General features: G+C 54.7%; 53 protein-coding genes and 1 pseudogene (2 of these 54 only partly in view). 36 read left to right on the top strand and 18 right to left on the bottom strand.

Annotated features, from left to right (window positions below; all coding sequences use genetic code 11):
• On the bottom strand, positions 1–769 hold the beginning of the coding sequence (locus BN1190_RS13070; RefSeq protein WP_040287449.1) for a maltose/glucose-specific PTS transporter subunit IIC. It extends 782 nt beyond the left edge of the window; only the first 769 of its 1551 coding nucleotides appear in the window; its start codon is at positions 767–769; its stop codon lies off the left edge, out of view.
• Positions 770–902: 133 nt separating this feature from the next.
• Between BN1190_RS13070 and BN1190_RS14905 the strand changes: the two genes are divergently transcribed.
• Entirely contained in the window at positions 903–1697 is a 795-nt protein-coding gene (locus BN1190_RS14905) for a MurR/RpiR family transcriptional regulator (RefSeq protein ID WP_040287448.1), read from the top strand.
• A gap of 504 nt (positions 1698–2201) precedes the next feature.
• On the opposite strand, the gene BN1190_RS13055 is transcribed toward BN1190_RS14905, so the two are convergent.
• On the bottom strand, positions 2202–3995 hold the full coding sequence (locus BN1190_RS13055) for a M3 family oligoendopeptidase (RefSeq protein ID WP_040287447.1): 1794 nt from the start codon (positions 3993–3995) through the stop codon (positions 2202–2204).
• Positions 3996–4086: 91 nt separating this feature from the next.
• On the opposite strand from BN1190_RS13055, the gene BN1190_RS14900 reads away from it, so the two are divergent.
• From BN1190_RS14900 to BN1190_RS15080, 12 genes are all read left to right on the top strand, one after another.
• Complete coding sequence (locus tag BN1190_RS14900) at positions 4087–4302, top strand: hypothetical protein (RefSeq protein WP_144036109.1); 216 nt, start codon at positions 4087–4089, stop codon at positions 4300–4302.
• A 45-nt stretch (positions 4303–4347) separates the two neighbouring features.
• Positions 4348–5970 (top strand): helix-turn-helix domain-containing protein, encoded by a 1623-nt coding sequence (locus BN1190_RS13050; protein ID WP_082023414.1) that lies wholly within the window; start codon positions 4348–4350, stop codon positions 5968–5970.
• Positions 5971–6060: 90 nt separating this feature from the next.
• Positions 6061–7509, top strand: coding sequence for an aldehyde dehydrogenase family protein (locus BN1190_RS13045; RefSeq protein WP_082023413.1), 1449 nt, complete (start codon positions 6061–6063; stop codon positions 7507–7509).
• Positions 7510–7552: 43 nt separating this feature from the next.
• A complete protein-coding gene (locus tag BN1190_RS13040; RefSeq protein ID WP_040287443.1) occupies positions 7553–8434 on the top strand; it encodes an NAD(P)-dependent oxidoreductase in 882 nt (293 codons plus the stop codon).
• A gap of 36 nt (positions 8435–8470) precedes the next feature.
• Positions 8471–9271, top strand: coding sequence for a DUF3100 domain-containing protein (locus tag BN1190_RS13035; protein ID WP_040287442.1), 801 nt, complete (start codon positions 8471–8473; stop codon positions 9269–9271).
• Positions 9271–9723 (top strand): hypothetical protein, encoded by a 453-nt coding sequence (locus tag BN1190_RS13030; protein WP_040287441.1) that lies wholly within the window; start codon positions 9271–9273, stop codon positions 9721–9723. Before BN1190_RS13035 ends, BN1190_RS13030 begins: the two co-directional genes overlap by 1 nt.
• Before the next feature lie 118 nt (positions 9724–9841).
• Positions 9842–11140 (top strand): Zn-dependent hydrolase, encoded by a 1299-nt coding sequence (locus tag BN1190_RS13025; protein ID WP_244898716.1) that lies wholly within the window; start codon positions 9842–9844, stop codon positions 11138–11140.
• 59 nt (positions 11141–11199) lie between these two features.
• The gene (locus BN1190_RS13020) at positions 11200–11484 is read left to right on the top strand and encodes a hypothetical protein (protein WP_040287440.1); all 285 of its coding nucleotides are present in this window, start codon (positions 11200–11202) and stop codon (positions 11482–11484) included.
• A gap of 165 nt (positions 11485–11649) precedes the next feature.
• On the top strand, positions 11650–11925 hold the full coding sequence (locus tag BN1190_RS13015; RefSeq protein ID WP_040287439.1) for a hypothetical protein: 276 nt from the start codon (positions 11650–11652) through the stop codon (positions 11923–11925).
• A gap of 26 nt (positions 11926–11951) precedes the next feature.
• Positions 11952–12935, top strand: a complete 984-nt coding sequence (locus BN1190_RS13010) for a sensor domain-containing diguanylate cyclase (RefSeq protein WP_052461874.1) — start codon at positions 11952–11954, stop codon at positions 12933–12935.
• Positions 12936–13342: 407 nt separating this feature from the next.
• Entirely contained in the window at positions 13343–14170 is an 828-nt protein-coding gene (locus BN1190_RS15330; protein WP_040287438.1) for a methyl-accepting chemotaxis protein, read from the top strand.
• The gene (locus BN1190_RS15080; protein ID WP_040287437.1) at positions 14167–14544 is read left to right on the top strand and encodes a DUF6508 domain-containing protein; all 378 of its coding nucleotides are present in this window, start codon (positions 14167–14169) and stop codon (positions 14542–14544) included. Before BN1190_RS15330 ends, BN1190_RS15080 begins: the two co-directional genes overlap by 4 nt.
• A gap of 451 nt (positions 14545–14995) precedes the next feature.
• Here BN1190_RS15080 and BN1190_RS12995 read toward each other — a convergent pair whose 3' ends face one another.
• Positions 14996–15211 carry a hypothetical protein gene (locus tag BN1190_RS12995; protein WP_040287436.1) on the bottom strand — a complete coding sequence of 72 codons (216 nt, stop codon included), beginning with the start codon at positions 15209–15211 and terminating at the stop codon, positions 14996–14998.
• Between the two features lie 117 nt (positions 15212–15328).
• Here BN1190_RS12995 and BN1190_RS12990 point away from each other — a divergent pair, with 117 nt between their 5' ends.
• From BN1190_RS12990 to BN1190_RS14885, 6 genes are all read left to right on the top strand, one after another.
• Complete coding sequence (locus BN1190_RS12990; RefSeq protein ID WP_244898715.1) at positions 15329–16213, top strand: Rpn family recombination-promoting nuclease/putative transposase; 885 nt, start codon at positions 15329–15331, stop codon at positions 16211–16213.
• A 317-nt stretch (positions 16214–16530) separates the two neighbouring features.
• Positions 16531–17508, top strand: a complete 978-nt coding sequence (locus tag BN1190_RS12985; RefSeq protein ID WP_082023411.1) for a nuclease-related domain-containing protein — start codon at positions 16531–16533, stop codon at positions 17506–17508.
• Positions 17509–17919: 411 nt separating this feature from the next.
• Positions 17920–18573, top strand: a complete 654-nt coding sequence (locus BN1190_RS12980; protein WP_040287435.1) for a VTT domain-containing protein — start codon at positions 17920–17922, stop codon at positions 18571–18573.
• A gap of 353 nt (positions 18574–18926) precedes the next feature.
• Complete coding sequence (locus BN1190_RS12975; RefSeq protein ID WP_040287434.1) at positions 18927–19826, top strand: polysaccharide deacetylase family protein; 900 nt, start codon at positions 18927–18929, stop codon at positions 19824–19826.
• Positions 19827–19850: 24 nt separating this feature from the next.
• Positions 19851–20489, top strand: coding sequence for a YkyA family protein (locus BN1190_RS12970; protein ID WP_040287433.1), 639 nt, complete (start codon positions 19851–19853; stop codon positions 20487–20489).
• Between the two features lie 45 nt (positions 20490–20534).
• On the top strand, positions 20535–20810 hold the full coding sequence (locus BN1190_RS14885) for a hypothetical protein (protein WP_144036105.1): 276 nt from the start codon (positions 20535–20537) through the stop codon (positions 20808–20810).
• Here BN1190_RS14885 and BN1190_RS12965 read toward each other — a convergent pair.
• The 5 genes from BN1190_RS12965 to BN1190_RS12945 form a co-directional block, all read right to left on the bottom strand.
• Complete coding sequence (locus tag BN1190_RS12965; protein ID WP_040287432.1) at positions 20759–21592, bottom strand: serine hydrolase; 834 nt, start codon at positions 21590–21592, stop codon at positions 20759–20761. The two genes, BN1190_RS14885 and BN1190_RS12965, sit on opposite strands and share 52 nt — an antisense overlap.
• Positions 21593–21799: 207 nt before the next feature.
• Entirely contained in the window at positions 21800–22237 is a 438-nt protein-coding gene (locus BN1190_RS12960; protein ID WP_144036104.1) for a hypothetical protein, read from the bottom strand.
• A 644-nt stretch (positions 22238–22881) separates the two neighbouring features.
• The gene (locus BN1190_RS12955) at positions 22882–23268 is read right to left on the bottom strand and encodes a carboxymuconolactone decarboxylase family protein (protein WP_040287430.1); all 387 of its coding nucleotides are present in this window, start codon (positions 23266–23268) and stop codon (positions 22882–22884) included.
• A gap of 1 nt (position 23269) precedes the next feature.
• The gene (locus BN1190_RS12950) at positions 23270–24904 is read right to left on the bottom strand and encodes a thiamine pyrophosphate-binding protein (RefSeq protein WP_040287429.1); all 1635 of its coding nucleotides are present in this window, start codon (positions 24902–24904) and stop codon (positions 23270–23272) included.
• Positions 24905–24920: 16 nt separating this feature from the next.
• Positions 24921–27143 (bottom strand): putative bifunctional diguanylate cyclase/phosphodiesterase, encoded by a 2223-nt coding sequence (locus BN1190_RS12945; RefSeq protein ID WP_040287428.1) that lies wholly within the window; start codon positions 27141–27143, stop codon positions 24921–24923.
• A 418-nt stretch (positions 27144–27561) separates the two neighbouring features.
• Here BN1190_RS12945 and BN1190_RS12940 point away from each other — a divergent pair, with 418 nt between their 5' ends.
• From BN1190_RS12940 to BN1190_RS12915, 5 genes are all read left to right on the top strand, one after another.
• Positions 27562–27819, top strand: coding sequence for a DUF2188 domain-containing protein (locus BN1190_RS12940; RefSeq protein ID WP_040287427.1), 258 nt, complete (start codon positions 27562–27564; stop codon positions 27817–27819).
• A gap of 537 nt (positions 27820–28356) precedes the next feature.
• Complete coding sequence (locus BN1190_RS12930) at positions 28357–28905, top strand: competence protein ComK (RefSeq protein WP_040287425.1); 549 nt, start codon at positions 28357–28359, stop codon at positions 28903–28905.
• Positions 28906–29291: 386 nt separating this feature from the next.
• Positions 29292–29858, top strand: coding sequence for a glycerol-3-phosphate acyltransferase (locus BN1190_RS12925; protein WP_052461871.1), 567 nt, complete (start codon positions 29292–29294; stop codon positions 29856–29858).
• On the top strand, positions 29855–31462 hold the full coding sequence (locus BN1190_RS12920) for an aminotransferase class V-fold PLP-dependent enzyme (protein ID WP_040287424.1): 1608 nt from the start codon (positions 29855–29857) through the stop codon (positions 31460–31462). Before BN1190_RS12925 ends, BN1190_RS12920 begins: the two co-directional genes overlap by 4 nt.
• 15 nt (positions 31463–31477) lie before the next feature.
• A complete protein-coding gene (locus tag BN1190_RS12915) occupies positions 31478–32428 on the top strand; it encodes a hypothetical protein (RefSeq protein WP_040287423.1) in 951 nt (316 codons plus the stop codon).
• An 11-nt stretch (positions 32429–32439) separates the two neighbouring features.
• On the opposite strand, the gene BN1190_RS12910 is transcribed toward BN1190_RS12915, so the two are convergent.
• Positions 32440–32808, bottom strand: a complete 369-nt coding sequence (locus BN1190_RS12910) for a VOC family protein (RefSeq protein ID WP_040287422.1) — start codon at positions 32806–32808, stop codon at positions 32440–32442.
• A 198-nt stretch (positions 32809–33006) separates the two neighbouring features.
• Between BN1190_RS12910 and BN1190_RS12905 the strand changes: the two genes are divergently transcribed.
• Both BN1190_RS12905 and BN1190_RS12900 read left to right on the top strand, forming a co-directional pair.
• Positions 33007–34656, top strand: coding sequence for a catalase (locus BN1190_RS12905; RefSeq protein ID WP_040287421.1), 1650 nt, complete (start codon positions 33007–33009; stop codon positions 34654–34656).
• Between the two features lie 490 nt (positions 34657–35146).
• A complete protein-coding gene (locus BN1190_RS12900) occupies positions 35147–35626 on the top strand; it encodes a GNAT family N-acetyltransferase (RefSeq protein WP_040287420.1) in 480 nt (159 codons plus the stop codon).
• Between the two features lie 565 nt (positions 35627–36191).
• Here the strand turns inward: BN1190_RS12900 and BN1190_RS12895 are convergent.
• Together BN1190_RS12895 and BN1190_RS12890 are read right to left on the bottom strand one after the other, a co-directional pair.
• On the bottom strand, positions 36192–38249 hold the full coding sequence (locus BN1190_RS12895; protein ID WP_040287419.1) for a catalase: 2058 nt from the start codon (positions 38247–38249) through the stop codon (positions 36192–36194).
• Positions 38250–38389: 140 nt separating this feature from the next.
• Positions 38390–39124 carry a zinc ribbon domain-containing protein gene (locus BN1190_RS12890; RefSeq protein WP_040287418.1) on the bottom strand — a complete coding sequence of 245 codons (735 nt, stop codon included), beginning with the start codon at positions 39122–39124 and terminating at the stop codon, positions 38390–38392.
• Positions 39125–39260: 136 nt separating this feature from the next.
• Between BN1190_RS12890 and BN1190_RS12885 the strand changes: the two genes are divergently transcribed.
• On the top strand, positions 39261–39878 hold the full coding sequence (locus BN1190_RS12885; protein WP_082023409.1) for a solute carrier family 23 protein: 618 nt from the start codon (positions 39261–39263) through the stop codon (positions 39876–39878).
• Positions 39827–40156, top strand: a pseudogene (locus BN1190_RS12880) (cupin domain-containing protein); the annotation flags it as partial. The gene BN1190_RS12885 and the pseudogene BN1190_RS12880, both read left to right, overlap by 52 nt.
• Before the next feature lie 163 nt (positions 40157–40319).
• Here BN1190_RS12880 and BN1190_RS12875 read toward each other — a convergent pair.
• The 4 genes from BN1190_RS12875 to BN1190_RS12860 all read right to left on the bottom strand — a co-directional run bounded on the left by BN1190_RS12875 (position 40320) and on the right by BN1190_RS12860 (position 45743).
• A complete protein-coding gene (locus BN1190_RS12875) occupies positions 40320–41804 on the bottom strand; it encodes an FAD-dependent oxidoreductase (protein ID WP_040287415.1) in 1485 nt (494 codons plus the stop codon).
• Positions 41805–41948: 144 nt separating this feature from the next.
• Positions 41949–43700, bottom strand: a complete 1752-nt coding sequence (locus tag BN1190_RS12870) for a GMC family oxidoreductase (RefSeq protein ID WP_040287414.1) — start codon at positions 43698–43700, stop codon at positions 41949–41951.
• Between the two features lie 21 nt (positions 43701–43721).
• Complete coding sequence (locus BN1190_RS12865) at positions 43722–44579, bottom strand: gluconate 2-dehydrogenase subunit 3 family protein (protein ID WP_040287413.1); 858 nt, start codon at positions 44577–44579, stop codon at positions 43722–43724.
• A gap of 246 nt (positions 44580–44825) precedes the next feature.
• On the bottom strand, positions 44826–45743 hold the full coding sequence (locus tag BN1190_RS12860; RefSeq protein WP_040287412.1) for an NADP-dependent oxidoreductase: 918 nt from the start codon (positions 45741–45743) through the stop codon (positions 44826–44828).
• Positions 45744–46204: 461 nt separating this feature from the next.
• On the opposite strand from BN1190_RS12860, the gene BN1190_RS12855 reads away from it, so the two are divergent.
• On the top strand, positions 46205–47899 hold the full coding sequence (locus BN1190_RS12855; RefSeq protein ID WP_040287411.1) for a methyl-accepting chemotaxis protein: 1695 nt from the start codon (positions 46205–46207) through the stop codon (positions 47897–47899).
• Between the two features lie 213 nt (positions 47900–48112).
• Here BN1190_RS12855 and BN1190_RS12850 read toward each other — a convergent pair whose 3' ends face one another.
• Positions 48113–48655, bottom strand: a complete 543-nt coding sequence (locus BN1190_RS12850) for a GbsR/MarR family transcriptional regulator (protein ID WP_040287410.1) — start codon at positions 48653–48655, stop codon at positions 48113–48115.
• Positions 48656–48855: 200 nt separating this feature from the next.
• Here BN1190_RS12850 and BN1190_RS12845 point away from each other — a divergent pair, with 200 nt between their 5' ends.
• From BN1190_RS12845 to BN1190_RS12820, 6 genes are all read left to right on the top strand, one after another.
• Positions 48856–50118, top strand: a complete 1263-nt coding sequence (locus BN1190_RS12845) for a quaternary amine ABC transporter ATP-binding protein (RefSeq protein ID WP_040287409.1) — start codon at positions 48856–48858, stop codon at positions 50116–50118.
• Complete coding sequence (locus BN1190_RS12840) at positions 50111–50962, top strand: ABC transporter permease (RefSeq protein WP_040287408.1); 852 nt, start codon at positions 50111–50113, stop codon at positions 50960–50962. Before BN1190_RS12845 ends, BN1190_RS12840 begins: the two co-directional genes overlap by 8 nt.
• A gap of 2 nt (positions 50963–50964) precedes the next feature.
• Positions 50965–51873, top strand: a complete 909-nt coding sequence (locus BN1190_RS12835) for a glycine betaine ABC transporter substrate-binding protein (RefSeq protein ID WP_040287742.1) — start codon at positions 50965–50967, stop codon at positions 51871–51873.
• 95 nt (positions 51874–51968) lie between these two features.
• A complete protein-coding gene (locus BN1190_RS12830) occupies positions 51969–52187 on the top strand; it encodes a hypothetical protein (RefSeq protein WP_179860791.1) in 219 nt (72 codons plus the stop codon).
• Between the two features lie 47 nt (positions 52188–52234).
• Positions 52235–54460 carry an RNA polymerase recycling motor HelD gene (gene helD / locus BN1190_RS12825; RefSeq protein ID WP_040287406.1) on the top strand — a complete coding sequence of 742 codons (2226 nt, stop codon included), beginning with the start codon at positions 52235–52237 and terminating at the stop codon, positions 54458–54460.
• Positions 54461–54768: 308 nt separating this feature from the next.
• A complete protein-coding gene (locus BN1190_RS12820) occupies positions 54769–55602 on the top strand; it encodes a hypothetical protein (protein ID WP_040287405.1) in 834 nt (277 codons plus the stop codon).
• Between the two features lie 91 nt (positions 55603–55693).
• Here BN1190_RS12820 and BN1190_RS12815 read toward each other — a convergent pair whose 3' ends face one another.
• Entirely contained in the window at positions 55694–56605 is a 912-nt protein-coding gene (locus tag BN1190_RS12815) for an NAD(P)/FAD-dependent oxidoreductase (protein WP_040287404.1), read from the bottom strand.
• A 169-nt stretch (positions 56606–56774) separates the two neighbouring features.
• Here BN1190_RS12815 and BN1190_RS12810 point away from each other — a divergent pair, with 169 nt between their 5' ends.
• On the top strand, positions 56775–57608 hold the full coding sequence (locus BN1190_RS12810) for an STAS domain-containing protein (protein ID WP_052461870.1): 834 nt from the start codon (positions 56775–56777) through the stop codon (positions 57606–57608).
• Positions 57609–57643: 35 nt separating this feature from the next.
• Here BN1190_RS12810 and BN1190_RS12805 read toward each other — a convergent pair whose 3' ends face one another.
• A protein-coding gene (locus BN1190_RS12805; protein WP_040287403.1) for an SHOCT domain-containing protein crosses the window boundary here: on the bottom strand, positions 57644–57671 show its 3' end. The gene runs 275 nt beyond the window's last position; 28 of the gene's 303 nt are visible here — the last part of the coding sequence; its start codon lies off the right edge, out of view; it ends in the stop codon at positions 57644–57646.

Here is a 57671-nt window from a genome sequence, read left to right as displayed (position 1 = left end):
GCGTCCCCTGCACCAGGTGACCGCCGATCTCGAGCGATCCGCCGAGGCCGGTCTGCCAGAACGGCAGGTAGAAGATATGGTGCAGGCCGAACGGTCCGAGCATCCGGAGAATGAACCCATACAGGAACGTACCGATGACGCCGGTCGCATTGACGAGACTGCCGGCTTCCGCAATGAGGTTCTGGAACAGCGGCCAGACGAAGTACATGACCGTTCCAAGGATGATGGATGAAAACGCCGTGACAATCGGGATGAACCGGGAGCCGCCGAAGAATCCGAGATACTGCGGCAGTTCGATCTTATTGAACCGGTTGTGCAGCAGGCCTGCCATGATACCGACGATGATTCCGCCAAACACGCCCATTTCAAGCGTCTGGATGCCGAGCGCGGTACCTTGACCGACAGCAGACAGGTTGTCCTCGGCAAGACTTCCGGTGATGATCAGGATTGCGTTGATGGTCGCATTCATGACCAGATAGCCGACGAGTGCGGCAAGCGCCGCGGTCCCTTTGTCGGCGCGGGCAAGTCCGATCGCAATTCCGACAGCGAAGATGACGGGCAGGTTCGCAAAGACGATGCTGCCCGCACTGCTCATGATCGTGAAGAGCGCCTGCGGGAACGCCTGGTCAAGGAACGGATAGGAGACGAGCGTGTTCGGATTCGACAGCGCCCCGCCGATGCCGAGCAGGAGACCGGCAGCCGGCAGGATTGCAATTGGAAGCATGAACGACTTCCCGAATTGCTGGGCTTTACCGAAAAAGTTTTTCATTAGTTATCACCATCCTGGAAATGTTTTTTATAGAATAGCAAGCAATGTGCAAATTGTCAATATGGTCGGAAAGCCGCAAGGGCAGGAAATGATATGCTATCATGAAGAAAACTGGGCGAAGAGGGGAACGAGCATGGACTTTAGAAACCGGCTGCAGAAGTACAGTGCGGAATTCACGGAAAACGACCGGAAGATTGCCGGGCATCTGATGGAGGACAAGCACGTGACGCAGAAATCCATCACGGATCTCGCGAAAGAAATCGATGTATCCCCTTCAAGTATCACCCGGTTCTGCAAAAGGATGCAGTTCGACAACTTCCAGCAGCTGAAGTACGCGCTGCTCGAGTCGTCGGCGGACCGGGAGCGGGAAGAGGACGATATCAAGCGGGTGTCGGATCTGTATGTGACCGTCATCCGTTCCACGCAGCAGTTCCTGGAGATGGAGCAGATCGACCGGATTGCCGAGCGTCTGCAGCGGGCCGACCGGGTGCTGTATTGCGGAGTCGGGAATTCCGGGCTGATCGCCAAGGAATTCAACAGCCGGACGGAGCGCATGGGAATGGACACAGCCGCGATGACGGACGCCCACACGATGGTGATGCGCAGTGCGCTGCTCGGCGAACGCGACGTGCTCATGTGCTTCTCGGCAACCGGGAAGACGCAGAGCGTGCTCGCCGCGGCTCGCGAAGCGAAAGCGAACGGCGCCGGCCTGATCGTCGTGACGACGAGCGGCGCTGAGGAGCTGACCGATCTCGCGGATGAAATCGTCTTCGTCGCGAACCATGTGCTCGCAGCGGACGACAAGTTCGTCAACACGCAGATTTCGAGTCTGTTCTTTTTGGATGTGCTGACGTATCGGCTGCTCGAGGATCCCGAGCTGCAGTCGGAGCGGGCGAAGACGCTGGCCGCGCTGGAACGGTTCCGGTGATCGGGTGAGGGGAAAGCGCGGGCGGTCTATTGGGCTGCCCGCCTTTTTGAATTGTGTCTGGGTGCTGATACATTTGGTGATGTGTCCGATATGTCGTGCGATGTGTCCGATACATCGGGGCAAATGTCCGATAACTCGGAGCAAATGTCCGATACGCCTCTCGATCTGTCCGATACGCCATCGAGCGGAGGGAAAAGCGGGCTTGCTGGTTTGCTGCGCGGCAACGTCCTGTCCTGGAACTGGCGGGCAGCCGCGGGAGTGGCGGCTTCCTCAGAAACGAGCGTCAGCGAGCACCATTCAGGCCCTTGAATTGTGTCTGGATGCCGATACATTCGGTGATGTGTCCGATATGTCGCCCGATGTGTCCGATACATCGGGGCAAATGTCCGATAACTCGGGCGAAGTGTCCGATACTGTCCGCCAAATGTCCGATACGCCATGTTTCCAGCAACGAAAAATGCCCGGCTGTCCCTCTGTAACAGAGAGACGGCCGGGCCGTTTCGTTTAATTCGCTGTCAGTTCCAGGAATTCCTGCACGTCATCCGCACAGAGCCGGATGGCGTTCTCCCAGAAATCCGGTTTCGTTAGATCGACGCCGAGGTGTTTTTCGGCGAGGTCCTCGACGGTCATGCGGCCGGTGTCCTGCAGCAATGCGATGTAATCGTCCTCGAACCCGCTGCCCTGTTCAAGAGCGTGGGCGTAGATGCCGAGGCTGAACAGGTAGCCGAACGTGTACGGGAAGTTGTAGAACGGCGTGCCGGTGATGTGGAAATGCAGCTTCGACGCCCAGAACATCGGGTCGTATTCGGCGAGCGCGTCGTTGTACGCTTCCTTCTGCGCGTCGACCATGAGCTGGTTGAGCTTGTCGACCGGCACCATGCCATCCTTGCGTGCTTCGTAGAATTTCAGTTCGAACAGGAACCTTGAGTGGATGTTCATGAAGAACGTCACGCCGCGGCGTACTTTGTCTTCCAGCAGAGCAACTTTCTCTTCTTTTGTCGCTGCCTGTTTGACGGCGGCGTCCGCCAAGATCATCTCGGCGAACGTCGACGCCGTTTCCGCGACGTTCATGGCGTAGCCTTGGTTTTTCACGTGCAGATCGTTCATGACGTGCTGATGGAAACCGTGCCCGAGTTCGTGGGCGAGTGTCGCGAGATTCGATGCGGTTCCCGAGTACGTCATGAAGATGCGGGTCTGCTCCTTGTTCGGGAAGCTCGTGCAGAAGCCTCCCGGGCGCTTGCCGGCACGGTCCTCCGCCTCGATCCAGCGGTTTTCGAACGCCTTCTCCGCAAAGTCGGCCATCTTTGGACTGAAGTTGCGGAACTGCTCGATGATCCGGTCGGCGCCTTCCGTGTATGTGTACGTCGTTGCACTGCTGCCGATCGGCGCACCGATATCGTAGATGCTCAGCTTGTCGAGGCCGAGCAGCTGCGCTTTGCGGTCGAGGAACTCGGTGAATACCGGTTTGCTGCGCTCGATCGCACCCCACATGGCGTCGAGCGTCTCGCGTTTCATCCGGTTCTTCTCGAGCGGCTCGTGGAGGATATCATCCCAGCCGCGGTGCTTGTACACCTGCAGGCGGAAGCCGCCGAGATGGTTGAGCGTCTGGCCGAAGAGAGCTGCATTCTTCTGCCATTCGTCCTGGATTTTCTGGAACAATGCTTTCCGTTCCCCGTCGTCCGGTGTCGACATCTTATTGGATGCCTGCCCGATCGAGTACTGCTTCGTCTCGCCGTCCTCCTCGATCGGCACGGTCATGCTGCCGACAATCGTTTCGTACATCTGGTTCCACGCATGGTAGCCGTCGACGGACAAGTCCCCGATGAGCACTTCCTGATCGAGCGGCAGCAGTTCCATCGCCCGGCGTCGCGCTTCCGTCAGCGGGAAGGCGATATCGCGAAGTTCGTCCGACTGCATCAGTTCATCCCATTTCGAGTCATTGACCGCCTTCAGTTTTTCATCAAGTTTCGTGCCGACAGCAGCCATCTTCGCGCCGAGTTCCCCGCGTTTCGCGACCCAGACCGCAGCATTTTCATCATTCACATCCTGTGCGCTCAGGCAGCTGATGTATGCAGATACATCGCGCAGCTGCTTCTGCACCGGCGACACGGCATCCATGATGGCCCCGAGTGTTTCGGCCGTCGCCTGTCCGGGATCGAACTGATCGATCTGCTTGTCGATCCGGCTGATCTCTTTCTTCAATTCATCCACCGTCTCCTGCAATTCCGCGGACGTGCTTCCGCCTTTGAATATCTGGTCCAAGTCCCACTTCGGATTGAATTCCTTCGTCTGTGCCAATCGAATCGCTCCTCTTTTGAAAGTATATTCTAAGTATAAAGATAGTTTAAGAGAAAATCCATGATCCGGACTTTTCGGGTTGGGAAGTAATATGGCTGAGGTTATTGAATTGTGTCCAGATGCCGATAAATTCGGTGAAGTGTCCGATATGCCGCGCGGTGTGTCCGATATGTCCGGGCAAGTGTCCGATATGTCCGGGCAAGTGTCCGATATGCGCAGCGAATTGTCCGATACATCACGGCAAGTGTCCGATATGCCGAGGAGTGTGTCCGATTCCCCCAACACCCCTCTTGTCTCAACCGCTTAAATGTCTGATAATTGAAGGAATATCAACATCAGAAAGGGTGAGAGGATGGCTGCTCGAGAAGGGATGGAGTTGCGGAAGGCGACGGAGCTGCTGGAGGTCAATACGATGCTGACAGAGTCGCTGGAACTGGAGGAGATCCTGCATATGGTCATCCGGGCGGCCTCCCGGCTGGTGGAGGCGGCGGATGTCTTTCTTTTGTACCTGTATGACGAGGAAACCCGGATGCTGCGATTTGCAGGAGGGGAAGGGGTCGATGAAGACGCCTTGCGTCAGATTGCATTCGCGGAAGGGGAGTCGATCACCGGAAAAGTGTTTTTGGATCGCCAGCCTAAGCTGTTCACGTCCCGCCGGGAGATCGAAGCCCATATGGAAAATATGACTGAAGAAAACGAGCGGCATTATGCAAAGGGCGTCTACCAGCAAGATATCAAGAGCACGTTCTGTGTTCCGATATTGAATCGGGATCGCTGTCTGGGCGTAGTGGTTGTCAACAGTTACCGGCAGGACGGTGTGTTCACCGTAGAGGATATGAAAGTGATTGAAGTCATGGCGGGGCAGAGTGCGATCGCCATTGAAAACGCACGGGTCTATGAGGCTCTCCGACAAAAAAATTCGCTGCTGGAAACGTCGGTGTCGATCCACAATGTGTTCTATCAGCTTATGATCGAAGGGCGGGGTCTTCAATCGATCCTGACGGCGCTTGAAAGAATGATCGGTTCATCTGTGGTTTATCGAACACAGCCGGTGAAAGCGGACAGGGAATCCGCCTTTCCGATCCGGCGGGGCACCGAAATGCTCGGCTTCCTGTCGTTCGACCGGCCGTTCGCAACGTTCGGCAGCATGGAAAAGCTCACCATTGAGCAGGCGAGCCTGTCGATTGTATTGGTGCTCATCAAAGAGAATGCGCTGTATGAAAAAGAGCTCCATTTCCGGGAACAGGTATTCAACCGTCTGCTGAGCGGCTTATCAGGACAGGAATTGGAGGCGGCCCTGCGTTATGTGAACTGGCGTCCGGATACGATGGTGCAGTGCATCCTGATCGAAGGCAGCCGGAAACCGCTGTGGGAACCGGACCAGCTGATCGGTAAGGAGCAGATGGTGAAGTACGTGGAACAGGCAGTCCGATCGGAACGTCCGGATGCGCTCATCTTCACTCATGCGTTCCAGCTCATCGTCCTCTTGCCGGTGGATGAGGCACAGCCGGCGCAGAACCTGATGCGGCAGCTGCGTGAGCGGTGGCCGGGCGATGGCGATGCTGTCTTCGGCATCGGCAGGGAGACTCCGATCCAGGCACTCGAAGTGACCTATCAGGAAGCAGCCCGCTCTGCCGGTTATGCGAAACGATCCGGCATTCCGATTGTCGAGTATTCGATGCTCGGCCTGGAACGGCTCCTCTATGAAGTCGACCGCGAACTCCTGGAACGGTTCGCAGAAGACAAGCTGCACCGGCTTCGCGATGCTGGTCCTGTGCTGATCGGCACGCTGGATGCATACATCCGCTCTAACCGCAGCCAGAAATCGACAGCGGACAAACTCCATGTCCATCCGAATACGCTGTACTACCGTCTGAAAAAGATTGAAGAGCTGCTTGAAACCGATTTCGGCAATGAAGCCGAGTGGATTGACACGGTTGTCGCATTCCGTATTTTTATGGAGATACACGAATAATGGCGATGAAGTTAGTAGGTAACTACATATAATTTTCTCTAAGATTGATTTATCATAATAGATAGACAATTATCGAGAGGGGATGTATATGTGAGTGCCGTATATCATAATTATATTAATGGAGAGTGGGTGGATTCGGGAACTGGCGAGACCTATGCGAGCCTGAATCCTGCCAACGGGGATGTGCTGGGATATTTCCAGAAGTCGGATGAAAGTGACGTGGAACGAGCCATCCAGGCTGCTGAGACAGCATTTTCGGACTGGGCGGAGACTGCTGCGCCGATACGCGGGGATGTCCTGTTCACACTCATCCGCCTGCTGGAGGAACAGAAGGCGGAACTTGCTGAAATCATTACGAAGGAAGTCGGGAAGTCGTACCGGGAAGCGAATGGCGAAGTCCGGAAAACGATTGAGGCGATGAAGCAGTTCAGCGGGGAAGCGACCCGTATGACTGGGGAAACCGTACCGTCCCACGACGCTGGGATTTTCGCGTGCACGATCCGCGAACCGCTCGGCGTCGTCGGCGTGATTGCGCCTTACAACTTCCCGCTCGGCATCGGGATCTGGAAAATCGCTCCTGCAATCATCGCAGGCAATACGGTCATCTTCAAACCAGCGAGCAATACGTCGCTCATCAGCATCAAGATCATGGAGCTGTTCGAGCAGGCGGGTGTCCCGGCAGGCGTCATCAACATGGTGACAGGTCCGGGTGGTGTGATCGGCAATGCGATCGGCAGCCATGAGAAGATCCGGGCGGTGTCCTTCACAGGTTCCACGCAAGTCGGACTCGCGCTTGGCAAAGCAGTCAGCGAACGCGGCGCAAAGATGCAGGCAGAAATGGGCGGCAAGAATGCCTCCATCGTACTGGAAGACGCCGATCTGGATGAAACCGCCGACAATCTCATCGTCAGCGGATTCTTGGATAATGGACAGCGTTGCACAGGCACGAGCCGGCTGATCGTCCTCCGCGCGATTGCAGAGGAACTGACGGAAAAGCTTGCCGCCCGGGCACGGAAATTGAAGATTGCGGATGGTTTCACGGAAGGCGCGGATAACGGACCGGTCGTCGATGAAGGCCAGCTGAAGACGTATCTGCACTACGTGAAATCTGCTATCGACGAGGGTGCGGTGCTTGAATTTGGCGGAGAACAGCTGCTGGAAGACGGACTGGATAAAGGATTCTTCGTTGCACCGACATTGTTCAGCGGTGTGACGAAGGACATGACGATCTTCAAGGAGGAAATCTTCGGTCCGGTGATTGCGATGACAGTGGCTGATACGTATGAAGAGGCTCTTGAACTCGCCAATACGAGCGAATTCGGACTGTCATCGACAATCTATACGAATGATTTGAAAAAGGCGTTCCATTTTGTGCGCCACATCGAATCCGGTGTGACACATGTGAATATCCCTTCCAACTACTTCGAAAATCAGTACCCGTTCGGCGGCAAGAAGGCCTCGAGTATTGGACCGCGGGAACAGGGATCGACAGCGCTCGATTTCTGGACGGACTACAAGACGGTCTACATCCGTCCGTGACGGCGGATGATTCAGCGGAGTACGAGATGACAGGAGGGATATCATGCAGAAAATCGGTGTAATCGGCTGTGGGCTGATGGGTTTTGGAATGGTTGTGAACTTGTTGAAAAAGGGATGGAAGGTCACCGCCTTCGATGCGGATCCGGAAGCGGTCCGACGGGCAGCTGAGGAAGGCGCGGAGCCTGCTGCTTCGGCGGCAGGGCTTGCACGGAGCTGCGATGTACTCGTTTTGTCGCTCCCGTCGACGGATCTGGTGCAGAGCGTGCTGATGGATGGACGTGAAGGTGTCTTGCGGCATTTGGAGCAGGGCAGTATCGTACTTGACATGAGTACGAATGACGTGGAGTGCACGAGGAATTTCGAGCAGGCCGCACGGGCGGTCGGCATAAGTTACTTCGATTGCCCGGTGAGCGGCGGACCTGCTGGGGCACGGTCCGGAACGCTTACAATCATGGTGGGTGGTGACGAGGAGGCGTTCTCGCAAGTAGCATCGGTGCTGGGAGATATGGGCAGCCATGTCGAGTACATGGGGCCGAGCGGCAGCGGGCAGATCGTCAAGCTGTGCAACAACATGGTCGTCGGCGGTATCATTTCTCTGCTGGCGGAAGCACTCCTGACGGGGGAGAAGGCGGGCATGCCCAAAGAGCGGCTCGCGGAAATTTTTCAAAAAGGTTCCGGACAGACGAAAGTAATGGATGTGTTCGGCCCGTCGATCATAAAGGGAACATTCGATGATGTGACGTTTTCACTCGCGAATATGCTGAAGGATCTGACACTCTACCGGAATCTGGCTGGATCGGAAGGGGTCCCGACTGCAGTCAGCGATGCGGCCTATGACCTGTTCACCCGCGCCAGTGCGGAAGGGAATGACAGGCGGGATTCGACAGCAGTTGCGAAAGTTCTTGCCAATCAGTTACTTCACTGATTTAATAGAATGAATTAATTCACAGGGGGGATTGGAATGGCAGGAAATGAGAACTCTCTTGAGGGGATCTGGAAAGACTGGCGGCTGCATGCAATTGTGCTCGGCATCGTCCTCGTCACGGAACTGATCGGCACATTCAAGATTCCGGTAGGTCCCGGCGTGATTTTGCTGCTGCCGATGCTGTATGCGCTCGTTATAGGTCTTGTGCTTTATTTCACGCCTGCCGTGAAGGAGAAGCAGTCGAAGAATGCAGAACCGATCATCGTACTCGGTGTGTCGCTGCTGCTCGCGAAAATTGGGGTCATCATCGGACCGTCGCTGCCTGAAGTGATTGCAGCCGGACCTGCGCTGCTGCTGCAGGAGCTCGGGAACCTGGGAACGATCCTGATCGCCCTTCCGGTGGCGATCTGGCTCGGCATGAAGCGGGAGGCGGTCGGCATGACGCACTCGATCGGCCGGGAACCGAACGTCGGGCTCATCATGGATAAGTTCGGCATCAATTCACCGGAAGGCCGCGGCGTGATGGCGATGTATATCTTCGGGACGGTGTTCGGTGCGGTGTTCCTCGGTCTGATATCCGGCCTGCTCGCAACACTGACACCGCTCAGTCCGCTGTCGTTCGCGATGGCGTCCGGTGTTGGAAGCGGCAGTATGATGGCGGCCGCAAGCGGGTCGCTGATCGCCGCCTTCCCGGAAATGGAGTCGCAGATCGTCGCCTTCTCAGGTGCGAGTAACTTGCTGTCCCTGTCGACAGGCCTCTGGGTGAGTATCTTCATCGGGCTGCCGATGACGGAGAAGATCTATTCGATCATGACACGGAAACGGGAGGGGTACTGATGCTGAAAAACGTTCAGGAATGGATATTGCTGCTCGGAATCTTCGGCATCACCGCCCTCGTCGGCAACTGGGCCGGGTACGATATCCTGCCGCTTACTGCGATTCCGGGCATGATCACACTGATCGTCATCTGTCTTGCGGGGTTCATCCTCCGGGAGCTGATTCCGGTGAACTTCCCGAGCATTGCCTATATTTCGATCATCGGTGTTCTCGTATCGATGCCGTGGTTCCCGGGGTCCGGCAAGATCGTGGAATGGACATCGCACGTGGAGCTGCTCGCCCTGGCGACGCCGATCCTTGCGTATGCGGGAATTGCGATCGGCCGCTCGTGGACGGACTTCGTCAAGCTCGGCTGGCGGACGGTCGTCGTCGGTGCGCTCGTCATGCTTGGGACGTTCCTCGGCTCGGCTGTGATTGCGGAACTAATTTTGCGGTTCCAGGGGATCATCTGATAACGTGGAAACAAACTGCCTGTCCGGCCGGCTGCGGGCAGGTTTTTTCGTGTGCACGGCGAATAGGAGGAGTATGGAGCACGAAGGTCCGGATGAGTATCCGGAAGGAGGGGGGGTCATGATGGTTTTATCCAATACATTATTTTCAAGATTGACGGCGGGGTATAACGAATCGCTGTCCTGCGGCGGTGTAGACGGGCAGCGGGTCGCCGAGCGGCTGAGCATGCTGTCGGAAATTGGCCGGACGGCGGAGGGCGGCGTGGACAGGCCCGGCTTTTCATCCGAAGAAAAACAGGCGAAGGCGCTTGTGATGTCCTGGATGGAAGAGGCTGGACTGCATGTGACAACGGACGGGGCAGGCAATGTGATTGGCCGATTGGAAGGCCCGGAACCGGGCAAGGCGATCCTGTCGGGGTCCCATGTGGACAGCGTGCCGAACGGCGGCAACTTCGACGGACCGCTCGGTGTGATCGCTGCGCTGGAAGTGGCGGAAGCGTGGAAGGAGACCGGAGTGCAGCCGGCAAAACCGTATGAGGTAATCATCTTTTCAGATGAAGAGGGCTCGCGGTTCGGCTCGGGTCTGACAGGCAGCCATGCGATGGCGGGTGAGCTGACGGAGGAACGGATTGCCAGCCTGTGCGATGCGGACGGCAGGACGTTCGCAGAGGTGATGGAGGACTATGGAACTTCAGTGGAAGCCGTCCGGGCAGCCGCACGGGATATGGATGACATAGCGCTGTATGTCGAAGTGCATATTGAACAGGGGAAACTGCTGGAGCGCACGGGCTTATCGGTCGGTGCGGTGGAAGGCATCGCGGGACCGGTCTGGATGGATGTGACATTCGAAGGGACTGCGGGCCACGCGGGGAATACACCGATGGACGACCGGCGTGATCCGCTCGTCGCCGCGAGCCATTTCGTCCACGTCGTCTCCTCGCTGCCGCGGAAATTCAGTGACACGGCAGTTGCGACGGTTGGCAAGCTAACTGTCAGCCCGAACGGTATCAATGTCATTCCGCAGAAAGTCGAATTGACCGTGGATGTCCGTGATATCCACAAGGACAAGCGGACGCAGCTTGTGGAAGCGATCGTCGGCGCGGCACAGGTGTCAGCGAACATGCACAATGTGGATGTGACGACCCGTCAAATGCTTGCAGTCGAGCCGCTTCTCGTCCCAGAACACTTGCTCACCGATATGAACGAAGCGATCCGACAGTTCGGCATGCCGGCGATGGACCTCGTCAGCGGTGCGGGTCATGATGCCATGGTGATCGGCCGCAAAGTTCCGGCCGCGATGCTGTTCGTAAAGAGTGCGGGCGGCGTCAGCCACAATCCGGCAGAATGGACCGACTTGAACGACTGCGTCAAAGCGGTTCATGTGCTGAAGGCGTTCATCGAGAAACAGATGGAAGATTGAATGGTTTGCATAGCTGATGGACGGATCCTCTGACCGGTTGCTGGGTCGGAGGATTTTTTATGTGGGAAGACATGGGTGGCGTCTTGGGTGGTGAATTGTGTCCGGATGCCGATAAATTCGGCGAAGTGTCCGATATGCAGCCTCAAATGTCCGATAAGTCGGAGCAAGTGGCCGATACTTCGCACGAAATGTCCGATAACTTCCGCCAAAAGTCCGATACTGCACTGCGGGCAATCCGGAAGGGCGCAGGCGTAGTGTTGAATATCCCGGAAAGGAAGACAAACCTCTCACTGATTGCAGAACAATGGCTTATTGGACGTATGGTTTCTATAATGGAGATATAGTTTATAAGGTAGTAACTCTCAAGTTATTAGTTATAATTAACTACATACTATTTACCTAAATGAAGAATGATGGTATAATTTCCAAGTAAGTTTGATTCCTAATAAGCAGCTTACTCACTACATACATTAAGATGAGTAGTGAGAGGTTTTAAGGAGAAAGAACACATGGAATTCATCGAATATCTCAAAAAACGCCATGATCTGCAGCCGGGGACCCGGATGCTGTCGGACATATCTGCTGAACAGTATGCGAACCGTCTCCATAACTTACAGCGCAAAGGGATCTACCAGGGGCAGTCCGATATTACGGATCTTATGCTGCAGGGGATCGAGAAGGAATATAAGCGGGGGCTCGATCTGTATCCCCGGACGATCCGGTACTATATAGAGTACCAGTCATATCTGGAACGTTTGGAAAAGTGTCAGGAGGCTATTAAGTAAGGTAGCCATGACAGGAGGGGCATTTGTTGGGAATCATCAATTTGCTGAAGAATTTACTTTCCATATTTACAGAGAGGTCTGCCAGGAAGCCTGCGGCATCGGATGGTTTTTCCGGAACCGGTTCCTCGCCAGGCCGTGAACTTCTGGACATGCTGGATAATTCACAGGACGTGATCTACTACTTCCAGATACAACCGGAGCCGAAGTTCATTTATCTGAGTCCCGCCATCGACTTATGGCTGGGCGAAGGAACGGCGGCTGCCGCCATGGAAGATCCCTCCGTTCCATTCAACCTGGTTCATCCGGAAGACCGGACCGAGATGGATGACAAAGTGAGCGGGCGAGTCGACTACAGCGAGCCGCTCATCCAAAGGTGGCGGGACCGCGATGGGGTGTATCATTGGTTCGAAGAGCGGATGACGCCCCTGTATCAAGGCGGCCGGCTCATTGCACTGCAGGGCGTGACGCGGAATATCGATGGCCGCATGGACTATCAGCAGCAGCTGGAGTACCAGGCGACCCATGATGCCCTGACCGGCCTGCACAACCGGACCTATTTTGACAGTGTCATGGAATTGCTGGATCAGGAGGTTGCCGATCAGGCTGGACTGATCGTGCTGGATGTCGACAAGCTGAAAACCGTGAACGACCGGCACGGCCACGACGCGGGGGATGTCCTGCTGCAGAGAGGCGCGCGGTTCCTGAAGAGATTCGCAGCGGAGCAGACGACGGTGGCGCGGATCGGCGGAGATGAGTTCACGATCCTCGTCCGGGGGGCTGACACACATCGCATCATGGCCGGCTTCATGGAAATCCTGTCTGACGAGCTTGCCCGGTACAATGCGGAACATGCAGGGGAAGAACTTCATCTGTCCTATGGATGCGCTTTCACGGAACATTCAATAGGGAACATGGGGGAATTGTTCAGGGAAGCGGATCAGGAAATGTACCGCCATAAAGCGGAGCGGCAGCGCACTCATGAAAGCCGCAGCCGCTGTATTTCGGTGTGACGCCCGGTTACAATTGAATGCCGCAAATTGGAATCCCCTGACGAAAGGCCGTCAGGGGTTTATTGCGTGTCTTGGAATCCAGCCCGTTTGCTGAATTGTGCCTGGCTGCCGATAAATTCGGTGATGTGTCCGATACTTTGCGGCAAATGTCCGATATGTACGGCGAAGTGTCAGATACATCACGCCAACTGTCCGATAGAATACATATTTCAGAAAGTACTCAGTGAAAATAGGAATGGAATAGGTAATTATAATCAATGAATTTATGGTACTATTGAGAGGACTAAATTCCTTATAAACATATTCATAGCAAACGGCAAAGGACTGCTGACGAAATCGGAACCGGACACTGACCGGGTCCGGATAAAGAGGATTTTTCATAATCGATACATGAGGAGTGGGCGGACATGGATCATCATAGAACGGATGGCACCTATAACACCGGTCAGGTATTGGAAGAGAAACGTGTGCTTGCGGCACTGGAGTCGAATTTGGCAATGATCGAGTTCGACCGGGATGGAAAGGTGCTTTGGGGGAATGAACAGTTCGCAGGGACACTCGGCTACTCGGTGCAGGAAATCAGGAGGATGCATCACAGACAGTTTTGCACACAGGAATTCCGCGACAGCCGTGATTATACGGATTTGTGGAGGACACTGCGGGAAGGACGGAAGTTTCAACAGAAAATCGGCCGTGTCAGCAAGACGGGCAGGCTTGTTTCTCTGGAAGCGACGTATATCCCTGTCAAAAACGAGACGGGTGAAGTGGATGCCGTACTCAAGATTGCGACGGACATCACCGAACGTGAGAACCAGACGATCGGCATCGTCTCCCAGCTGAAAGCCCTGTCGGAAGGTCTGAGCGAAACGATTACAGAGACTGCGGAGGAGAACCGGAAAGCGATCGGCTCCCTGCAGGACCAGACGGACTCGATCCGCCAGATCTCCGATACGATCCGGAAGATCTCCGCCCAGACGAACATCCTGGCACTCAATGCCGCAATCGAAGCGGCCCGCGCCGGCGAACACGGCCGCGGTTTCCAGGTCGTGGCCACGGAAGTCCGCAAACTGGCGGGCAGTGTCGAAACGGCGATCGCGAAGGTGAATGGCAATATCGATCTCATTTCGACAGATGTTGAGAAAGTGAGCCGGCTGACGGAAAGTTCGCAGAGTACAGTGGCCGCCACCCAGCAGGAAATCGAGACCGCAATGGCGACATTTGAGGGGATCGTATGAAAGACTTGTCGAAGCTGTATGCTCATCTGCCTTATTTCGAACAGACGGCCGGGCAGGAGCCGCGCCGCCTGATCAAAGAAGCCGGCGTGTTCTACGTGGAATATGAACAGGACATGAATGATTTCCTGGATGCTTATTATGCTGCGGAATGGACGGACACGGCATACCCGGATACACTGGCGGGCGCCGGCATCACCTCGCCGGCGGACATGGAAGCGGCGATTTCGGGTGCGGATCGGCCGCTGCTGAAGGCGATGCTCACACAGATGGTGCGGGAAGAGCGGTTTGGAACGGGGGCGCTCGCCCGATATGCGGGCAGCGGCCTCATCGCCGGGGTGCTGCGCCGGATGAAGGAACTGGAAGACGCGGAATAAGGGCATTTGCACAAGGGCACAGCCGAACGGGCGCTGTGTCTTTTTTGTAGTGCGGAAAAAGCATGTCGGCGCTTGAATTGTACCTGGATGCCGATAAATTCGGTGAAATATCCGATAGTTCGTGGGAAGTGTCCGATAGTTCGTGCCAAGTGTCCGATACTTTGTGGCAAATGTCCGATACTTCCCGTGATCTGTCCGATATGCCCCAGCCGTCCCCCCTGGCTTGTCTCATTTTGCGCGCCAGCAAGCTGCCGCGTCCACTGTGATCGCTGCAGAAAACGAACGAAGTGAGCACCATTCAGGCCCTTGAATTGTGTCTGGATACCGATTAATTCAGCGATTTGTCCGATACTTCGTGCCAAGTGTCCGATAAGTAAGGTGAAATGTCCGATACCCAACGCCAAATGTCCGATAATAGCCTTGATCTGTCGGATAGTCCAGCTGCCTTTCTTCAAAACAGCTGCATTTGCTCTGCGGTGTCCGCAAGCTCTTCCTTCTTCACATACCCCATCTTCTTGAAGCCTCTCGCTCGCTTTTGTGCCATATGCTGCACAGCGGGTACATGAGGGTCTATGTAGTCGTAGACACGTACTTCCTCTTTGTTGTCGTGATTGCGATGGAGCCTGCCGACGTATTGAGTCAGCTTTCCTTCAAATGAGATAGGCATGACGAGAAACAGTGCATCCAGTCTGGATAGATCAAAGCCCTCACCTATGTATTTACCGGTTGCGATGACGAGCAGTTCATCCTCTTCGGGCAGTTGCCGAATGGCCTGAACGCGATTTTGCAGCGGACAGGACGGGAACGCATTCTGGATATCTCGTTTGCGAGTAATGAAGCCGGCGGGGAGCATGAGGAGGACAAACAGTCGAGACTGGATCTGCTCGTGACGACGGGCTCGGGGGATTGGCTCAATGTTGAAATCCAGTTCACGGATAAGTATGATATGGTCAAACGGTCCATGTATTACTGGTCGGGGGTGTACCGGTCTCAGCTGCGCCGAAGAATGGGGTACCGCGAGCTGCGTCCTGTCATTGCGATAAATCTTATGAATTTCAATATTTTCACACAAACTGAACAATTCCATACGACATATCATCTATATGAAGACAGAGAGAAATTCAAACTGACAGATATGATGGAATTCCACTTCATTGAGATGCCGAAGCTGCTGAGTGCTTGGAAAGAAGAGCGTCTGGATCCTTGGAATGATGTGCTGGCCCGCTGGCTGCTGTTACTGGGTATTGTCGACACACGGAAGGATGAAGTTTACAAAGATATCTTCAAGGAATTGGAGGAGATCGCTATGAATGATGAGACGCTGCGGGAAGCGTTCCATAGCTGGGAAGGTCTGAGTGCGACACCTGACGAAGTCCGGGCGTACCAGGCAAGGATGAAGCATATTATCGATGAAGAAGCAGCCGTGCGTGAAGCAGAGCTGCGGGCTAAAGAGGCGGAACTGGAAGGAGAAAGAAGGGGTGAGGCGAGAGGAGAAGCGAGAGGAGAGGCGAGAGGAGAGGCGAGAGGCAAGAAGGAAGCGACTGAGCGGATGGTCCGAAATATGCTCGCAATGGGCATGACGCCGGCCGACGTTGCTCGAGCTGCTGAAATCAGCGAGTCTGAGGTTGTCGGCATTCAAGAGTCGAAAGGTCCCGACAGTGCAGAGTGAGTTCTGTGAAACGCTTGGAGATATCTGTTTGCTTATGCAGGCGCCTGCGAGTCCGGGTGCCTTTTTGGCTTTCATTTAAATCGGTGGCGGCAGTTGAATTGTGCTTGGATGCCGATACATTCGGCGAAGTGTCCGATAGTCCGTGCCAAGTGTCCGATAAGTCGGGCGAAGTGTCCGATACTTCCCGTGATCTGTCCGATAAGGAGCCTCTAGTACGGAAGCTGGCTTTGATGCAAGAAAATTTATTGTGAAACGAGATAAGTGCATGGTTGTGTCTGAATAGTGTGATATAGTTGAGGGGACTACGGAAGGAAGTGATGATTATACTGATGAAAGAACGGACAGCACCCGTCCTGGTCGAAGGGCTGGAGGCTGCTGTCAGACGAATTCCCCAGTCCCACCCCGTGTCCCCCAATCTGCAAGCCCGGCTGTCTGCCGTGAAAGCAGGTTACGGCGGTGAACTTGAACTGGACCGCGTGCTGAACACCTACAAGTTTCCCCACGAAATACTGGAGTTTCACGATCTTTCCCTTGTTTCCCATACGTTATTTCAAATGGATACTCTCTTGCTCACTAATGAATTTGCATTGATTTGCGAAGTGAAGAATATGGCGGGGGATCTGGTTGTGACAGAGAATCCGCCGCAGCTGATCCGTACGTCGGACGACGGGACTCTCAGCGGTTTCCTGAGTCCGCTTGCACAAGTGCGCAATACATGCGAGCTGTTCGAAGAATGGCTGCGCGCCAGAGGAATCAGCCTCCCTGTCCATGGCTGTGTTGTCATGGCATATACCAAGCAGCGCATCACCTTACCTGACACGGACATTCCGACGCTGTTTCCGAAGCTGGTGCCGCGCCGTATCCGAGAGCTGATGACCGGCCGCAGGGCACTGACAAACAGTGAACTGGCGCTGCTCGGCCAGCGAGCTCTGGATAGTCACCAAACGTTCAATCACAGACCGGTCTGTGAGGTGTTCGATATCCCGCCTGACGTCATCAAAGGCGGCGTTGCCTGCCCAGATTGTGAACGGCTTGGCATGTGGAAACGCGGCAAAGGTTGGTACTGCCCTGCGTGTAAGACCCGCTCGATGACTGCCCACGAGCAGGCTATCCGGGATTGGTTCTGGCTGACGGGTGAACCGCTGACCAATGCGGCATGCCGTGCGCTGCTTGGACTTGACTGTCCCAGAACGGTACTCCGTCTCTTGCGTGCTATGAAACTGACGGCTATCGGAACTAAACGCGGCAGAACATATTCAATGCAATTGCAAAAAAAACTTGCGAAGCACACATAACCTCTGTGTGCTTTTTTGATGGGATGAACCATACGGGCTGCGCCAGGAGCTATAGAGGTGCATTGTGCAAGGCGAATGCATGTAGGGATGGTCATCATGAGGAACGGCATTCAGGCCCTTGAATTGTGTCTGGATGCCGATACATTCGGCGAAGTGTCCGATACTTCGTGCCAAGTGTCCGATAAGTAAGGTGAAATGTCCGATAGATCCACCCAAATGTCCGATACGCCGCGCCAAGTGTCCGATACCCGTGAAAAACGTCCCGGCAGGAGAGGCCTCCTTGGCAGGCGCGCAAAAATTAGAGTGTTTTGCATCCGTTCCGTGTATACTGAATCTTATTAAACCGAGGAGGCGGCCGTACATCCGGACTTGCAGGCCTCGAAAACAAAATGGAGACAGAGGAGCGCCATTATGCATCTCATTGAGGGACTGTTCAGTTTCATTCTTCACATCGACCAGCATCTTATCGATATCATCCAGATGTTCGGCGGCTGGTCGTACGCCATATTATTTCTAATCATCTTCGTGGAAACGGGGCTTGTCGTATTCCCGTTCCTGCCCGGCGATTCTCTGCTGTTTGCGAGCGCTGCGCTCGCAGCAGCCGGGGAGGCGTTCAATATCTGGCCGCTCGTGATCGGGTTCCTGGTGGCCGCAATCATTGGTGACAGTGTCAATTACCAGATCGGGAAGTCAGCCGGAAAAGGTCTGTCGGCCACCCGCTGGTTCGGGAAATTCATCAGCCAGGACAAATTGGAAGCAGCCGAACGGTTTTTCAATAAACACGGCGGCAAGACGATCGTCATTGCCCGATTCATGCCGTTCATCCGGACGTTCGCTCCATTCGTCGCAGGGGCCAGCCGCATGGACTACCGCTATTTCCTGATGTACAACATAGCCGGCGCCGTCCTCTGGGTGGGACTCTGTACGTCACTCGGATTCCTGTTCGGCAATATCCCGGTCGTGAAGGAGAATTTCTCGGCCGTCCTGCTCTTCATCATCGCGCTGTCGGTTGTCCCGCCGCTGGTCAGTCTTGTGAAAAACAAATTCAGCAGCAAACCGGCGTGACGTCGGACTGCTTATCAAAAATCCTTCATTCACATGCAGTGGGCGGAGGATTTTTTGTTCGTGAATTGTGTCTGGATGCCGATAAACTTTGCGAAGTGTCCGTTACTTGCGGGCAAGTGTCCGATAAGTGCGGTGAAGTGTCCGATATGCCATGTCAATCGTCCGATACCGGTACTCAAATGTCCGATATGCCTGAGTGGTGCGTGCAAACAACATGTCGATCAGGGACATAAAAACTATGAATCTGCCAGTCTGATGGTGTCGTTTTTTGTCTGTTCATGGTAAAATGAAAAAATTGAAGTTTACTAGATGGCAGGGGACGGCTCTCCTCTGCAATGTAGGGAGTGAGGCAAATGAAGAAGCGATTGAACCGGAAGGGCAGGGTTCTATCGGTATTATTGGCGGCAGCGGTCCTGCTGCTGGCGGTCGGTCTGCTCATGCCATATCAGGATGAGAAGCCGGAGACGGATGCACGGACTGCATCGCTGTCTGAACTGACAGTATCCGCAGCACCGCTTGCGAAGTTTGAGGGATCGGCGTTCCGTCAATCGATCGTGCAGAAAGAACGTCAGGATCGGGAAGCGGCGCGTAAGGCAGCCGTTGCGAAACAGAATACAGCGGATGCGAAAGAGCGTGCCATCTACCTGACGTTCGACGACGGGCCGTCCAGCCAGGTGAACCGCCTGCTCGATCTGCTGGATCAGTATCAGATGAAGGCGACTTTTTTCATGCTCGGGCCGAATGTCCAGCAGTATCCGGATTCACTCGTGCGCATGAAAAATTCCGGCCACGCGCTTGCATTGCATGGCATCACACATGAAGCGGGCAAAATTTACAGCGGACCGGAAGCACCTGCGAAGGAGATGGCGCAGGATCGCGATATCGTTGAGAAAGTGAGCGGTGTGCGTACGAATATCGCGCGCGTCCCATATGGCAGCATCCCATACTTGACGGAAGAAATGCGGGACGAATTGGCCAAAGAAGATTTACGGATGTGGGATTGGCATGTGGACAGCCGGGATTGGGAACTGAAGGACAAGCGCTATGTCACGCACACCATTGAGAGCATCCAGCACATGACGGAAGCAGGTGTGGCACCGGTCATCCTCCTGCACGACAAACCGGCGACCATCGATCATCTGCCCGAGCTGCTCGCGTTCATCAAAAAACAGGGCTACAAGACGAAAGTGCTTACGAACGACATGGCGCCTGTCACATTCCAATGTGAAGGCCGCTGTTATGCTATCAAATGATGGTGCTTTACGGAGGGATGAAAGATGAAACGATTGGCACTCGGACTATTGCTGGCGGGTGTGCTGCTGATGCTCGCCGGCTGCCAGACCGATAAAAAGCAGGCGGAATCGATACGCGGAACACTGGACGAAGCGGTTCCGATGGAGAAGGAATTCCAAAGCGGCCAGGAAGCGCTGACGCAGGAGCGGGAGAAGGTCCAGGCGATCTATGGAAAAGTTCTGGCTATGGAGAACACCGACACGGGCGCCATCCGTCAGCTTGCCGGCAAGCATGAAGTTGCTGAAGAGCTGAAGCTGCTGAAGACAGCTCAGGCGGACTTTAAAAATGTCCACGAAAAGATCGGGGCAATTCAAAAAACAGTGGATGGTATTAAAGATGGTGACCAGAAAGAGGAAGCAGCGAAACTGGTGAAGCTGGAAAATGACCGGAAGAAGGCGATGGATACGTACTTTGCCGCGTATCAAGATCAGCTTGAGACCGAAACTGCGTTTTTCGATCATCTCGAACAGGGGCAATTCGACCTGAAGGTGATCGACGACCAAGTGCATCACATTAACGATGACAGCGGTAAGATGGGGGAAGCGATCGAGCAGTTCAACGCATACACGAAACAGTTCAATGACGCGCAGCAAACCTATTTCAATATGGCCGGCCTCGACTGACGGGGCAGACGAAACCCCTTGCCTGGTACGGAACGGCAAGGGGTTTTGTCATGTCTTGCTGCTGAATTGTGCCTGGATGCCGATAAATTCGGCGAAGTGTCCGATACTTCAGCTGAATTGTCCGTTACGTGTGATGAAGTGTCCGATATCGCCTGCCAAGTGTCCGATACTTCTTATGAACTGTCCGATATGCCCTATCAGCGAAAGCTCCGCCTCCATGAAAAACAACCGCCATCCTGGAAGCAGGACGGCGGGCGCATGTATGCGGGTCAGTTGGCAAGCGGCTCGAATGCCGGGTTATCATCCGGTGATAAAGTCTGAGAAGACATATAGTCGATGATGAGACGGCCGATCCGGGCGATGGTCTGCTGGCCGTCGTGGTTGTACTGCCAGTCCGTTGTGAGCGCGGCTAGATCGACACGCATCCGGTCGTTCTCGAAGTAGGCGATATCATGCTCCGTGCCGGGCAGTGTGCCGGTCTTGTTGCCGATGATCAGTGTTTCGTCGAAGATCGGCTGATAAGCAGGCAGTTTGTCGATCAGCTGCTGGTCCCGCATGATCGTTTTCAGCTGCTGTTTGCTTTTCAGGGACAGATGCTTGCTGGCGGGGTCGAGGCATTCGAGGAAACGTACCATATCCCGGGCGGTTGCGAAATTCTCAAGACCGAGTGCGAGCGCCTCATAATCCATGAATTTACGGGTCAGCTTCGACCCGGCGGCACCGACTTCATCGAAAAAGGCCTGGATCCGGTCGAGCCCGGTATGCTCGATGACGAGATTGGCCGCTGTGTTGTCGGACACGATGATGGACAAGGTAATTGCGTTCAGCAGTGTGAGTTCAGTGAATCCGCTCATGTAGGCGAGCACACCGGAACCGCCGACAGGCTCATGGATGGGGAGGCGTGTGTCCAAATCCAGCTCCCCTCGGTCGACAGCCGCCAGACAGGCCATGGCAATCGGCACTTTCAGGACGCTGGCCGAGCGTTTGACGTCATCCGCTCCGATGGCGATCGTGCCGTCCGGCGTCCGTACACAGACGGAAACATTTCCTGTCGAGCCGGCCGCGAGCAGACTGAGCTGCTGTTCTAGTTGTGTGAAGTTCATAGCATTCACCCTTCCCCATGGTTTTTCTTCCATCTTACCATGTTCTGGCTGTATCACGGTAGAAGGGATTGCACTTTTTCGACAACTCGTTTTAGGAAAGGCCGTCTGCCCAGTGGACCTGTTGGTTTTTAAGATGGTGAGGTGGATCTGTAAAGAGCGCTTTCACCGCGCCGGCAAGACAGGGACCCCAAACAAACGGTTCATGGATTACTCTGTCGCCGGCTTCACAACTTGCACGTGCCGCAGTCCGTACGTCTTGAATTCCTGCTTGTATGCTGATTCCGCCTGGCTTTTGGCGTGCATATACGCCTTCTCGGACATGAAGCCATAACCTTCCTGCAGCGACTCTTTGGCAGCCATACGGTTTACGAGCTCCTGCCAGAATACAACTTCCTTATGACGATCCTCAATTGGGCGCATCTCCTCTTCATAGATGCCGTTCGGATAATACCCTCCCTGTTCTGCATCATAGGTGACCAGGTCACCGCAGCCGAATTCAGCCGCCTTTGCACAGAATGTTTGCAGGATGCCGTCGTAATCGGAGAGACGCTTCTCCTGCAGACGGGCACTGCTCGCGGTCCATTCTCCTAAAAACAGCATGTCCAGCATATGCCGGTACTGCTCCTTCGTCAGTTCGATCTGCATGCATATCCCTCGCTTTCTGTTGGTTTCCTTACATCCTACCATAGCAGAGCCTGCAAGCGGCTGACAAACAACGCCGCTGAATTGTGCCTGGATGCCGATAAATTCGGCGAAATGTCCGATATGCTGCGTCAACTGTCCGATACATCCTGCGAAGTGTCCGATACTGCACGCCATCTGTCCGATACCTTGCCCGAACTGTCCGATACGCCAGAACCGGCAAGGGCATGCTTGTCTGTTTCCTGCGCGTCACGGAACAGTCGTAGAGCTGGCAAGCTGCCGCGCACATGGCGGATTCTATAGAAAACGAGCGGCAGCGAGCACCATTCAGGCCCTTGAATTGTGCCTGGATGCCGATACATTCGGCGAAGTGTCCGATACGTTGCGTCAACTGTCCGATACTTCCGTTGAAGTGTCCGATACGTTGCGTCAACTGTCCGATACTTCCGTTGAAGTGTCCGATACGTTGCGTCAACTGTCCGATACTTCCGTTGAAGTGTCCGATACGTTGCGTCAACTGTCCGATACTTCCGTTGAACTGTCCGATACATCACGCCAAGTGTCCGATACCTTGCGCCAAATGTCCGATACGCCGACGAAGCATACAATAAAACACGCACACCGGCGCCGGTGTGCGTGTTTTACTATCAGATCATTTCATCCGCTGTTTCCGCGAAGACTTCGGCGGCCAGCCCCATGGCCTGGACGGCTTTCGGAAAGCCGGTGTAGCCGATGCAGTGGATGATCAGTTCCTTGATCTCGGCTTCGGTCAGCCCGGAACGCAGGGCGGCCGGCAGATGGACGCGCAGCTGATCGAAGGCCCCTTGGGTGATGAGCGTCGTCAATGTGATGATCTCCCGTGTTTTCAAGGACAGCAGGCTGCCGGTGTACAGCTCGCCGAACCCGAAACCGACAATCATGTCCCACATTTTCGGTGATGCTTCTTTGATGTGTTCCATGTAGGCGAGGGTGGCGGGCGGGAACAGTTCCTCCATCACCCGTTCGCCCTCTTTGTAGCGTTCGTTCAATTCCATATCATTGCCTCCCCATCGTCGGTGGTATTTCGTTCTGGTCGACGAGCACTTCGACGACCGCCGGTTTTTTCGTTCGCCGGATTGTAAGCAGCGCCTCTTCGATTGCTTCCGCTGTCTCTTCCGGTGTCCGGCACGTTTCCGCGAAGACGCCCATCGAGCGTGCGAACGCCGCGGCGTCGAGCGGTGTTTCGTATGTACCGCCGATCGAGGTGCCGATCATCTTGCGCATCCCTTTTTCCACCATATCGAGACAGCCGTTGTTCAGGACGACGAACAGGACGGCGGCGTCATAGTTCTGGGCGGTCGACAGCTCCGTGCCGTGCATGAACAGGCAGCCGTCTCCGACGAGGCAGACGATGGTCTTGCCGGGTGCCGCCAGTTTCGCTCCGATCGCATACCCCAGGCCGTTGCCCATTGCGCCGAAAATATCATCGAAGAAGAAAGTACCCGGCTTCACAATATCGAAGTTCTGGATGCCATAGAACGAGTGGCTGCCGTCATCGCCGAATACGATCGCATCATCCGGCAGGGCGCGCCGCATCGCCAAGACTGCGGAAACCGCGGACATCCGCTCGCCGGGGACCGTGTCCGGCAGAGCAGGAGTTCTGACGGGGTAAAGGAATGATCCGCTGTCCACAGCAGGCTTGTCCGCCATCATCCTCGACAGGTTCGCACGGATATCCCCTAAAATCGGTATGGCGGGCACCGGCAGTGATTTGCCGATGAATTCCGGATTGTAATCGAAGTGGAGAAGCCGTTCCGGGTACATCGCTTCCGTCAATCCTGCGACGGACATATCGCTCAGCTGTGTGCCGATGACAACCATGAGGTCAGCAGGCTCCTGCAAGTAGGCCGCGGCTTCCGGGGTGCCGCCCAGTCCGAATGCGCCGAGTGACAGCTCGTGGTTCGAAGGGAACGTCCCTTTGCCGCCGGGGGTCGTGATGACCGGAATGCCGTAGTACTCCGCGAGATGTCGGACTTCTTTGTATGCCCGGCTTGCATGGACCCCCTTCCCGAGAAACAGGACGGGCCGTTCGGCGGAATCGATCAGACCGGCGGCCACTTCCAGGTCGGGTGAGATGAGCGGATGGGCGGCAGGGAAGTCAAGTCTGAACGGCTCGATCTCTTCCAGGAGAACGTCGAACGGGATGGACAGATGGACCGGCCCCTGTACGCCTTCCACTGCCTTTTCAAGCGCATGCTGGAGCATCGGCCTGAGCAGGTCGGCACGGTCGATGCGTGCACTGAATTTGGTCACATGGCGGAACAGTTCGGTCAGATCCGTACCGAACAGGCTGGAATCCTGTCCCATCGGCTTGCCGGTATCCTTAGCGGATGGATGCCCGGTGATCAGGAGCAGCGGCACACAGAAGGCTTTCGCCTGTCCGGCTGCCGACAGCAGATTCGTGCCGCCGGGTCCCGATGTTCCGACCGCAATCCCGATCGTCCCGTTCATGAGGGAATAGCCGGCCGCTTCATAACCGGCTGCCGCTTCGTGCCTGCTGAGGACGAATTCCATTTCCTCTTCGAGCAGGGCAAAGAGAATGGGGGAGACAGCCTTGCCCGGTATCCCGAACACATGGCGGACACCCCAATGTTTGAAGTTGGCAGTCAAAACGGATGCTGCTGTTGTCATAGGGAAGACTCCTTTGTCAAGTATTCGGAAGGTAATAGGACGACTCGATCCGCGCAGCAGGCAGCGGTTTGCCGAACAGGAAGCCTTGTGAAATGTCGCAATGCTGAAGTTTCAGGGAATCCAGCTGCTCGGCGGTTTCCACACCTTCAGCAATCACTTCCTTCTTCAGGCTGTGCGCCATGGAGATGATGGCGTTGACGATGATGGCATCATTGTTGTCTTCCGTCAGTTCGTCCACAAACGACTTGTCGATCTTGATGTAATCGATGGGCAGGTTCTTCAAATGATTCAGCGAGCTGTAGCCCGTACCGAAATCGTCGATGCTGATGCCGACACCGAGCGCTTTCAGATCACGCAGCACATCCACCGCATAATTGTAATCCATCGCCATGTACTCGGTGATCTCGATGACGAGATAGCGCGGTGCCAGGCCGGTGCGGCTGAGCACTGACCGCACCAATCCGACGATATTGCGGGTCAGGAACTGCTGGGCCGATAAGTTGACCGACAGTTTGACGGGAGTCCTGCCTTCGTCCTGCCATTGTCTGTTCTGTTTGCACGCTTCCTCCAGCACCCATTCGCCAAGCAGGGTGATCAGACCGCTTTCTTCAGCCAAGTCGATGAATCGGTCGGGCGGCAGGAGGCCGAGTGAGGGATGCTTCCAGCGGACGAGCGCTTCGAACCCGACCAGTTCACCGGTCCAGTTATGGACTTGCGGCTGGTAGTGGAGTATGAATTCCTCATTTTCAAGAGCTTTGCGCAGATCGAATGTCAGACTTGACTCCGCCTTCATCGTCTCCAGCAGTTCAGGTGTATGGACGACGAAGCGGTTCTTCCCTAACGACTTTGCTTCGTACATCGCATTGTCGGCATTCAGAAGGAATTGTTCTTTCGTGATCGGGTAGTCAGGATACAGCGCGACCCCGATGCTGGCGGTCGTGATCAGTTCCCGTCCGTTGACAACGATCGGTTCCTCAAGGATACCGCACATTTCGCGTGCGACCGCCATTACGTCGTCACTTGAATTGAAATCGGTCAGGAGCAGGATGAATTCGTCGCCGCCCATCCGAGCGAGAACGTCGGATTTCCGGACATACGGAAGCAGCCGGCGGCTCACTTGCTGCAGCAGCTGATCACCGTACGAATGGCCGAAATTGTCATTGATGACCTTGAAACGATCCAGGTCGAGGAACAGCAGCGCTGCGTTCCGGATACGTCCGTCCGCCAACTTAGGGATGACATCCTCGATTTGCTTGTTCAGGAATCTGCGGTTCGGAAGGCCGGTCAGATCATCGTGGAAGGCGAGATAGTTGTACTGTTCCTGTAGCAGGTACCGATCGGTGATGTCACGGAACTGGCCGAATGCTCCTATCATCGTGCCGCCTTCATAAATCGGCTGGGCATCGAACAGGCAGACGACCGGATTCCCGGTACCATCCAGGAATTTCAATTCCTCGTTTTCAAACAAAGTTCCATTCCGCAGCACCTCTGTGAAATAGCCCCCTGTCAGAGGGGAATCCTGGATGTTGCGGCCGATGACATCCTCCCGGGTGTTCCCGGATAACTGTTCTGCAAATTCGTTGAACTCCAAAGTGATGCCCTCTTCGTCCGTCACGACAATCCCGTTCCTCGTACGGCTGAGCATGATCTGATTCAGAATGAGCAGTTTGCGGTTCTGCTTGCGCAGCTGCAGTTCACGCTCGATCGTATCGACGACTTGTGCCAGCATGGACAGGAACAGGGGATTCTGGAAGTCGATCGGCATCATGATGGACAGACTGCCCAGCAGCTGCTGTTCGTCAATATAGCGGAAGGCCGAACCGTAACAGGCGATGCCGTGAAGGAAGGTGTGGTAGTGCTGATCGCCGATAATACTGATCGGATGGGGCTGCTGCAAGGACAGGCTGACCACATTCGTGCCGGTATCTTCTATTTTGAACAGGCTTCCCGGCGTGATGCCGAGCTCGGTGATCGTCGACTTGATGGTTTCATCCCCTTCAACCGAGAGCAGATACCCATTTGCGTCTGACACGACAACCAAAATCGGTGTGCCGGCAAGCGAATCGAGCAGCTTCTCTGAGAAAAAACGGACAACTGACAATATTTCCTTATACGAGCAGCTGCGCGCCTGGAAACCAGCATCATCCAGGAAATTCTTCGGTTTGCTCAATTCATGCGGATCCATCCCGGCGTTCCGGCAAAATTCATTGGCTTCTTCGATGTAGTGCGGGTGTGTCATATGATTGAGTTCCCTCCCATCTGCTTGCAGACTATCTAGTAGGTGTTTCGACAAATCATGACAGTAGTTAAATGGTATGTTCTCTAAAAATACAGTATTGCAGCGGCAGGGTAAAGGGAAAATTGAGTGAACGGTTTCTGGAGGGCTTGAAGGTCCTTCCATTTAATGAACCAGTACCCTCAAATCAATGACAATAAGCTGCCGGCACGCAGGACTGCAAGTTTGAAGTTATGAATATAGTAAATCGTTTCCATGGTAACCGACTCTCATATACCTTCAGGACGACTGGTCTTCGTCCTATACCGGTTTCTTGTATTCTATTCGGCCGGCGGTCTGCAGAGCAGGGCAACCAACTGTTTCAACTTGCCGGCAGCGGGTACTGAAGGAACAGAACATCTTCATACGAGGAGGAATCATCATGAACAAAGAGCAGGAGAAGTATTTTGAGGATCGTGCGGGAACCGAGGATGCACGCTATCATATCGTTCCGCATGGTGATGAATGGGCAGTGAAACGTGAAGGTGAAGACGATGCGGTGTGCACGACAGGGTCTCAGGACGAGGCGATCGACGAAGCGAAGAAACTCGCAAAGGAAACTGGGACGATGGTCTATATTCATAATGAACACGGACGCATCGAGAAGCAGCTTGAGTTCAACAAGGATAAAAACAGATAAGCCATTTAGGTGCTATAGTCAGGAACGGCAATGCGGCCGTGCCTGACTATTTAAATTGAAGCTGAAAATTCATTTATACATAAAACCAACGAATTGAAATGTTTTCTGGAGAATGCTGATAGAAGAGTCCGAGCGCAAAATTTGGAGGAAACGCAGGGCAGATGAGTGGGGAAACGACAAAATCGGATAAAAGTTCGAAAATTTATATAATAATGCCTTTTCTTGTAGACGAGGGAGGAAATATTTACTATGATAGATGAGTAATTAGTGAAACAGTCACAGGCGTATGTCGTGCCTTGTGTTCATTTCATACGAGAGGCTGATCACGGGATCGAGGATGTCCTGGTAATCCCGGAGAAGCAGCAGGATGGAAAGGGGGTGAGAATCAGCGATGGGATCAGTGAAACGAAGAAACCTCCGAGTGTCATAGTCTGGCGGGACTCACTCGGAGGCGCACTGGGTAACCAGCTTATTTGCTAGTATACCCCTTTTTACTGATTATTAAAGTGTTTTTTTACTCAAGAGGGGGTACTTTGGATGGTGATTTTGGAGAAGTATGTCATTACTACGGAAACCAGTATCTTGTTTCCATACTACGATGCCTGCGGCAAGCTGATGTCCATGATCCTTGAAGGGGATCAGATTGTATTCGTGGACAGCAGGCCGACAGATATCATCGATTACAACCTCCGGCGGGTCGGCTCCAGCCTGAAAGGGGCTGCCGAAGGGGCGGATGAACTTCTTGGCAGAACCTTCATGTCGCCGGTCAGTCTCAGTAAGACGCATCAGATCTACATGACGCCGACATGCTCACCGAAAGCGGACGCCTGCATCTGGCTCGCTGTGGGCCATGTCGACACGTATGTGTGCAACAGCGGCGGAACCGTATCAGTCCGGCTGCGGAACGGCAGTGTTGCCGAATTGCCGCTCAGTCCGTACCAGTTCAGGGAACGTGTCCGGCAAGCTTGCACGCTGCAGTACTCGATCGAGACGAACACCCGCCAGGCGATGAAAGTGAAGGAAGACTACACACAGTCCTATATTTTGAAGAAGCCTGAGAAGGGCATGAATTACGAGGGCGAATGACGTGAGCTGAATAAAGGAAGTGAGGCTTGGGCGCGGCGACATCTCCGTGCTCAGGCTTTTTTTGCGCGAAGTGGATTTAGGGGGAGAGGGGCGCATGAGCGTTTGTAGGGATGGCTTGAGCGCTTCTTGTGGGACTTGAGCGTTTGTGGCGATTGCTTGAGCGCTTCTTGTGAGGTTTGAGCGTTTGTGGCGATTGCTTGAGCGCTTCTTGTGGGGCTTGAGCGTTTGCGGCGATGCTTGATCGTTTCCCGCAGGGCTTGAGCGTTTGTAAGGGTGGCTTGATCACCTCCCCCCTTGCGGCCGCAAACTTTTCAGCTGTATGGACAGGAATAGTTTAGGGGTTTGTCGAAAGAAGGACGACAGACTTTGTAAGGGAGGACACCCTGATGATCGGACTGCTGCTGATCGGCTCGTATATGCTCGGCAATATGCTGCCCGCACTTTATGCCGGCAGGCGGACCGGCCGGTCGGTGCGCCAGCTGGGCAGCGGGAACCCGGGTGCGCGGAATGCCGGGCGGGTGTTCGGGAAATGGACGTTTGCTGCGGTTCTGACGGCGGATGCTGCAAAAGGTGCGCTGCCTGTACTCACCGCCGGCTGGCTTGGGTGTGAACCGGCCGTCCGGCTGCTGGCCCTGCTCGCTGTCATGCTCGGCCACTGCTTTCCGGCTGTCCATCGGTTCCGCGGCGGCAAGGGGGCGGCTTCGTTCGCAGGCGGCCTGCTGGCATTCGATCCGCTTGCGGCGGTTCCGGCCGTCCTGCTGTTCGCCGTGCTGTACCCGATCATACGGCGCACCACTGTTTCGGGGATCACTGCAGCTGCGGCATTCATTCCTTATTGCTTTGTTGTATATGGCACGGCTTCCGGAATTGCAGCAAGCGGTCTGATCGGGCTGCTGCTGGTCACCCACCGCAGCAATCTGCGAGTCATCTACAGAAAGGGGCGGTCTGAATGACGTATTATTACCGACTGGCTCAACTGCCGGGAGACGCGGAGCAGATCCACCGGCTGAATTACAAGACGTTCGTCGAGGAGATTCCGCAGCATGATCCGAATGATCAGCACCAGCTTGTCGACCCATTCCATGAGGAGAATACATATTTACTGTGCATGAAAGACGGGGAGCTTGCCGGTATGCTTGCACTCCGGGAAGCCCGTCCGTTCTCATTGGACAAAAAAATCGGTCCGATCGAACAGTCACTCGAGAACCCGCCGGAACGGCCTGTCGAAATCCGGCTGCTTGCGATGGAACCGGACCATCGGACAGGACGGCCGTTTTTCGGCATGCTGCAGGCCCTCGTGAACTGGTGCCTGAAAAAAGGCTATGATGCCGCCGTGATTTCCGGGACGGTACGGGAACTGAAGCTGTACAGGCGGCTCGGATTCAAGCCGTTCGCCGAGCCGGTCGGACCGGAACAGGCGACGTACGTGCCGATGATCTTGTCCCGGAAATCCTATAAAGAAAGTGCGGTGGGCCGTCTTGCTCGGCCGATGGTGAATTTCCTGCCGGGTCCGGCAGCAATTTCGGGGAAAGTCCGGCGGGCTCTTACGGAAGAACCGATGTCCCACCGATCGCCGGCGTTCACCCGCTTGCTGGGCTCAGTGAAGCAGCAACTGACGGATCTCACAGGGGCGGCCTTTGTGCATGTCATGCAGGGGACGGGGACGCTTGCGAACGATGCAGTCGCAGCCCAGCTGTCAAGGATCGCGGGGAGGGGGTTAATCCTCGTCAATGGGGAGTTTGGCCGCCGTCTGCTGGATCATGCCGAGCGGATGGGGCTGGATTTCGATCCGTTCGAAATGGAGGATGGCCGGGCGTTTCCGATGGAGGAGATCGGCCGTCAGCTCGATACCGGTGCATATGAATGGCTCTGGTTCGTCCACTGCGAGACGTCGACAGGTGTGCTGAACGATATGGACACGATTTCGCAGATCTGCCGCGATACAGGAGTGAAGGCCGCAGTGGACTGCGCCAGCTCATTAGGGACGGTTCCAATGGATCTCCGGACGGTCGATTTCGCATCTTCCGTCAGCGGCAAAGGGCTCGCGGGCTATACCGGTCTTGCCCTCGTGTTCCATAAGGAGCGGCTGGAGCCTGACCGAAGGCTGCCGCGATACTTGGATATCGGCCTATATGAAGAGTGCGGAGGGATTCCGTTCACCCAGTCGTCGAACTTACTGGCAGCGCTCGATCAGGCGCTCCGGAATCTGTCCCATGATCCGGACAGGCATTACGGGCAGCTCCGCCGGACAGCGGACAGGCTGCGGAATGGGGCGGAAGCGCTCGGTATTTCCGTACTGGCATCGGAAGAGTCGGCGAGTCCGGGAATCCTGACGTTCGTCCTGCCGGAAGGGCGATCTGCATGCCGTCTGGGGGATGACCTGTTCCTGAACGGCTTCCGGACGCATTACGAGAGTGGCTATCTCCTGGAGCGCAACTGGCTGCAGGCTGCGGTGATGAACAGTCCGGACGAACGGGAGACGGACCGGTTCCTGTCTGTGCTTGCGAAGCTTTCCGATCGTGAAACCTTATCGCCGGCTGCTCCGTATGAGTACTGAAAGGGGGCGGCTCGGATGAACCAAACGATGCAGGAGCGTCAGATGGCGCTGACGATGAAACGGAATGAATACGCGCGGGTCTGCCGCCGTCTGGAGGACGCTCAGAAACAGCTCAGTGAAGCGGAATCGGAGAACAGGCGGCTCGAGCGGGCGCTGACGAAAGAGCAGAAAGACGTGATGGACCTTGGCAAGTTCTCCTTCCTGAATAAACTGAAGGAGTGGACCGGCTCGCTCGATACACGGATGGAAAAGGAGATTTCGGAAGCGGCTGCGGCGGAAGTCGCCTACAATGAATCGGTCAAACACGTGGAAGATCTCGAATACGAGGTGTCGGTGCTCAAAAAGACCGCTGCCAATCCGGAGTACGTTTATTTGGAAGAAGAGTGGGAGGCATTCATCGAGGAAAAGGAATTATGGATACGGATGAATGACGAGACGTCCCAGGCGACACTGCAAAAGATCGCAGATGACCGCGTGCGCATCCGTTCGATGATGCGGGAACTCGATGAGGCGCTTGAAGCGGGGGAGAAGGCGGAACGCGCGCTCGACCGGGCGATCGACAAGCTGAGCAATGCGGAAGGGCTGTCGATGTGGGATACATTCCTCGGAGGCGGACTGCTTGTGTCGGCTCTGAAATACTCCGAAGTGAATAGTTCCGACGATCTCGTCCACCAGGCGCAGCGGGCGCTCCGTCATTATGAAACGGAGCTGATGGACGTCCAGGAAGCGGCGACCGCCTCGTTCCAGGTGAACCGCAACGACATCTTCACGTTCACCGATCTGTTCTTCGATAACATTTTCTCGGATTTTGCCGTCCATTCCCGGATTACGGAAGGGAAGCAGAAGCTGAATGATGTGTTGCAGGATGTGCGGCAGGTGCAGTCGCGGCTCAGACACAAGAAAGAAGCATCCGAAGCGGAATTGGTCCGCCTGGATGCCGATGAGAAACGTATTTTGCTGTCTTGATGATGTCCGGGTCAGTCGAACTCCAGGAATTCGATCCGGTTGCCGAACGGGTCGTGTGTGAAAAAACGCTTACGGCCATCAATCGGCGGTTCTTCGGAAATTTCATAGCCGGCTTCCTGCAGTGACTGCCGCAGGGACTCAAGCGCATGTACGGTGAATCCGGAATGCGCTTTTTTGGCTGCCTGGAAATCGGGCTGGATGCCGATATGGACTTCCTGGCTGCCGCAGGAGAACCAGCAGCCGCCCCGTGATTTCAGGTTTTCCGGTTTTTCGATTTCCGGCATGCCGAGCAGGTGCCCGTAGAAAGCGCGGGCCTGTTCCTCGGAACCCGGGGGTGCTGCGATCTGCACGTGGTCGATCCCTTTGAATGAATGCTCCAATTGTTTCACCTCGCTCCAGCTTCACTATACCGGTATCTGATGCACCTGGACAGTCGGAATAACGAATGGCTCTTGTTCGGTTATCCGAATTGCTATTAGTATTTACATTAGAATGTTTGTAATGTAGGAGACCGGGGTACACTGTGACCAGTATGAGGAAATTTCACTTTCCTACAATCTTGCTGGGGGGTATTCGGATTGGATAACGAACAGAACAAGGACAAACAGACGAATGACGACGGACAGCGGGAAACCTTGACGACGCGGCAGGGGCATCCGGTGAAGGACAACCAGAACATCCGGACGATCGGCGACCGTGGACCGGCGACGCTTGAGAACTATCATTTCATTGAAAAGATCTCGCATTTCGACCGGGAGGAGATTCCGGAGCGCGTCGTCCACGCCCGCGGGTCGGGCGCGCATGGTTATTTCGAGACCTATGGCAAGGTCGGCGATGAGCCGGTCGAGAAATACACACGGGCGAAAGTGTTTTCCGGAGCCGGTAAACGGACACCGGTCCTCGTGCGGTTCTCGACAGTAGGCGGCGCGAAGGATTCTCCGGAGACGGCACGCGATCCGCGCGGTTTCGCGGTCAAGATGTACACGGAAGACGGAAACTGGGATCTGGTCGGCAACAACTTGAAGATTTTCTTCATCCGCGATGCGATGAAGTTTCCGGATATGATACATGCGTTCAAAGCGGACCCGGCGTCGAACGTGCCGAATCCGCAGCGGATGTTCGACTTCGTATCGCGTTCGCCGGAAGCGACACACATGATCACCTTCCTGTTCTCCCCATGGGGCATTCCGGCGACGTACCGCCATATGCAGGGCTCCGGCGTCAACACGTACAAGTGGGTCAATGACAAAGGCGAAGCGGTTCTTGTGAAATATCACTGGGAGCCGAAGGAAGGCATCCGCAACCTGACGCAGGAAGACGCCGACGCCATCCAGGCGAAATCGGTCGGCCACGCGACGGAAGACCTGTATGAAGCGATCGAGCGCGGCGACTATCCGGAGTGGGAACTGTTCGTCCAGATCATGGAGGACGACTATCATGAGGAGCTCGACTTTGATCCGCTCGATGACACGAAGCTGTGGCCGGAGGATAAATTCCCATGGCTGCCGGTCGGCCGGATGGTGCTCGACCGGAATCCGAAAGATTTCCATACAGAAATCGAGCAGGCGGCATTCGGGACAGGCGTCCTCGTCGACGGGATGGACTTCTCGGATGACAAGATGCTCCAGGGGCGGACATTCTCGTACTCCGATACGCAGCGTTACCGTGTCGGCTCGAACTATCTGCAGCTGCCGGCGAACGCACCGAAAACACACGTGCGGACGAACCAGCAGCGCGGTCAGATGGATCACCGGGATCCGAACGAATCCGGCGGCAACCCGCACATCAACTACGAACCGTCCATGCTGGGCGGCCTGCAGGAAGCGGACGGCGCAGAACGGCCGCCGCACCGCCCGACATTCAATGCAGCAGCGATGAGCGCCCCGATCGACCGGCCGAACAACTATGGCCAGGCCGGCGAGACGTTCCGCATGTTCGAAGACTGGGAGCGCGAGGAGCTCATCAAGAACCTGTCCGATGCGCTGGCGCAATGTGACAGCCGCATCCAGGAAGCGATGATCGAGCACTTCACGCAGGCGGACAAAGACTATGGCCGTCTCGTGAAGGAAGGCATCCAGAAGAAGATGGATGAAATGAAGAACATGGATACAGCAGGACAAGTGCCGGGCCGCGAATCCGGCAAATCCAAATTCGGATTCGGCACACCGAAGATGCAGGAAGCGGCAGAAGACGCCGTCGAGAAAGGCAAAGACGCCGATCCGTATTGATTGATGCATAGCTGAACGAAGAGCCCTCTGACCGGTAGTGGATCAGGGGGTTTTTGGTGCGTCAGGGGCTGAATTCCTGGTTGGTCTTCTGAGGGATGGCTGGTGAAGGGCATTCATCGCGGCACGACGGGGGTCGCAGGCATGCCATCCGTACGCGTCCGCGGTTAAGGGGCAGGCATACAGAGCGCATTTGTGAAGTTAAGATCACTTTCTGGCGTTTATGAGCGCAAAATCGGTTTTATGATCACTTTCCGGGATTTATGATCACTTTGCTGACTTTATGAGCGGAACCAGAGATTTATGATCACTTTTGAAGATTTATGAGCAAAATCCAGGTTTTATGATCATTTTTCATCATTGAAGAGCTGCAGCCTATGGAATTGCCGTCGATGCCGGGCAAGATTGTTCTCCTTCTGTGTCGGAAACGATGGTAGACTGGAGATAACTTAGATGTTTAGGAACACTGGAGAGTTGAAAGGGGCTGAGGACGATGACGATCCGTCCAATCGAACAGAAAGACAACGCGGTAATGGAGCGGATCATCAAGCAATCGCTCGAAGCGGTCGGTCTCGACATACCGGGGACCGCTTATACGGATCCGCAGCTCGGTGATCTGTATGGCCACTATGCCGGTATTCCGGAAGCTGCCTACTGGGTGGCAGCGGACGAGGACGATCGTGTGCTCGGCGGTGTCGGAATCGGACCGTTCGATGAAGCACAGGGGATCTGCGAACTGCAGAAGCTGTATGTCGCGCCGGAAGCACGGGGGCGCGGGCTGTCAGGGGAGCTGATGGCGGAAGCTTTGGCGTTTGCCGGTCGGCATTATACGTCATGCTATCTGGAGACATCCGTGAAACTTGCAACCGCGAACCGGCTGTATGGAAAGCTCGGATTCCGAAAATTGGAGCGACCGCTCGACGGGTCGGAGCACGGCGCGATGGATGCTTGGTATATGAAAGACTTGAAATGAGACGGTGAAGGACAACTGAACAGAGCTGATCTCCAATGTGAGAAAGCCCGGATCCTGAAAATGGATCCGGGCTTTCGTCTTTCGGTTCACACCAGTTGGAAGTTCCGGATTCTATACAGGGGGAGTATCGGACACTTCACGCAAAGTATCGGACTTTTCGCCGGGCATATCGGACACTTCGCGAAATTTATCGGCATCCGGGCACAATTCAAGGGCCTGGATGGTGCTCGCGGTGCTCGTTTTCTGCGGGACCGTCACGGTCGCGGCTGCGGACTGATGCATAGCTGCCGTCATGGCGCGAGCAGAGGGACAAGTCAGATGCCCGCGCGGGGATATCGGACAAATCAGGGGGAGTATCGGACACTTGGCAGGAGTTATCGGACACTTCATGCGAAGTATCGGACATTTCGCCGGGAGTATCGGACATTTCGCCGAACTTATCGGCATTCGGGCACAACTCGCATCAGCCAGGCTGTGTGTATATACACTCTCATCCGTGTGTGGGCAAAAGCACAGCGGCCCCTCTTCGCAGAGAGGGGCCGCTGTATGTCATCAAATTATTCCTTCACGTACGATCCCAGAACCGGTGCTGGGCGATAGCATTCACGAAGCGGACGGTGAAGTCTCCTTGATTGGAAGCGAACACGACGCCGTCGAGGTTGTTCGCCGGGGTTGTCTGAATGTAATTCTGGCCGGTGGCGGCCACGCCGATCGGCTTATAGTGTTTGTAATGTTCCTGCACGAAGTCGGAAACGCCCTGATCGAATTTGACTTGACCGGCTGTATTGCCGCCGACGACATAGCTCGCATCATACAGGACGGGGTACTTATTCTTGAAGGTTTGATCGACCTTCAGCTTTGTGCCGTCTGCTGCGGTCACTTTGCCCAAACGGTCACTGACGATATCATAGAAGACGCCGTACTGGTCGAATGCTTTCAGCGTCTGCTTTACTTCAGCCGCATTGAACCCATTGCCGATCAGTACAGCGACTTTCTGTGTATAGGCATAGTGCGGGGTGTTCGCCTGGCTGAGGGCGGGAGAACTTTTAGTGATGTTGACCTGCTTCGTTTTCGGACGATCCACGCCGATATGATCGGCGATGACGCAGGCCATACCGTAATCGACACGTGCCCACATCTCCACGTTCTTCTGACGGATTTCCTTGCTCTTCACGTACTCCAGGTGGTAGATGAATGTGTCGGTCATATCCTGCTGTTCGACCTTCGTGAGACTGTTCCAGAACAGGCGGGCCTGTGAGAAAAAGTCCTCAAATGATTCGCTCGGGAAATCCCGGGTCAGGTGGCCCTCAACCGGCTGTGCCGTGTGGGCGTACCCCCCTTCCGAGAAAGGAACTTCAGCAGGCGTATTGCCCGCAAGCTTATTATTGTGGTACGTGACCGCATCCGTATCAATCCGGTATTTCGAGTAGCTGTCCCGCTGGTTTGTGTTCACCTCAGACACAGGTTTGTTGACCGGGATCTGATTGAGGTTAGCAGTGCCGAGACGGTGGTAATCGGTGTCGCGATAGGCGAACGAACGGCCTTGCAGCACCGGATCATTCGTGAATTCAATACCGGGTACCAATGTCGCCGGATCGAAGGACGACTGCTCTTCTTCCGCGAAGAAGTTGTCGACCTGCCGATTCAGTGTCATTTTGCCGATGTATTCTACCGGGATGACTTCTTCCGGCCATAATTTCGTATCATCGAGAATATCAAAATCATAATCGAATTCCTTCTCTGTCTCTATCAGCTGGACACCCAATTCATACTCCGGATACGCGCCTTTTTCGACAGCTTCCACAATATCCCGCCGGTGGAAATCCGGATCGACTCCTCCTATCACATTCGCCTCATCCAGAAGTAATGAATGCACGCCAAGAACCGGACGCCATGTAAATCGGACGAAGATGGTCTTCCCGTTTTCGTTCACAAACCGGAATGTATTGATCGGCCAGCCGGCCATCATGCGCCAGCTTCGCGGCCGGCCGCGGAACGACATGAGCCACATGACCATATGCGCGGTTTCCTGGTTGCTGACGACATAATCCCAGAAACTATCATGCGCCACAGTCGCCTGGGGGATGTCGGTAATCGGATTCGGCTTTACGGAATGCGTCACGTCCCTGAATTTCATGGCATCCGCCAATAGGAAGACGGGGAATTGGAGGGAAAGCATATCGTAATTCCCTTCTTCCGTATAAAACTTCACCGCAAACCCGCGGATGTCGACTGCAGTATCTTTGGATCCTTTGCTGCCGACGAAATTCGAAAATCGGCAAAATACAGGTGTCTTCGTCCCGGGTGTCTGCAGGAACTTCGCCACCGTGTGCTGTTTCATCGATTTATACAGCTCGAAGTCGCCGTAAAGCCCGAATCCCCGGGCGTGTACGACTTTCTCCGGAATCCGCTCACGGTTGAAACTGGATTGCTTGCGGTAGAAGTGGATGTCATTCAGCAAGGTCGGTCCCCGTTTGCCTGCACGCAATGACCGCTGATCATTCGATACTTTGAAACCCGTATCGCTCGTCATCTCCTGACCGGGACCCGTATTCGTCTCCCGGTACTGTTCGAGCTGTTCGCTCTTTTCATCTTGCGGCCGCCGGTGTTCTTCTTTATCCATCCCATCACCTCTTCTGTATCAATGTTCCAATGTATGCTCCGCGGAAGCAGCTTATTCGGATATATAAGCCGGAACGAGCCCGTTACTGCGTATTGGCTGCGCAAGGCCGCCGGACGGGATCGAAATTCCTGCGTGCCGCGTCAGCGGAAGACACCCAGCATTCCGCCGATTGCGGTGTCGGCGATGAGCACCAGCAGAACGATCACACCGACGATCGTGCAGGAAGCGTAGAACAGGAGGCCATTGAACCCGTCGATCGTATCGGGAAAATCAGAGAGCATCGTCAGCGTGACGTACAGAGGGACGAGAATGAAAGCGACAGCAGCACTTACGGAAAGCAGGATCACCGCGAGCGAGTGGGCATCGAGGAATGTAAGGAGCAGAGAGGCTGATGAAAGGATGATCGGCACTGCAAAAAAGCCGCCGAGTTTCCGGATCAGTTCGGGGAGCGGCTGCGTAACGGAGAACGTCATGGCGGTTGCTTTGATGGCTGCCAGATTGATGGAGAGAAACAGGAGGAGCAGCAGACTGCCTTTCAGCAGGATGGACAGCCAGGCAGGGGCGAGCAGCTGTGCAGCGTAGAGTGAATAGAAAGAGGTGGCGGCCAGAAAGACGTACAGCAAAATACTCATCACGCTGTACGGAAAACTGCTCTCCGGTGTGTGGATATGGGAGGACGGCGCTTTTGCCTGACTGACGACAAACCGGAAGAAGGACTGCACCTCTTTGCCGAAGTCCCCCCAGGTCCCGTTGGAAGCTGATGGATTTTCGACGACGGTTTCTGCCCGTTTCCGTGCAGATGAATAAGATGTCCCGCATTCCCCGCAGAAGTTCCCTTCAAGCTGCGCATGGCTGCAAACCGGACAAGTCTTCAAGACGATCACTCCTAATTCGGATGGTTGCCAGAGTGTATGCGGGAGGTGAAGGGGATAGTCATACATTTCTTATTTCAAATTTATTGCCAGGTCAGCAGACGGAGTGAGGATCCGTGCGGCATAACTCCGTGTTTAAATGGAATATGACAGGGAATGGGCGATAGTACTGGAAAATATTAAATTAGAAGGTCGTCAGATGGATATTAAAAAAGACCTACATACCTTGAAGAAGCCGGCGGACTGGGTTGCGGGGGTGGAATGGTTCTTTTTCATCTTCGCAAACATCGTGATCATTCCGCTGACCGTCGGGAAAGCTTTCAATCTGCATCAGGACAGTATCTTCACCACCCTCCAGCTTTCGTTTGTCGTGACGGGGATGGCTTGTCTGGCGCAGGCGTTTTTCGGACATAAACGAGCGATCCTCGAGGGCCAGTCAGGTCTCTGGTGGGGAATGGTGTTGTCCATTGTCAGCCTGGCGAGTTCGCAAGGCCTGTCAATGGGGGAACTTGGCGGCAGTCTGACGGTAGAATTCCTTATTTCCGCTGTTTTGACTGCTGGTATCGGTCTGCTCGGTCTGGGGCCGAAACTTTGCAAGCTCTTTAAACCGGGCGTCATGGGTGTTTTCATGCTGCTTTTCGGTTTCACGCTTAGACCCCGCTCTCGGACCTCCGGAGAATGGCTATGCCAACAAGGGGGATACGACACCCGAATGAGGACGAATGGCAATATTATCTCGAAGGCCAGGGCCGTATGACCGTATTCGCTTCAGGCGGTAAATCACGGACCTATGATTATCAGGCCGGAGATGTCGGCTATGTACCATTTGCGATGGGGCATTACATCCAGAACACCGGTGATACGCCGCTTGTGTTCCTTGAAATGTTCCGCAGCGATCACTTCGTGGACGTTTCATTGAACCAGTGGATGTCCCAGACACCACCGGAACTGCTGAAAGAGCACTTGCCGCTAAGTGATGATTTCATCAAGAACGCTCTGCACAGCGACAAGCGGCCGAACGTAAAATTTGAATGATCATCTCAATCCGACTATCTGTCCTCTCCCGGGCAGATAGTTTTTGTTTGCAGGTAAAAAAGGAGTGTTCGAGAGTTCCATCCGAATCGCTGAAAAGCCGCACGTAATCCAGGCATGGACTACGTGCGGCCTTTCTTTTGAATGTATGTCTGGTTTCTCCATATCAGAAAGGGTTGATCCCTTTCAGCGGTTCTTTTGCGGGGCCGGCAATGACTTCGCCGGACCCTTTGAAGACGGATCCGTGACATGGGCGATCCCACGTTTCATCGCCGTCGTTCCAGGACACTTCACAGCCGAGGTGCGTACAGGATAAGTCGACATAATGGATGGTGCTGTTATGGTCTTTGTACATGCCTGCCGGCTCGCCATCCTGTTTGAACTTCTTCGCCTGTCCGTTGTGCAGACGGTCTGCCAGTTCGGAAAGGGAGGGTTCGCTGTCCGTCTTTTCCTGTTCCTCATCAGGCTGTCTGCGCTGCGGACTCAGCAGCTCTTTGTATTTGTTTGGCTGACCGGTGATCAGATCCGTGATGAGCTGTGCAGCGGTGCCTGAAATGGCCAGCCCCCATTTGCTGTAGCCTGTCATGACATACATTTTGTCATCGCCCTCTTCGATCGGTCCGATGAAGGGACGGCGGTCGGGGGTCATCAGGTCGTGCTCCGACCAGTAGGCGAGCATCTCGGTGAGACCGAATTCGGCTTTCGCGAATTCCCGGATCGATTCGTAATGATCGATGGTGGACGTATCATTGCCGGTCGGATGCGTGTCACCGCCGACGATGAGGATCGGCTGGTCTCCGTCATGCGCGCCGCGGAACGTCCGCTTCGGATCATCGTCGCTGATGTACATCCCTTTGTCGAAGGCTTTATCGCTTTTGAAAGCGGTCAGATGGGATGTCATCGGTTTCAGGGTGTTGGAATAGAACGAGTGCGGATCTTCGACAGGGAACAAGGTGGCGAGAACCGCCTGTTTGCATGTGATCGTATACGGTGTATCAGTTGTCAGCGTCAGATGATCGCTATGATACGCCTTGTCCATATAGCGGGTATGCTGATAGATCCTGCCGCCCAACTTATGGATCTCTTTCAGGACACCGTGCAGGAATCTGACCGGATGGAATTCCGCCTGATCCCGCAGGACGAGTGCCGAGGCGACGTTGAAATCGAGAGGGATCGAATCGGTAAGTCCGCCGTCCGCCCCGATCTGTCTGTAGGCGTCCGCTTCGTTCCGCAAGCTGTCGGAATGGCTGCCGTCCTGCGAAAAGACATAGGAATCCATATCCGAGAAATCGCAGTCGATCGAATGTTCTTTGACGACGGATCGGATGAAGCCGAGTCCGTCTTCGTTTGCTTCATAGTATTGTTTTGCAGTATCCGCTCCGTCGCGTCCGATCATTTCGTGATAGATCAGCTGATGCTGGGCGGACAGTTTGGCAGTCGTGCCGCCTGTGCTGCCTGCTCCGAATTCACGCGCTTCCACAAGCGCCACCGATTGTCCGGCTTTGGCGAGACAGTAGGCAGCGAGGACTCCGGAGATCCCGCCGCCGATGACAGCTGTATCCACTTCGATATCCTCTGCCAGTTTCGGGTAACTGACCCCGCCTCCTGTCGTCTTCCAGAATGAATGCTGGGTACCTTGGATGTGACTCATGCTATAACCTCCTGATGATAAAGTTTCCTATTTATTACCTACCTTTCTATCGCGGAGTTAAACATCCGGCACTCCCTGTGGAACACGGAAAAAGACGGCTCATCGGATGGATGAGCCGCCTGATGGTTTGTGCAAAAGAGCTGATCAGGAAAGGGCAGTCTGTTCCGCCTGGACGAGGAGGCCGCCTTCCTTCAGATACCGGTCGATGCCGTCTGCTGTCCGGTAGGCGAGCGCCCCGACGGTTTCAGTCGGATTGTAGTTGCCGAAATGCGGGAAAGAGGAGGCGCCGGCGACGAACAGATTGTCCATCTCCCACATCTGCTGATAGCTGTTGAGTGCGGAGGTGGCCGGGTCATCCCCCATGATGACGCCTCCCGCAAAGTGACCGGTCGTGTAGGAGTTGTTGAACTCCGTATCATCTTCCACTTTGTCAGGTTCCACCGTGTCCGCACCCATCTCTTTCATGATTTTCGTGCATACATCGATGGCATAGCGCATCAGGTTTTTATCCTGGTCGGTGTATTTGTTCGTCACACGAAGAAGCGGATCGCCGCGGAAATCGGTGTATGTCGGATCGAGATCCATGTAGTTGTGATCCCACGGCATCGTGCCGGTCAATGCATTGACGTATAGATGACGATTGGCATAATGGATCGACTTGTCCTTGAACTCCTTGCCCCACGAAGGGGTGCCCGACGGGACGAAGTTGTTTTCGATCGGCCGCAGACCCGACACCTGATGCTGCACTTCAAAGCCATGCAGGAAATCGAGATCGGTGTGGTCGAGATCATCAGCAGCGAAATCGTCGAACGTGGCACCGAGTGCGCCCGCCCCCATGAAGGTGTTGAACTCCTTCTTCTCGAAGAAGCCCCGTGCACCGAGATAGTTGATGTTGCTGAAGTGGCCTGTGAAATTTTTGCCGATGATCCCTTCGCGGGTCTTCGGGTTATATGGTGTCCCGATCTTTGACAAAAGCATGAGGCGGGTGTTGGAGAAGATGAATCCTGCAGCGACGACGACATCCGCCGGCTGTTCGTATTCCTGGCCGGTCAGGGTGTCGGTGTACAGGACCCCCGTCGCTTTGCCATTCTGGTGCAGGATGCGGTGAGCATATGCGTTGTAGCGGAGCTCATAGTTGCCGGTCTTCTGGGCTGTCTTCAGGACAGTGATGATCGGATCGGCTTTCGCACCGAAATGGCAGCCGTAGGTTTCACAAAATGCACAGTAGACACAGGCGTTGATCGTTTCGCCGTCTGGGTTCGTATACTGCTCTGTCACGTTTGCGGTCGGCAGCTGGTATGGATGATAGCCCAGTTTTTCCGATGCATCCTTGAACAGCCGGATGGACGGCGTTTCAAGGGACGGGACATTCGGGTAATCATCCGAACGTTTCGGACCGATCGGGTTCGGTTCCCCGGAAATGCCTGCTGTCTTTTCATATTTGTCATAGTATGGTTCCAGATCATCATAGGTCAGGCCCCAGTCCTGGATGGTCATCCCCTCGGGAATCTTGGATTCGCCGTACCGCTCGATCGTTTTCGAGCGGATTTCGAAGTCATACGGGCGGTACCGGAAGTTGACGCCATTCCAATGGACGCCAGAACCGCCTTTGTCGGTGCCGAGTATTGCGTTTTTATTCGTCCGGACAGGCAGGGCTTCTTCATCCTTCGTTGCCCGGGAGGTCATCGTGTCTTTTGACAAGTCCTGCATGAGGGCATAGCGCTGGGAGTAGCGCAGTTCGTCTTTCTCGCCTTTGAAATCTGCGACTTCCCGGTCCTCGCCACGTTCGAGGGCCACCACCTTGTAACCTTTTTTGGAGAGTTCAGCACCGATGATGCCGCCTGCCCACCCGCTGCCTATGATTGCCACGTCCACTTTTTTCAGTTTTTTCGCCAAGGTGCATTCCTCCTGTGTCGTTTAATGCTGCTGGGTGTCTTTCAATGCGACCGGCTTCAGTTTCGCAAATTCATCTTTCTCAATAGCACCCATATAGGCAGGGTACGCGCCTGGGTAATTGCGCATCTTCCAGCCTTCCATGTTTTTGTTGCCGCCATAGATCGGATCGGAGTAAGCGCCTTCCAATGTCGCCTGGTGCAAGAGTGCGAAGAAGACGGAGGACGGAACGCCTTTCATCTTCGCTTTGCCGTCTTCGAACTTGTGCAGCAGATCGATCTGCTGCTCTTCCTCCAACTCGTAGTAAGGCTTTTTGAATTGGTCCTGGCTGTTGCTGTTGAGTGCGCGGAGGCCGTATGTAAAGATTTCGCGCCGGGTCAAGATGGACTGATCCTGCAGATGGGAATCGGCCGGGTCTTCTCCCTGGCTGCTTGCGCCGACCGGTTTCGGATTGGCGGCTTCCGTAGAGGCATCCGGATCCAGCTGGCCGGTTTCATATACTTTGAACGGGCCTTTCCGGTAATCCCGGGCGTTTATGCCCCAATCGCCTGCGAGCTGTTTGTCGATGAAGAAAGGGACACCAAGTCCGATTGCCCCGGGACCGTGATGATCTTCAGGGAAAATACATTCGGTTGCAGCTTCCAGTGCCTTGAAGTCTTCTTCCCTTGTGAAAAATATGCGGGCTTCCTGGAACGAGGTCGTCGTTTCGGTCTTATCCTCTTTTTTCTCCTTCTCGTTTTTGCGGTCGTTGATGAACAAACCGCCGAGCAGGGAACCGCCGACGACTCCGCCGGCGACCATGCCGCTGTTCTTCAGGAACGTCCGACGGCTCATCGGTGAACTTTGCGGCTCTTTATCGGGAGTCTGTTTCTCGTCTGCCATCTTGTTCGCACCCTCCTCATGATAAAAGGACAGACGGCACAGCCTGTCTGTCTTCCTGTATTTCGAATTTATCAGGCTTGCAGACTATTCAGCAAGCCGCCATTATGTTATACCCTTATTTTGCGATTGTATTCGCATTCAACAGAGAAAGTTCAGGAGGGTGAGAACACCGCATGGAAGGGGGGACCCGTTTCCATGCGGTGCTGGCAAAATGCTGAAGTGGATGAGCGGGTATTCCCAGCCGTGTCAATCCAGGGAGAGGACGAGTTTTCCCCGGGCATGACGCGTCTGCGTTTTCCTGAGTGCTTTCAGTCCCTCGTCGAATGGATAGACTTCTTCGATGACAAGCTGTGTCTTTCCAACCGAGATGAATGCGAACAAGTTTTTCAGCTGGCTGCGGACGTCCGCTTTGTGCGGCACGAATGCAACATGGATGCTGCGTTCCGGTTTGAACCGGTCGCCCGAGATGGTGATGACCGTACCGCCGTCTTTTACGATGTGCATACTGTCGGTTCCTGTGCCCGGCTGAATGGCGATCGCCGCGTCCACTCCGTCCGGCATCCAGTCACGGATTTGGTCGGCCCAGGCCGGGTCCCGGTAATCGACTGTTTTGTCCGCGCCGAGTGATTTCATATACGCATGGTTTTTCGGCGAGGCGGAACCGGCCACGTTCCAGCCGCGTGCTTTGGCGATCTGGATGGCGAATGTTCCGATGGCGCCGGAAGCGCCTGCGATGAAGACGGAATCACCCGCTTCGAGCGGCAGTGCCGTCAATGCACGGAGCACCGTGTTGCCGGCGACGGGGATAGCGGCCGCTTCTGTAAAACTCATAGGTCCGGGAATCGGGATGATAAGAGAGTCTTTCCGGACAGCGGCGTACTCGGCCCATGTACCGCCCTTCGGCTGCATCATGCTGACAAACGCGATGCGATCCCCGGGCTGGTATTCAGTCACCGCACTGCCTGCTTTCTCGACAATTCCGGCCGCTTCGATGCCGATCGCATATGGATACTGGATGTCCTGCGGAAGGAAATAAGAATCGTGGATGCCGACGCCGACCGCTTTGACACGAACCAGCAATTCGTCCTCTGAAATGGCAGGAATCTCCGTCTCCTGAAGCGCGATATCATCTGGCGCGTCGCTTCGTTTTACAAACGCTTTCATAGTTGTATCCTCTCCTTCAAAGAATTTTGTGAATTCAGTGTAGCATGCGCAGGAGCTGGTGGCCGGCGTGGAGGGGTGGACGTGCGCTGCATGGTCAGCGGGGGATTCGAGAAGTATCGGACAGTTGGCCTCGGGTATCGGACATATCGGTCGAAGTATCGGACGTATCGCCGGATATATCGGACAAATCGGTCGAAGTATCGGACACATCGCCGAATTTATCGGCATCCGCACACAATTCAGTGATGGCCTTTACGGCAGTCTGCAGCATGGTCATAATGAAATTTAAAAGGTTTGACGTAGTAATGTTATGGCATTATATAGAACGACAGGGAAGAAAGTCATTAAAAAATATAAAAACTAGTGACTTTAGACTCGCATGGAACTATAATAGCTTTTGTGTTCAAAATAGAAACGAAACAGAAGCGGCCATATAGGTCACGCAGAAGAAGGGGAATATCATGAAACGATTCAAAGGGTTCAAAAGTCTCAAAGGCCGGTTGCTTACTGCATTTGGCATAGTATTGCTGATGGTGCTGGGAATGGGAGTCTATACGGTGTTCTCGGTCAACTCGGTGAACAAGATGACGAAGGAGATTGTCGAGCAGGACACCCGGCTGATGGCGACGGATCTCAAACTCGCCAATACAATGTCCGGCCGGCTGTCTGCAGTGCGTGCATACATATTATTCGGAGATGAAAAGTATAAGAAGGAATTTCTCGAACTGACAGAGGAAGGGAAAGCTTTGCAGGCCCAGTCGGAAAAACTGGGGGCATCCGGGGAGTTCGGCGACTTGGTGGATCGGATGATCAGCTGGCGGAAGCAGCTGACAACGGATGTGATCGATATGTATGATCAGAACCGTCCGGAGCGGGCAGCGAAGAATCTGGATGCACTGTCGACGGAAGGGAACAAACTGATCGGGGAGTACCATGAAATTGCAAATAACCGTGAAAAGCTGACTGAACAGCACGGTGAGGAGATCATTTCGAGCGGGAAACAGACGCTCACTTGGATATCCGCAGTCCTTCTGGCGGTTCTGATTGTGAGTATTGGTGCTGCATTGGTGACTGGCCGGATCATCACCAATCCGATCCGCCGCGTCATGGAACGGATGGGTCAGATTGCGGATGGCGATCTGAGCCAGGAACCGCTCGAAGTCAGGACACGTGATGAAGTCGGCCAGCTGGCTGCAGCCACAAATGAGATGAGCAGCCGCACACGCAGCATGCTGAATGATATCGACGGCGTCTCATCGTCGGTCTCGGCACACAGCGAGGAGCTGACGCAGTCGTCGAATGAAGTCAATGCGGCGTCCCGGCAGATTGCAGTGACCATGCAGGAACTGACGTCAGGCATCGAAAGTGAAGCGAATACGGCCACGGATCTGGCGATGGTGATGGAGCGGTTTGCGGAGCGCGTGGAAGATGCGAATACTCGCGGTGAAGCGGTCCGGGAAGCTTCCGAATCGGTACTTGCGAAAACGGGAACCGGGTCGGATCTTATGAAGGCGTCTTCCGAACAGATGGAGCGGATCGATGCAATTGTCCAGGACGCTGTCAGCAAGATCAAAGGACTGGATGCCCAGTCGCAGGAAATTTCGAAACTTGTTGTCGTCATCAAGGATATCGCGGATCAGACGAATCTGCTGGCACTGAACGCGGCGATCGAAGCAGCGCGTGCAGGCGAGCGCGGCAAAGGGTTCGCCGTCGTTGCGGAGGAAGTGAGGAAACTGGCCGAGCAGGTCGCGGTGTCCGTGACGGATATTACAGGTATCGTCGGAACGATCCAGCAGGAATCCGGCAGTGTCGCCGGCTCCCTGGAAACGGGATATGAAGAAGTCGAGAAGGGCACAGCGCAGCTGAAGTCGACACAGGCGACGTTCGAAGAGATCCGCCAGGCAGTGGAAATGATGGCGGATGATATCGGCACCATTTCAAAGAACCTGGAGGATATCACAGCGGGCAGTGAAGAGATGAGCGAGTCGATTGAAGAGATTGCGGCCATCTCCGAGCAGTCGGCCGCGGGTGTGCAGGAGACATCCGCTGCGTCCCAGCAGACGAGCAGCTCCATGGAAGAAGTCGCAGGCAGTTCGGCGCAGCTGGCCCAGCTGGCAGAGGACTTGAACGGCCTGGTACGCGCGTTTAAATTGTGATTTGCTGAATAGAGAGCCCGGCTGCTGACTGGCAGCCGGGCTCTTTGGTATGACGGATGTCCGTATCGGCCACTTGATGCGGGGTATCGGACAGTTCGGCGTGGTTATCGGACACCCGGCGCGAAGTATCGGCCACATCACCGAATTTATCGGCATCCAGACACAATACATAGAAAAACGGCAGTCCGGGTTACAGCGGGACTGCCGTTTTTGTCATTTCTCGTTTTCTTCTATAGGGACCAGGTCAAAGATCTTATGGTCCTCGAAGGCATCGATCAGACGGTCGAGCCAGTCGTAATAAGCGAGTGTATAGGTGAGTTTTTCCATATCATTCTCCACCTCTGCAAGGAGTTCCTCCGTCAGACCCTCCTCGTTTTTCAGCTCTTTCAGCTCACGCAGCGACTTTCGGACGGCTGAAATATGAAGAGAGACGGCTCTTCGCCATTGGACTGTAAACATGTCGATAAAAATCTGATACCAATCTTCCTTCGCTTTGTACAGGTCTTTCCGGACGCCTTTCTCCCAGACCCGCTCCACGAGTTTCCCGTCCGACAGGGCACGGATGGAGGTGCTCATGCTCGTTTTACTCATCCCGAGCTTAGCGGACATATCATCCAATGTAAGCGGGCGATCCTCGAAGAACATCATACCGAACTGTCTGCCGGCAGACGGCGGGAGGCCATAGAGATGTATGTTCTGCGCAATTGACTCGGTTACTCGTTTACGGGATTTTTCCAATCTTTCCTCTGCATCCATACGGGATGACCTCCTTGCCCTACTAGCAGTTCCTGTCTCACTTCTAACTGTTAAGTATAGCTTAGAATAACGCAAAACGGAAATCAAATTGTTTGTACAGTAAAAACTGTACGTAAAATTAATTACGTAAAAACCTTGTATTACGATAATATTACAGATATACTTGGAAACATCGTGGAAAACTGAATCGGGGGGTTCGCATGAAAGAAGCAGGTACAACTAAGAAAATCGAAGTGAAGAACGCGACGAAGATTTTCGGCAAATCGCCGAAACGCGCGGCTCAGCTTCTGAAAGACGGAAGAACAAAAAAAGAGATATTGAAGGAAACCGGCTCGACAGTCGGTGTCAATAATGCGGCATTCGATGTACTGGACGGCGAAATTTTTGTCATCATGGGTTTATCGGGCAGCGGTAAGTCGACGCTCGTCCGTCTGTTCAACCGGCTGATCGAACCGACATCCGGCCAGATCCTGATTGACGGGGACGATATCGTAGCCATGAACAAAGAACAACTGCGATCGGTCCGCCGGAAAAAGATGGGGATGGTATTCCAGAACTTCGCATTGTTCCCGCACAAAACGATCTTGCAGAACACGGAGTACGGTCTGGAGATACAGGGGGCCGACAAGGAAATGCGCAAGAAACGTGCAGTCGATTCCCTGGCCAAGGTAGGCCTGGCCGGCTATGAAGCTCAGTACCCCGGCCAGCTGAGCGGTGGGATGCAGCAACGGGTCGGCCTGGCGAGAGCGCTGGCCAATGACCCGGACATCCTGCTGATGGATGAGGCATTCAGTGCACTCGATCCATTGATTCGAAAAGATATGCAGGATGAGCTGCTGCAGCTCCATGAAGAGATGGGCAAGACGATCATCTTCATCACCCATGATCTCGACGAAGCACTGCGGATAGGGGACAGGATCGCCATCATGAAAGACGGGGTCATTGCGCAGATCGGGACGCCCGAAGAAATCCTCATGAACCCGTCCAATGAGTACGTGGAGCGGTTCGTCGAGGACGTGGATCTGTCGAAAGTGCTGACCGCAAGTCACATCATGAAGCATGCGGACACTGTCCAGATCGACCGGGGACCGCGGGTTGCACTGCGGCTGATGGAGAACTTGCGTATTTCTTCCATTTATGTCGTCGATAAAGGCGGCAGGCTGATGGGGGCCCTCACTGCGCAGGATGCTGTGCGGGCTGCCGAGAAAAACATGAAAATCGAAGATGTGCTCATCACCGATGTCATCACTGTACCCGGGGACAGTGTCCTGACCGAGCTGTTCGACGTTGTCTCGACGGCCGCCATCCCGGTAGCTGTCGTAGATGAAACGAACCGGCTGAAGGGCATCATCATCCGCGGTGCGCTGATCGGTGCGCTTGCCGGTGACAATGCGTTCATCAATGAAAACGGTGAGATCGATGCAGAGCCGTTAGTGGAAGCGGAGGTGGCTGCACATGAATGAGCTGCTTCCAAGACTGCCGTTTGCAGACTGGATCGATGAAGGGGTCGACTGGCTCGTTGACATGTTCGGTCCGTTATTCGACGGCATTGCAACCGGCTTGGAGACGACCGTTGAAGCATTCGTAAAGGTCCTGGACTTCCCGCCATCAATTTTGCTTGCGGTGATCTTCACACTGATCGCCTGGTGGCTGTCCACGAAAAAAATTGCTGCGCTGACTCTGTTCGGTTTTCTGTTCATCGACTATTTAGGCTATTGGTACCCGATGCTGCAGATGCTTGCACTGGTGCTGACTTCGGTGGTCATTGCGATCATCATCGGGGTGCCAATCGGCATCTGGATGTCCCAGCAGCTGGCGGCCCGGAGAATCATCACGCCAATTCTTGACCTGATGCAGACAATGCCGGCGTTCGTCTACCTGATCCCGGCAATCTTCTTCTTCAATATAGGGGTTGTGCCAGGACTGGTTGCATCCATCATCTTTGCGATGCCGCCGACAATCCGGCTGACCATGCTCGGGATCGAACAGGTTCCGAAAGACTTGATTGAAGCGACGGAGGCATTCGGGTCGACGACGTGGCAGCGGCTGCTGAAAGTGCAGATTCCGCTCGCGAAGCCGAATATCATGGCGGGCGTGAACCAGAGCATCATGCTGTCGCTGTCAATGGTGGTCATCGCATCGATGGTCGGTGCACCGGGGCTCGGTACAAAAGTGTATCAAGCGGTCACCCAGCTGAAGACAGGGGTCGGAGTGGAAACAGGCGTCGCCATCGTTTTGGTCGCCATTATTCTCGACCGGATTACGCAACATGCAGGACGATCTAAACAAGGGGGAAATGAATTATGAAATTGACGAAAAAATTAGCAGGAATCAGTGCGGTATCACTATTGGCGTTAGGGCTCGCAGCATGCGGCTCTGATGACGCGGACAAAGGCAGCAGCACATCAGGCGGATCGTCTGATAAGCCGGTCGGCGAACAGGTCGACTACAAAATCACGGGTATCGATCCAGGCGCCGGCATCATGGAAGCGACGAATCGTGCCATCGATGATTACGGCCTCGATAAATGGACATTGACGACAGGTTCCGGTGCTGCGATGACAGCTGCATTGAAGAAAGCATATGACAAAGAAGAGCCGATCATCGTGACGGGCTGGTCGCCGCACTGGATGTTCACTAAATATGATCTGAAATATCTGGATGACCCGGAAGGCTCGTACGGCGGGGCAGAAGAAATCCACACGATCGGCAGCATGAAGCTGAAAGATGAAAAGCCGGAAGCGCATGAAATCCTGTCGAACTTCAAGTGGGACGAAGAGGACATGGGAACTGTCATGGTGGACATCATCGACGGGAAAGATCCCGAAGAAGCAGCACAAAGCTGGATCGATGATAATGCAGACAAAGTGGCAGAGTGGACAGACGGTGTCGAAGACGTGGACGGCGATGAGTTCAAGTTCGTCTATGTCGCATGGGACAGCACCGTGGCAAGTACGAATGTCATGGCGAAAGTGCTGGAGAGCAAAGGCTATAACGTAAAAATGTCCCAAGTGGAAGCCGGCCCGATGTGGACAGCTGTCGCAGATGGCAGTGCCGATGCCCTGCTGGCAGGATGGCTGCCGGTGACACACAAAACGTATGCTGAAAAGTATGACGGCAAATTCGAAGATGTCGGCGTCAGCATGGAAGGCGTCAAGATTGGTCTGACGGTGCCAGAGTATATGGACATCGATTCAATTGAAGACTTGAAGGAATAACATGGGAACCCCCGCCAGCTGGCAGGGGTTTTCGTATGTGCTGGGGTATACCGGGTGATGGGGGTATCGGACAAATCGGGGGAAGTATCGGCCACATGGCGTGGAGTATCGGACAGATCAGCGGAGGTATCGGCCACATGACCCTGCATATCGGCCATATGGCGCAAAGTATCGGCCACTTCGCCGAATTAATCGGCATCGGGGCACAATTCAATGATGTCCGCACAGCAGGAACACCCCTGAATTTTCAAAAAATACTGTTGCAGCACCTATCCGGAAATGGTACAATCATCTTCTGTTTACTTTTCCCCTAAGCAATCCGGAAACGGCAGGACAAATTTCAGGAAACGGAGGATCTGCCATGCAGAGACACCCCGATTTTGAGTTTGAGGCTGAACGTCTGGAGTATACCATCCACTACATGCAGCGGCTGCTGGCCGAATCCCAGCGTGACGTGGATGCCTCACAGGAGCAGATCCGCCATTCGATGGCCGATCTCGACTACTTGGACTCCAGTCTGAGCTTCATCAACATCCTCACGAATACCCGATTTTTCGAAATGGCACGATCTCAGAAGGAAACATTTGAAGCAGTGCAGCAGAAACCGTACTTCGCCCGCATCCATTTCCAGCCTGATGATGAAAAGGATCAGATGCTCTACATCGGCAAAACGTCCGTCTTCCATCAGGAGACACAGGATCCGATCATCGTCGACTGGCGCTCGCCAGTCGCGAATGTCTACTATGACGGACGGCTCGGCCATCTAACGTATGATGTCCGCGGTGATGAAGTGAGCGGGCATCTCCACTCGAAGCGGCAGTACCAGATCGAGGACGGCGAGCTGCTCGGCGTCCGGGATATCGATCTGACGACGAATGATGAGCTGCTGCAGGAGGCGCTCGCCGGTAAGGCGGACGTCCGGCTGACGGAAATCATCTCGACCATCCAGTCCGAGCAGAACGACATCATCCGGGCGAGCCTGCGCAAACCGATCATCGTGCAAGGCGCGGCCGGAAGCGGAAAGACGACGATCGCCCTTCACCGGATTTCCTATTTCCTCTATACGATGGGGAGCGATTTCCCGGCGGACAAATTGATGATTTTGGCGCCGAGCAAGCTGTTCATGGATTATATTGCAGATGTGCTGCCGGAACTCGGCGTCGGGGCCATCAACCAGACAACCTATGAAGACTATGTACTGGCGGCCACCGGGTTGAACTTGAAACTGACAGATCCGAACGGGAAGCTCGAACAGCTCGCTTCCTCGGCAGCTGCTGAGGATCCGGCGATTGTGGTTGCGCGGCTGAAAGGCTCCGGTGAGTATCGCCGGATCATGGAGCGTTATGTACGGAAGCTGGAGACGGAGACGGCTGCACGGTTCGAGGATGTATTTATCGACAAATACAGGATCATCGGTGCGAAGAGGCTGCGGAATTTATTCCTGAATGATTTTGGGTACTTGCCGATCGAGAAACGGCTGGAGCGGATCCGCCTGATCATGAACACGGAAGTGACGCGGAAGCGGAAGCAGCTGTATGCGCTGCTGTCGGACAAATATGAAGAAGCGCTGGACAAGGCACTGTATGGCATAAAAGATGACACGAAACGGCGGGCGCGCATCACGAAGATCATGGACGAGCGGGATGAGCGGCTGCCGGCTGTTGAAAAAGAGGGCAAGCGGAAAGTCTCTTCCTATATGAAGCGCTTCAAAAAGTTCAATGTGAAATCGCTGTACCGCACCTGGCTGACGGATGAACGGCTGCAGCAGGAACTGGCGCCTGATTGGCCGGAAGAATTCATGGATGCGTTCCGCGGCATGCATGTAAAAAACACATGGGAAACCGAGGATCTGGCCGCGCTCTATGACCTGCACATCCAATTGAAGGGGCTTGCCAGTGAGTGGAAGATGCGTGCGGTGTTCATCGACGAAGCGCAGGATTACAGTGAATACCAGCTGGCGGCGCTGCACGATGGACTTGGCACGGATCTGTTTACGCTCGTCGGCGACCTGGCGCAGGGAATCCACAGCTATCGGGCGCTCACCTCTTGGGAGCCGGTGCTTGCGATGCTCCCGGAGGCGGCGTACACGACATTGCAGAAGAGCTACCGGACGACGATTGAAATCATGCAGCTTGCCAACACGGTGCTTGCACAGATGGAAGAGGAGCTGCCGCTGGTCGAGCCGGTCGTTCGCCACGGCATCCCGCCCGTTTTCCATAAAATGGACGCACTGGACAGCGGACAGCTGGAGCTGATCTTGGAAGGAATCTCATCGAGAGGCCATCGATCGGTCGCGATGATCTGCAAAACGATGGCGGAAGCGGAGTCACTGACAGCGGTGCTTGAGCAGGCGGGGATGGCGGTCCAGCTCCTGACGCCGGACAGCGACATCGATGAATCGCGTCTGCTGATCGTACCGAGTGTGCTGTCGAAAGGGCTTGAGTTCGACGCCGTGCTCATCGCGGCGTTTGCGGATCCGTTCCGCGACACGGATATCGACCGCAAGCTGCTGTATGTCGCGATGACCCGGCCGATGCATGAACTCCATATGCTCGGTGACGCGGCGCAAGCCGTTTTGGATAAATGAATAATGGACTCCTGCCGGAAGGGACGGCAGGATTTTTTTGCATCGTGCCTTAGGCATATCGGACAAATCAGGTGAGGTATCGGCCATTTGGGTGAAGTTATCGGACAGTTCGCCGGAGTTATCGGACAATTGGCGCAGAGTATCGGACAGTTCGCTGAATTTATCGGCATCTGGACACGAATCACATGCCTGCCCGCTAGTTGTCCCGCAATCTTTGAAATCTCTGCTGCAATTTGTTGTAATAGAGGAAATGGGGTATTTGGGAAGCGGATAGTAAACTCATTTATAGTAGGGGAAGAGGTGAGCAAATGGGACGGAAACGAAAATTCAGCAGGCTCGGTATCATAGTGCTGGTCACGTATGCAATCATGATTCTCATGAACTATCTGGCGAATGCACTGCCGCTGAACGGGATGACGACGGGTGAAGTGTCGGACTCTTACAGCAATCTATTTGCCCCGGCCGGCTATACATTCGCCATCTGGGGACTGATCTACGTACTTCTCGCATTCCATGTCATCTATCAGCTTGGCTTCTTCAGGGGAGGGGAACGGTCAGAGGTGCGTCAGCTGACGGAACGGATCGCCATCTGGTTTTCCGTATCGTCGGTTGCGAACGCCTTATGGATTGCAGCCTGGCATTACGGGTTTCTCGGCATCTCCGTCATCCTCATGATGGTTATCCTGGTGAGCCTGATCGTCATCACCAATATGACGGGGAACGCCGGGCTTTCCATGAAGGAGAGGTTTTTCATCCGGCTGCCGTTCACCGTCTACTTCGGCTGGATCACGGTGGCGACCATAGCAGACATCACTGCGTTCCTCGTGAAGTCGGGCTGGGGCGGCTGGGGTCTTTCGGATGCCGCATGGACTGTCATCGTGCTGCTTCTTGGAGCGGTGATCGGCATTTTGACGATACTTAAAACCTGGAGTGCGCCGTACGGGTTCGTCCTCGTCTGGGCGTATATCGGCATTTACAGCAAACATATTGCGCCGGACGGCTGGAATGAGCAGTATCCCGGCATCATCCTGACTGTGTCGATCTGCATCCTGCTGTTCGGTCTGCTGAGCCTGTGGGTGCTCATCAAACGACGGAAAAAGCGGAGCCGCGGCTACAGCAGCAGTTTCAGCCGGTTCCGATGAATGGCGGGACGGTGAGAGAGTAAACAAGAAGACCGCACGGAACGGGGCATGACGCTCCCGTTCCGTGCGGTCTTCCGTATTTCCCCGCAACTCATTCCGGTCCATCGAAATACTCGTTGGTCAGATCCCCGTTGATGCCGATGGCGGCGGCACTCCCGCTGCCAGCAGCTACGATCAGCTGGGCAGGCACGATGTTTGCCGTGTCGCCCGCTGCATACACATTCCAGACATTCGTCCGGCCGTATTCGTCTGTCCGGATGCCGCCGTATCCGTTCAATTCGCAGCCGAGCGTTTCCGCGAAATGATCGCCGTGTGACCAGAGAGGGCTGACGAATCCATACGACCGGTCGATCAATGTGCCGTCCTCGAGACGGACACGCTCGAGCTGGCCGCCCGTCCCTTCGAGCCCTGAAATGATATCTTCAACGACCTGGATGCCGTGGGCTTCCAGGCGTGATCGTTCATCGAGTTCAAGGCGGCCTTCCCCGTTCGTGAACACGATGAGGTCCCGGCTCCATGTGAACACTTCTTTTGCCAGCTTGTACACATTTTTGTCCGCAATGACGGCGAGCGGTCTGTCGCGCACTTCCCATCCGTCGCAATAGGGGCAGCTGTACAGACTTGTGCCGTAAAAGCGCTCGATGCCCGGAATGTTCGGCTGTTCGTCTTTCAACCCGGTCGCAAGCAGGATTTTCGTGCAATGGTAGACCGTTCCGGACGCCGTCGTCACTTCATAATGTGTTTTCGTGATCCGTTCGGCGCTTACGGCTTTCTCGCGGATCAGTTCGACGGATGGGTAAGCCGCCAGTTCCGTGTGCGCAAGCTGCCGGAGTTCAGAGGGCCGGATCCCATCGCGGGTCAAAAATCCGTGCGATTCCCGGACGACGCGGTTGCGTGCGTTATCATCATCGAACAGCACGACATTCCTCCGGCTGCGGCCGAGCACGAGCGCCGCATTCAGACCGGCCGGACCTCCGCCGATTATGGCGCAATCATAGATCATAGTTCCTTCATCCTTTCTGCATACATACACTTTACCCGGGGCGGGCCTGTTTAAGCCTGAAAAGGAGGCGGGCCGTCCGTGATTCTCGCAAACAGGAATTACGCAGGACAGACAGCAGGCCGCAACTGCTGTATACTGGAAGGCATCAATTGACAGGGTGTGATGAACGTTGGAGACAAACACGGAACTGGTCCGCTTCTTGACGGATCACGCCGGGCAATTAGCGGATGATGTTGTGGAACGGGTCAGCGGGCTGCTTGGAGATGTCACGGATGAAGAGATCAAACAGGCACGCATCATGTATACGGCACTATGGAAGGCACTTGCGGAGACGCTCCGTACTGAAGAACTGCAGGTGCCGGAAGCACTGATGAGGTGGAGCAGGGGCAATGCCGCCATGCAGACGAAGAACAGCGGATCCATAGCTGCGGTCGCAGACAGGTATCCGCCATCACGGGATGCAATTGCGGATATCCTGCTGGAAATGAGTGAGAAACTCGGTCTGTCGCTGAAAGACTATGCGCAACTGAGCAAGCTGGTCAACCGGTTCCTCGATCTGAGCCTCCAGGAGACATACTATGCATTCGAACGGCTGTCGAAATTGTACCAGTCGGATGCCGAGGAGGAGCTTGCCGAACTGTCCGCTCCTGTTGTTCCGGTTTACGACGGTATCGTCATCCTTCCGTTCATCGGCCGGATCACGGACGACCGGGCGTACGCAATCATGGACAAAGTGCTGCCGAAAATAGCAGCCATGAAGGTCACCTGCACGATTGCCGATTTTTCGGGGCTCGCCGAAATCGACGACCATGCGATACAGCTTCTGCAGCAGATCGAAGATGCTCTCGAACTGATGGGCATCCAGGTCATTTCTACCGGACTCCGGCCGCATCTGGCGCAAAGCATTGTGAATTCCCGGCAGGTGCTTGCAGAAAAGCGTTATTTCGGTACTGTCAAACAAGCGCTTAAAAGCCTGATCCAGCAAAGAAACCGGCCTTCCTGAACGGAAAGCCGGTTTTTGTGCGGTATGTTATACGGTCAGCTGTACGAATGCTGCATGCGGGAA

This window comes from Sporosarcina koreensis (assembly GCF_000826145.2).
Taxonomy (GTDB): Bacteria; Bacillota; Bacilli; order Bacillales_A; family Planococcaceae; genus Sporosarcina; species Sporosarcina trichiuri.
The sequence above is the reverse complement of the archived record's forward strand: the minus strand, read 5'-3'. Positions and strand labels throughout refer to the sequence as shown.

Coding starts and splice junctions, on each gene's coding strand:
- BN1190_RS13040 (WP_040287443.1), top strand. CDS start 7,553: ATGCAGAAAATCGGTGTAATCGGCTGTGGGCTGATGGGTTTTGGAATG.
- BN1190_RS12815 (WP_040287404.1), bottom strand. CDS start 56,605: ATGATCTATGATTGCGCCATAATCGGCGGAGGTCCGGCCGGTCTGAAT.
- BN1190_RS12865 (WP_040287413.1), bottom strand. CDS start 44,579: ATGGCAGACGAGAAACAGACTCCCGATAAAGAGCCGCAAAGTTCACCG.
- BN1190_RS12845 (WP_040287409.1), top strand. CDS start 48,856: ATGAAAGAAGCAGGTACAACTAAGAAAATCGAAGTGAAGAACGCGACG.
- BN1190_RS12900 (WP_040287420.1), top strand. CDS start 35,147: ATGACGATCCGTCCAATCGAACAGAAAGACAACGCGGTAATGGAGCGG.
- BN1190_RS12840 (WP_040287408.1), top strand. CDS start 50,111: ATGAATGAGCTGCTTCCAAGACTGCCGTTTGCAGACTGGATCGATGAA.
- BN1190_RS12855 (WP_040287411.1), top strand. CDS start 46,205: ATGAAACGATTCAAAGGGTTCAAAAGTCTCAAAGGCCGGTTGCTTACT.
- BN1190_RS12955 (WP_040287430.1), bottom strand. CDS start 23,268: ATGGAATTGAACGAACGCTACAAAGAGGGCGAACGGGTGATGGAGGAA.
- BN1190_RS12960 (WP_144036104.1), bottom strand. CDS start 22,237: ATGCAGATCGAACTGACGAAGGAGCAGTACCGGCATATGCTGGACATG.
- BN1190_RS12820 (WP_040287405.1), top strand. CDS start 54,769: ATGGGACGGAAACGAAAATTCAGCAGGCTCGGTATCATAGTGCTGGTC.
- BN1190_RS13015 (WP_040287439.1), top strand. CDS start 11,650: ATGGAATTCATCGAATATCTCAAAAAACGCCATGATCTGCAGCCGGGG.
- BN1190_RS12860 (WP_040287412.1), bottom strand. CDS start 45,743: ATGAAAGCGTTTGTAAAACGAAGCGACGCGCCAGATGATATCGCGCTT.
- BN1190_RS12850 (WP_040287410.1), bottom strand. CDS start 48,655: ATGGATGCAGAGGAAAGATTGGAAAAATCCCGTAAACGAGTAACCGAG.
- BN1190_RS13030 (WP_040287441.1), top strand. CDS start 9,271: ATGCTGAAAAACGTTCAGGAATGGATATTGCTGCTCGGAATCTTCGGC.
- BN1190_RS15080 (WP_040287437.1), top strand. CDS start 14,167: ATGAAAGACTTGTCGAAGCTGTATGCTCATCTGCCTTATTTCGAACAG.
- BN1190_RS12995 (WP_040287436.1), bottom strand. CDS start 15,211: ATGCCTATCTCATTTGAAGGAAAGCTGACTCAATACGTCGGCAGGCTC.
- BN1190_RS12970 (WP_040287433.1), top strand. CDS start 19,851: ATGAAACGATTGGCACTCGGACTATTGCTGGCGGGTGTGCTGCTGATG.
- BN1190_RS14900 (WP_144036109.1), top strand. CDS start 4,087: ATGGCTGAGGTTATTGAATTGTGTCCAGATGCCGATAAATTCGGTGAA.
- BN1190_RS12895 (WP_040287419.1), bottom strand. CDS start 38,249: ATGGATAAAGAAGAACACCGGCGGCCGCAAGATGAAAAGAGCGAACAG.
- BN1190_RS12830 (WP_179860791.1), top strand. CDS start 51,969: ATGGCGTGGAGTATCGGACAGATCAGCGGAGGTATCGGCCACATGACC.
- BN1190_RS12945 (WP_040287428.1), bottom strand. CDS start 27,143: ATGACACACCCGCACTACATCGAAGAAGCCAATGAATTTTGCCGGAAC.
- BN1190_RS12975 (WP_040287434.1), top strand. CDS start 18,927: ATGAAGAAGCGATTGAACCGGAAGGGCAGGGTTCTATCGGTATTATTG.
- BN1190_RS12985 (WP_082023411.1), top strand. CDS start 16,531: ATGATTATACTGATGAAAGAACGGACAGCACCCGTCCTGGTCGAAGGG.
- BN1190_RS12940 (WP_040287427.1), top strand. CDS start 27,562: ATGAACAAAGAGCAGGAGAAGTATTTTGAGGATCGTGCGGGAACCGAG.
- BN1190_RS12920 (WP_040287424.1), top strand. CDS start 29,855: ATGACGTATTATTACCGACTGGCTCAACTGCCGGGAGACGCGGAGCAG.
- BN1190_RS13025 (WP_244898716.1), top strand. CDS start 9,842: ATGATGGTTTTATCCAATACATTATTTTCAAGATTGACGGCGGGGTAT.
- helD (WP_040287406.1), top strand. CDS start 52,235: ATGCAGAGACACCCCGATTTTGAGTTTGAGGCTGAACGTCTGGAGTAT.
- BN1190_RS13020 (WP_040287440.1), top strand. CDS start 11,200: ATGTGGGAAGACATGGGTGGCGTCTTGGGTGGTGAATTGTGTCCGGAT.
- BN1190_RS12950 (WP_040287429.1), bottom strand. CDS start 24,904: ATGACAACAGCAGCATCCGTTTTGACTGCCAACTTCAAACATTGGGGT.
- BN1190_RS13050 (WP_082023414.1), top strand. CDS start 4,348: ATGGCTGCTCGAGAAGGGATGGAGTTGCGGAAGGCGACGGAGCTGCTG.
- BN1190_RS12885 (WP_082023409.1), top strand. CDS start 39,261: ATGGAATATGACAGGGAATGGGCGATAGTACTGGAAAATATTAAATTA.
- BN1190_RS12930 (WP_040287425.1), top strand. CDS start 28,357: ATGGTGATTTTGGAGAAGTATGTCATTACTACGGAAACCAGTATCTTG.
- BN1190_RS12915 (WP_040287423.1), top strand. CDS start 31,478: ATGAACCAAACGATGCAGGAGCGTCAGATGGCGCTGACGATGAAACGG.
- BN1190_RS12925 (WP_052461871.1), top strand. CDS start 29,292: ATGATCGGACTGCTGCTGATCGGCTCGTATATGCTCGGCAATATGCTG.
- BN1190_RS12875 (WP_040287415.1), bottom strand. CDS start 41,804: ATGAGTCACATCCAAGGTACCCAGCATTCATTCTGGAAGACGACAGGA.
- BN1190_RS14905 (WP_040287448.1), top strand. CDS start 903: ATGGACTTTAGAAACCGGCTGCAGAAGTACAGTGCGGAATTCACGGAA.
- BN1190_RS13035 (WP_040287442.1), top strand. CDS start 8,471: ATGGCAGGAAATGAGAACTCTCTTGAGGGGATCTGGAAAGACTGGCGG.
- BN1190_RS12980 (WP_040287435.1), top strand. CDS start 17,920: ATGCATCTCATTGAGGGACTGTTCAGTTTCATTCTTCACATCGACCAG.
- BN1190_RS12965 (WP_040287432.1), bottom strand. CDS start 21,592: ATGAACTTCACACAACTAGAACAGCAGCTCAGTCTGCTCGCGGCCGGC.
- BN1190_RS15330 (WP_040287438.1), top strand. CDS start 13,343: ATGGATCATCATAGAACGGATGGCACCTATAACACCGGTCAGGTATTG.